The sequence below is a fragment of the Actinokineospora iranica genome, assembly GCF_900101685.1.
In the GTDB taxonomy this organism is placed as follows: Bacteria; Actinomycetota; Actinomycetes; order Mycobacteriales; family Pseudonocardiaceae; genus Actinokineospora; species Actinokineospora iranica.
The window spans coordinates 113,392-170,507 of the sequence record NZ_FMZZ01000001.1 but is presented as its reverse complement, the minus strand read 5'-3'; the positions used below and the strand labels follow the sequence as shown (position 1 = coordinate 170,507).

Genomic DNA, 57,116 nt, shown 5'->3' with positions numbered 1-57,116 from the left:
GCAGGCGCGGGCGGATGTCGCCGTCGTCGTGCTCACCGGCCTGGCCGACGAGCAGCAGGGCATGGCCGCGGTCGCCGCGGGCGCGCAGGATTACCTGGTCAAGGGGCAGGTCGACGGCGACCTGCTGAGCCGGGTCATCCGCTACGCGGTCGAACGCGTGCGCACCGAGGAAATCCAGCGCCAGCTCCGCGAGGAACGCCTGCGCGCCACCGAGAAGGCCCGCCTCGAACGCGGCCTGCTGCCCTCGCCGCTGCTGGACGACCCGCGCATCGACGTCCATTTCTCCTACCAGCCGGGCCGGGAGCGGATGCTGCTCGGCGGCGACTTCTATGACGTGGTGGAGAGCGCGGACGGCACCGTGCACTGCGTCATCGGCGATGTCTGCGGCCACGGGCCCGACGAGGCCGCGCTGGGCGTGTACCTGCGGGTCGCGTGGCGGTCGCTGGTGCTCGCCGAGCGCCCGGTGGACGAGGTGCTGGCGACCATGCAGCGGCTGCTGGTCCACGAGCGGCACCTGGACGGGCTGTTCGCCACCGTGTGCATGCTCTCGGTGTCGCCGGACCGCGCCACCGCCGAACTGCGGCTGGCCGGTCACCCGCCGCCGGTCCTGGTCGCCGACGGCTCCGTGCGCCTGCTCAGCGGCGCCGTCGGGGTGCCGCTGGGTGTGCTGACCAGCGCGAAGTGGCCGGTCACGACCGTCGACCTCGGGGAGGACTGGTCCGTGCTGCTCTACACCGACGGCCTGATCGAGGGCCGCACCGGTGACACGTCCGAGCGCCTGGGCGTCGACCGGCTCACCGAACTGGTCGGCGTCCTGGCCAAACGCGACGCGCACTGGCAGGCCGAGGTGTGCGACGACCTGATCCGCGAGGTCTGCGACCTCAACCAGGGCGACCTGGTCGACGACGTCGCCGCGCTGCTGCTGAACAGGCTTCCGGGAGGCACAGGTGGTTGAGGAAGTCGTTCCCCGCTGGTCGCGGGACGGCAAGGGCGGCGCGCAGTGGCCGCTGCGCCGCTGGCTGTCGGTGACGATCGGCGTCCTGGTCCTGGTGTTCGCGGGCGCGGTCCTGGCGGTCTCGCTGGCCATCTCGGCGCAGAGCGACGAGCGGTCCACCCTGGTGGACCGGATCGACCCGGCTGTGCAGGAGGCCCTGCGCCTGGACACCGCCCTGGTCGACCAAGAGGCCGCGCTGCGCGGGTTCGCGCTCACCGCCCGAGAGGACTTCATCGCCCCCTACGGCGAAGGCGTCGACCGGCAGGACGCCGCCATGTTCCGGTTGCGGGAGCTGGTCGGCGGGCACCGCGGGATCGCCGCGGAACTCGACCGGGTCCAGCGCGAGGCCGACCTGTGGCGCTCGGAGTACGTGGAGCCCAGCATCGAGCGCATTCGCACGTCCGGGGTGCTCAGCGCCGAGCGGAACGCCGAGGGCAAGCTGCGCTTCGACCAGGTCCGCGGCTCGACCACCAGCCTGCGGGACACGCTGTCCACCGCCCGGGACGACGGCAGGGCGTCGCTGACGGCGGCGGCCAACCGGGTGGTCGCCGTCTGCGTCATCGTCGCCGCCGTGCTCTTGGCCGTGTTCGTGCTGCTCGCCGTCACGCTGCGCGCGGCCGTCGCCCGCCCGCTGGTCCAGCTCGCCACCCGGGTCCGCCGGGTGGCCGACGGCGACTTCCAGCACGCGCTGCGGGTCAGCGGCCCGCGGGAGGTGACCGAGCTTTCCGGCGACGTCGACTCGATGCGCCGCCGTATCCTGGACGAGGTGGCGGTGCAGCGGGAGATCAACGCGGAGTTGGACTCGCGCACGGAGGACCTCAAGCGGTCGAACGCGGAGCTGGAGCAGTTCGCTTATGTGGCCTCGCACGACCTGCAGGAGCCGCTGCGCAAGGTCGCGAGCTTCTGCCAGCTGCTCGAACGCCGCTACAAGGGCCAGCTTGACGAGCGGGCCGACCAGTACATCGGCTTCGCCGTGGACGGCGCCAAGCGGATGCAGGTCCTGATCAACGACCTGCTGGCGTTCAGCCGGGTCGGCAGGCACTCGCGGGAACAGGTTCCGGTCGACTGCGCCGACCTGGTCGCCCAGGCCAGGGCCAACCTCGCCGAGAGCATCGAGGAAAGCGGAGCCGAGATCGAGGTCGGCGACCTGCCGACGGTGCTGGGGGAGACGCCGCTGCTGACCGCGGTGTTCCAGAACCTCATCGGCAACGCGGTCAAGTTCCGCGGCGCCGAGCCGCCGAGGGTGCGCATCACCGCGGAGCGCGAGGCCGAGCAGTGGCTGTTCTCGGTGGCGGACAACGGCATCGGCATCGAGGCCGAGTTCGCCGAGCGGGTGTTCGTGATCTTCCAGCGGCTGCACAGCAAGGAGGCCTACCCGGGCACCGGCATCGGCCTGGCGATGTGCCGCAAGATCATCGAGTACCACGGCGGCCGGATCTGGCTCGACCCGGAGGTTCAGCACGGCACCCGCTTCCTGTTCACCCTCCCGGCGATTCCAGAGCCCGTCGACAACACCGAATCCGACCCGACCGAACCCGAGAAAGCCGAGGTCACGTGACCGAGCCGAACGACGTCAAAGTCATCGATGTGCTGCTCGTGGAGGACGACGACGGCGATGTCCTGATGACCCGAGAGGCGTTCGAGCACTACAAGATCCGCAACCAGCTGCACGTCGTCAGCGACGGCGAGCAGGCCGTGCAGTTCCTGCGCCGTGAGGGCCAGTACGCCGACGCCCCGCGCCCGGACCTGATCCTGCTCGACCTCAACCTGCCCCGCTTCGACGGCAGGCAGGTGCTCGCCGAGATCAAGGCCGACCCCGCGCTGCGGCTGATCCCCGTGGTGGTGCTGACGACCTCAGAGGCGGAGGAGGACATCCTGCGCAGCTACGAGTTGCACGCCAACGCCTACGTCACCAAGCCGGTCGACTTCGACCGCTTCATCGAGATCATCAGGAAGATAGACGAGTTCTTCGTGACCGTGGTCAAGCTGCCCAGGTAGGACGCTTCACGGGGCGTTGTTGGCAGCGGTGACCGTGAGCGTCTTGGACACCGTTTTGGCCCCCTTGGGCCAGAGCGTGTAGGTGTGCGTGGTCTTGCCCGCAGTCGGGTCGCAGGGGAACGCCAGTTCGAGCTGTCCGGCCGCCGGGTAGTCGCCGCCGTAGCCGCCGTAGACGTCCGGGTTGTCCACCGAGATCGCCGCGCCGGACGCGCCCGACACCTTCCACGAGATGACCACGTCCTGCCCCGGGGAGGAAAACGGCGCGTCCGGAGTGCCCCGCACCGGGCAGGTCGGCTGCCGCACCACGGTGAAGCTGTCGATCCGCGCGCCCGAGGGCGTGGTCGTCGTGGTCGTCGTGCCGGGCTTGCGGCTGGTCGTGGTGATCCGGCCGCCCGCGTCCGAGCCGCCCCGGGTGTCCACCGGCCGCACGGTCTCGGTCTGCGTCTCGGTGATCGTCGTCGCGGTGGCCGGGTCGGACACGACCGGCGCGGCGGCGGGCGCTTCGGTCGCCGGTTGCCCTTCGGCGCGCTGCACGGTCGTGCAGCCGACCGCGCCCGCCGCCAGCACCAAGCCCAGTGCCAGTCCGCGGAGTCTTCGCTTGTGGTCCATGCCGGTCCCCGCCGTTCTTCTCGCTTCCCCGTGTGTGAGAAGACGTGTCGGAGCGGGCGAGGTTCCGCGCGGGGGCTACCAGGGGGCGGGGGCGTAGTCCTTGAGGAAGCAGCCCCGGATGTCCTCGCCCGCCTCGCCGCGCACAATCGGGTCGTACACCCGCGCGGCGCCGTCCACCAGGTCGAGCGGGGCGTGGAACCCCTCGTCGGCCAGCCGCATCTTGGTCGGGTGCGGCCGCTCGTCGGTGATCCACCCGGTGTCCACGGCGGTCATGAGGATGCCGTCGGTCAGCATCTCTTCCGCGCTGGTGCGGGTGAGCATGTTCAGCGCGGCCTTGGCCATGTTCGTGTGCGGGTGCCCCGGCCCCTTGTAGGCGCGGCTGAACTGCCCCTCCATCGCCGACACGTTGACCACGTACTTGCGCCGCGCGGGCGCGGCGGCCATCGCCGGGCGCAGCCTGCTGATCAGGATGAACGGCGCGGTCTGGTTGCAGAGTTGCACCTCCAGCAACTCCATCGGGTCGACCTCGTGCACCCGCTGGGTCCAACTGTTGACCGGGTGCAGGTCAGGCACCAGCCCACCCGCGTCGATAGCGGTGTTATCGGCGATCCGATCAGGCGCGGCCGACCCCGCCGTGAGCGCCAGCGCGGTCAACGGATGCACATCGTGCGAGGTCGTCGCCTCCACCGCCCCGACAAGAGCGGCCGGATGCGCGTCACTCGTGCGCCCCAAGGACAGCACCTCCGGCAACGGCCCAGGCGGCAGCGGCGCCGACTCGGCCTCGGCCAGCAGCGCGTAAGACCCGGGGGACCGCCGCACGGTCTGCGCCGCGTTGTTGATCAGAATATCGAGCGGCCCCTGCGCCGCGACGGTGTCGGCCAGGTCCACGACCTGCGCCGGATCACGCAGGTCGACGCCCACGATGGTGAGCCGGTCCAACCACTCCTCGGCATCGGGCATAGCCGCGAACCGACGCACCGCGTCGTTCGGGAACCGGGTCGTGATCGTGGTCCGGGCGCCATCGCGCAACAGCCGAAGCGCGATATACATTCCGATCTTCGCCCGCCCACCGGTCAACAACGCCCGCCGCCCGGCCAGGTCGGTGCGAGCGTCCCGACGCGACCGGTTCAGCTCCGCACACGGGGGGCAAAGCTGGTGGTAGAACGCGTCGACCTGGTGATAGCGCTGCTTGCAGGTGTAACAGGACCGAGCCCGCAACAATGTACCGGCAGACGCCCCGGCAACGCCGGACACCAGCGGAATCCCCTGCGTCTCATCATCAATCCGGTTGGGCGCCCCGGTGGCGGTCGCCTCGGTGACAGCCCGGTCGGCTTCGGTGACCGCCGCCCGCTTGGCCGCCCGCCGCCGCAACCGAACCGACTTGTAAATCCGAGCCGTGGCCCGCCGAACAGCCACAGCGTCAGGGTGCTCGGTAGGCAACTCGTCAACCTCGGCAAGCACCGCCAAGCACTCCCGCAGCCGCGCTGGATCAATGCCCGGCCCATGCTCGACCCGCTCAACCTGGTCGGCCTGGTCTTCCTGAATCGCTGTCACTACCGCCGCTCCCGCTCGCCTACGTCCCGACAACTGTAGAACGTGCCCGAACCAGCAGGCCCGCCCCTGCCAGGCACTCGATGGAAGGTGGGGAGTGGAGCAGCGAACCCGCCCCCGACCCAGGCTGAACCCGACCCTGCCAGGTGCTCGATGGGGTGGAGTGGTTTCTTCGGGGGAGAAGGAAGATCGCCAAGCTGGCTTCGCATGTGTGCGGCCGAAGGCTTCCCACCCGTCTTTCACACGGCGATCTTCCTTCGTAGGGGCCCCGGAGAAACCACTCCACCCCATCGAGCGGACCCCGCAGCCCAGCCAGGCACCAGCCACCCCATCGAGCAACCCCACCAGCGCAAACACAACGAAGGCCGCCTTCAACCGAAGACGGCCCCCGAGAGACACCAGCGACTCAGCTGTCCTGGAGATCAGCCAAGGCCGCCTTCACCTTCGACAGCTCGGCCTCCAGCTCCTCCATCCGCGCCCGGTGCTGCTCCCGGGCCGCGTCAAGGACACCCTCGATGGCCTTGGAGATGTCCTCGTGCAGCTCAGCGGCCGCCCGGGACACCGCGGCGGCCGGAACCGCCACACCCTGCATCATCCGCTTGCCCGCCTGAGTCAGCTCAGCCTGCCACTCACCCTCGGCGGTGCCGGTGACAGTCAGGGTCAGCTCGACAGTCCGAGTCTTCTTCGCGGTGCTCTGGGCCCGCTGCGCCCGCGGCTTCTTGACCGGCGGCGCGGCCTGCTCGACAGGCGCGGCGGCCTGCTCAGGCTGCTCGGCCTGCTCGGCCTCGGTCGAAGCCGCCACGGTCTCCGCCTGCTCGGTCTCGGTCTCGGTGGACACGATCCACTCCCTCTCACGACGCCTGGTGAACCGGCTGAATTAGAACATTCGTTCGCCTGTTCGAGATCCCCGGGGCCGATCACGCTACGAGATGCCCGGCGCCTTTCCGTCAGCGGGCAGGGTGACGCGGATGCGGCATCCGCGGGGCGAGTCGACGACCCCGATCGTCCCGCCGTGCAGCTCCACCACCCACCGGGCGATGGACAGCCCCAGCCCGGTCCCGCCGCCGGTGGCGCGCTCGCCCCGGGTGAACCGGCGGAACACCAGGTCGCGTTCGGCCGCGGCGATGCCCGGCCCGTCGTCGCGGACCTCCAGGGTCAGCTCGCCGCCGGACAGCGCGGCGACGACGCGCACCTCGCCGTCGGCCGGGCCGTGCCGCACGGCGTTGTCCAACAGGTTGACCAGCACCTGGTGCAGCCGCTCCCGGTCGGCGAGCACGGTCGCCGACCCGGGGGAGACGGAGGTGGAGAGCCGGACCGACCGGCGCGCCGCCGCCGCGTTGACCTCCGCCTCGGCCACCACCTCCGCCAGCAGCGGCGCCACCTCGACGGACTCCAGGTCCAGCGGGTGCGCGCCAGCGTCGATCCTGGACAGGTCCAGCAGCTCGGTCACCAGCCTGCCCAGCCGCTCGGTCTGGGCGAGCGCGGTGCGCATGGTCGCCGGGTCCGCCTCGCTCACCCCGTCGACCACGTTCTCCAGCACCGCCTGCAACGCCGCGATCGGCGTGCGCAGCTCGTGGGAGACGTTCGCGATCAGCTCGCGCCGGTGCCGGTCGGCCGCCTCCAGGTCGGCGCTCATCTGGTTGAACGCCCGCCCCAGCTCGCCCACCTCGTCGCGGGCGGTCACCCGGACCCGGCGGGAGTAGTCGCCGCGGGCCATGGACCGCACGGCGGCGGTCATCTCCCGCAGCGGGCGGGTCATGCCGTGCGCGAGGACCTGCGAGGTGATCAGCGCGCCGATGATGCCGGTGAGCGACGTGGTGGGCGGCAGCCAGCCGATCATCGCCCAGAAGTAGCCCAGCCCCGCCGCGCCGGAGGCGACCAGCAGGATGCCGAGCTTGACCTTGATCGACCGCACCGGGTCCAGCGGCCTGGGCAGCCGCTCCAGCAGCCGGGCGGCACTGGTCGCGGCAGTGGTCATCGGGGCGCCTCCAGGGCGTAGCCGACCCCGTGCACGGTCCGGATCAGGTCCGCGCCGAGCTTGCGGCGCAGCGACTTGACGTGGCTGTCCACCGTGCGGGTGCCCGCGGCGTCGCCCCAGCCCCAGATCTCGGCGAGCAGCCGCTCGCGGGGCTGCACGGCGCGCGGGCGGGCGGCCAGGTGCGCGAGCAGGTCGAACTCGATCGGGGTCAGGTGCGCCTCGACGCCGCCGCGCCGCACCCGTCGCTCGACCGGGTCCACCTCAAGGTCACCGACGACGATCGCGGCGGCCCCCGCGTCGGCCTGCGCGGCCCGCTCCACCCTGCGCAGCAGCGCGTGCACCCGGGCCACCAGCTCACGCGGGGAGAACGGCTTGGTCATGTAGTCGTCCGCGCCGACCCCGAGGCCGACGAGCAGGTCGGTCTCGTCGTCGCGGGCGGTCAGCATCAGCACCGGCACCGGGCGCGCCGCCTGGACCCGGCGGCACACCTCCAGCCCGTCGAACCCGGGCAGCATGATGTCGAGCACCACCAGGTCGGGCCGGGTGCGCTCGGCGGCGGCCACGCCGCCGGGGCCGTCGCAGGCGAGGTCCACCTCGAAGCCCTCGGCCCGCAGCCGAGCCGCGACCGACTCCGCGATCGTCCGCTCGTCCTCGACGACCAGGACACGCCGCTTGTTCGCCATGGTCGTGACTCTATGCAGGCACGATGGGCAAGTGACGCGCGCTGTGTGAACGTTTCGTGGAGACGCCCGATCGGCAAACCGGATGAAGCGCCGGGCGGGCATTGCCTAGGCTGGAGGCAAATGAGCAGCACCGACACCAGCGCCTCCCTGGCCGACCTGCGCGCCCGTCTGCCCGAACTGATGCTGCGCGACCAGCGGCGGCTCGGCCGCAGGCTTGACGGCGCGCGCAAGACCCGCGACGAGGCCAGACGGCGCGCCACCCTGGAGAAGATCGCCGCCGAGATCGACACGGCCGTTGCCCGGGTCGAGGCGCGGCGCGCGTCGGTGCCCGCGCTGAAGTACCCGGAGGAGTTGCCGGTCAGCCAGCGGCGGGCCGACATCCTCGCCGCGATCCGGGACAACCAGGTCGTGATCGTGGCCGGGGAGACCGGCTCGGGCAAGACGACCCAGCTGCCCAAGATCTGCCTGGAACTCGGCCGGGGCGTCGCCGGGCTCATCGGCCACACCCAGCCGCGCCGGATCGCCGCGCGCACCGTGGCCGAGCGGGTCGCGGAGGAAGTCGGGACGCCGCTGGGGGACACGGTCGGCTGGAAGGTCCGCTTCACCGACCAGGTGGGCGACCGCACGCTGGTCAAGCTGATGACCGACGGCATCCTGCTCGCCGAGATCCAGAACGACCGGCTGCTCTCGCAGTACGACACGATCATCATCGACGAGGCGCACGAGCGCAGCCTCAACATCGACTTCCTGCTGGGCTACCTGTCCCGGCTGCTGCCCAGGCGCCCCGACCTCAAAGTCGTCATCACCTCGGCGACGATCGACCCGGAGCGGTTCTCCCGGCACTTCGGGGACGCCCCGATCGTCGAGGTCTCCGGCCGTACGTACCCGGTCGAGGTGCGCTATCGGCCGCTGGTCGACCCAGAGGACCCGGACGCCGACCCGGACCGCGACCAGACCCAGGGCATCCTCGACGCGGTGGACGAGCTGTGCGCGGAGGGGCCGGGCGACATCCTGGTCTTCCTCTCCGGCGAGCGCGAGATCCGCGACACCGCCGACGCGCTGGCCGCGAAGAACCTGCGCGACACCGAGATCCTGCCGCTCTACGCGCGGCTGTCCAGCGCCGAGCAGCACCGGGTGTTCCAGCGGCACACCGGGCGGCGCGTCGTGCTCGCCACCAACGTCGCCGAGACGTCGCTGACCGTGCCCGGCATCAAGTACGTGGTCGACCCGGGCACGGCTCGGATCTCCCGCTACAGCAACCGGCTCAAGGTGCAGCGGCTGCCGATCGAGCCGGTGTCGCAGGCCTCGGCGAACCAGCGCAAGGGCCGCTGCGGCCGGACCTCGGACGGCATCTGCGTCCGGCTCTACAGCGAGGGCGACTTCGACGCGCGCCCGGAGTTCACCGACCCGGAGATCCTGCGCACCAACCTGGCCTCGGTCATCCTGCAGATGAGCGCGGCCGACCTCGGCGAGATGGCCGACTTCCCGTTCATCGACCCGCCGGACCGCCGCCACATCGCCGACGGCGTGCAGCTGCTGCAGGAGCTCGGCGCGCTCGACCCGGCGGAGAAGGACCCGGCGAAGCGGCTCACCCCGCTGGGCAGACAGCTCGCCCAGCTGCCCGTCGACCCCCGCCTGGCGCGGATGGTCATCGAGGCGGACAAGGCGGGCTGCGTCAGCGAGGTGATGATCATCGCGGCCGCCCTGTCCATTCAGGACCCGCGCGAGCGCCCGCAGGACAAACAGCAGGCGGCGGCGGAGAAACACGCCCGGTTCGCCGACCCGGACTCGGACTTCGTGTCCTACCTCAACCTCTGGGAGTATCTGCGCGAGCAGCAGAAAGAGCTGTCCGGCAACAGGTTCCGCAGGCAGTGCAAGGCGGAGTTCCTGAACTACCTGCGCATTCGCGAGTGGCAGGACATCCACAGCCAGCTCCGCCAGGTGGCCCGCCAGCTCGGCATCACGCCCAACGACGTGCGCGCCGCGCCGCAGAACATCCACATCGCCCTGCTTTCCGGGCTGCTCTCCCACATCGGGTTCCGCGACCCGGCGGGCAAGGACTACTTCGGCGCGCGCAACGCGAAGTTCGCGGTGTTTCCCGGCTCGGCGCTGTTCAAGAAGCCGCCGCGCTGGGTCATGGCGGCCGAGCTGGTCGAGACCTCGCGGCTGTGGGGCCGCATCGCCGCCCGGATCGAGCCGGAGTGGGTCGAGCCGCTGGCCGCGCACCTGGTGAAGCGCACCTACAGCGAGCCGCACTGGGAGGCGAAGCAGGGCTCGGTGGTGGCCACCGAGAAGGTGACCCTCTACGGGCTGCCGATCGTGGTGGGCCGCAAAGTCCAGTATGGACGGATCGACCCGGAGATGTCCCGGGACCTGTTCATCCGCAATGCTTTGGTCGAGGGGGACTGGCAGACCCGGCACCACTTCTTCCACGACAACCGCAAGCTGCTCGCCGAGGTCGAGGAACTCGAACACCGGGCCCGCAGGCGCGACATCCTGGTCGACGACGAGACCCTGTTCCAGTTCTACGACGAGCGCATCCCCGCGGACGTGGTCTCCGGCAGGCACTTCGACACCTGGTGGAAGAAGACCCGGCGCGAGCAGCCCGACCTGCTCAACTACTCGAAGTCCATGCTGGTCAACGACTCCGTGGGGGAGATCGATGAGCGGGCCTTCCCGGACACGCTCCAGCAGCGCGGCCTCGAACTCCCGCTGACCTACCGGTTCGAGCCCGGCCGCGCCGACGACGGCGTCACAGCCAAGGTGCCGATCTCGGTGCTCAACCAGCTCGACGGCGACGCGTTCTCCTTGCAGGTGCCGGGATTGCGCGAGGAGGTCGTGACGGCGCTGATCCGGTCGCTGCCCAAGCCGCTGCGGCGCAACTTCGTCCCGGTCCCCGACTTCGCCAAGGCCGTCGTGCGCAGGCTGGGGGAGGCGGAAGAGTCGCTGCCCGACGCGGTGGGCCGTGAGCTGCGCGCGCTGACCGGAGTCGTGATCCCGCGCGACGCCTGGCAGCTCGACACCGTCCCCGACCACCTCAAGACCACCTTCCAGGTGGTCGACGGGGACAAGACCCTGGCCCAGGGCAAGGACTTGGGGGCGCTCAAGCAGCAGCTCAAGACCGAGCTGCGGGCGTCGCTGGCCGAGGCGACGGTCAACCTGGAACGGCGCGGGCTCACCGACTGGACGATCGGCACGCTGCCCAAGGTCGCCCGCACCGAGCAGAACGGCCTGGTCGTCACCGCCTACCCGGCGCTGGTGGACGAGGGCGCGACCGTGGCGGTGCGGATGTTCGACACCGAGCCCGACCAGCGCGCTGCGATGTGGCTGGGCACCCGCAGGCTGGTCCTGCTCACCGTCGCGTCCCCGGTGAAACAGGTCGTGCGCACGCTGTCCAACCAGGCCAAGCTCGCCCTCTCGCACAACCCGCACGGCGGCGTCCCGGCGCTGCTCGCCGACTGCGTCGACGCCGCCGCCGACCACCTGATCGCCCGCGCGGGCGGCCCGGCCTGGGACGAGGCCGGGTTCGCCCGCGTCCGCGAGGCCGTGCGCGCGGGCCTGGTCGCCACGACCCTGGACGTGCTCGACCGGGTGCGCAAGGTCGTGATCGCCTGGAACGACGTGCAGAACCGGCTCGCCCGCACCTCCGGCCCGATCTTCGCCGAAGCCATGTCCGACATCGGCGAACAGCTCGCCGCCCTGGTCTTCCCCGGTTTCGCCACCGCGACCGGCGTGCCCCGGCTGCTCGACGTGGAGCGCTACCTGCGCGGCATCGAACGCAGGCTCGACAAGCTGCCCGAACGCCCCGACCGCGACTCGGCCTGGATGCACACCGTCCAGGACCTCGAAGACGCCTACCACGAGCTGCTCGACCAGCTGCGGCCCAGCGCCCGCGAGACCGACCGGGTGCGGGCGGTGCGGTGGATGATCGAGGAACTGCGGGTCAGCTACTTCGCGCAGACCCTCGGCACGCCCGGCGCGGTCTCCGACAAGCGGATCATGAAGGCGATCGAGCAGCTCCGGCCGTGAGCGCGCCCGCTGGGGTGTCCCGGCGGCTCAGCGGCGGACGTGCAGGCGGACCACGGTGCCCGTCCCGGCCGCCGAGCGGATGCGGACCAGGTCGCAGAGCTGGTTCGCCAGCCACACCCCGCGCCCGCCCTGCACCGACGGCCGCGGCGCCACCCGGCCGACCATGGGCTCCTGGATGTGCCCGCTGTCGCTGACCTCGCACACGAACGCGTCGCCGTCGGTCCACAGCCGCAGGGTGCCGCGCTCGCCGCCGTGGCAGATGCTGTTGGTGACGATCTCGTTGGTGGCCAGGGTCAGGTCCAGCGCCCGGTCGCGGGGCAGGCCGAACGCGCTCGCCCGCACGCCGACCAGGTCGCGCAGGTCGGGCAGGTCGTCCAGGCAGAAGTGCACGACGTCGGACACCGACTCCGGGGCGGGCAGGTCGCCGCCGAACTCCGCGTGCGCGTGCTCGGGGTCGAACCGGACACTGATACGGCGGGTGCCCGCGTCCACCATGACCGGGTGGCTGTGCTCGGCGGAGCGCAGCACCGGCTTGGCCACGGCCGAGCCGTCGAACGCGCAGCGCAACCGGAACCCGGCGGTGTCCTCGAACGCCAGGTTCAGCAGCGACTCGTGCAGCAGCGCCTCGGCCATCTCCTCGGCGGGCCGCCCCAGCCAGGCCGGTTCGCTCAGCCCGCGCGTCGGCCGCCCGTCCGCCTCGTCGACCAGCCCGCGCAGCAGCGGGATGAGCCGCGCCGGATTGCGCCCGACGTCGGTCACGTCCAGGAACCGCACCTGCTCGGCGGCGTCGCCGAGCGCGGCGCGCAGCAGCGCGATGCCCGTTGGCGGCGCCAGCGCGAACACGAGTTCGCCCGCGCTCACCCCCGCGCGCAGGTATGGCACGGCGCCCTCGGCGAAGCCGGGCTCGTCGCGGTACACCAGAGCCTCGTGCGCGAACGGGGACGGAGCCAACTAGCCACCTCATAAGACCAGGACGCGGTAGACACTGCCGAGTTCAACCGCCTGCGACAGGACCCGCCGCACACCGGCGGGATCGTACCGGGCGCGGCGGGCCGGAAACCCCCTGCGGCTCGCCGTCGGCGACCACATTCACCCGCTCGCCGCATCGGCCGTGCCCGCGCGTCTCCCGCGGGCCGAGTGGCCTGGGCCGGGTCGGCCGTGAAAGGTTCCTTTCATGGTCATCTCCGCTCCCGCGCCGAAACGGCGGGTCAGCCTGGACGACTGGCTGATGCTGGCCCTGGCGCTGCTCTCCGTCGGACTGCTGGCCTACCGCGCCTTCTGGCGTCCGGCGGCCGAGGTTGCGGCGCTGATCGCGCGCGTCGACCTGGCGTTGTGCGCGGTGTTCGCCGTCGAGTTCCTGTGGCGCTGGCGGACGGCGGGCTTCACGCGCCGCTTCGTGTGGCTGAACTGGTACGACGTGGTGGGCATGGTCCCGGTGGCGCACCTGGCGTTCCGCGCGTTCCGCCTGCTGCGCGTGGTGCGGATCGGGATGCAGCTGACCCGCTTCCACCGGCCGGTCGACCGGTCGATGGGGGAGGAACTCGCGAACCGGGCCATGGGCCGCTTCGGCGGGGTGATCATCGACGTGATCAAGAAGCCGCTGACGGTCGCGGTGCTCGACGAGGTGGTGTCCGTGCTGCGCACCGGGCACTACGCGCGCAACATAGCCAGCGCGCTGGAGGAGAACCGCGTCGAGATCCGCGCGATGGTGCTGGAGAAGCTCAAGGACGACCCGCAGATCGGCAGGCTGCGGCGGCTGCCGTTCCACGACGAGATCGTCGGCGCGGTCTCCGACGCCGCCCTGCGGGTGGTCCTGGAGATGCTGGCCGACCCGCGCACCGACGAGCTGATCTCCGACCTGCTGCGGGAGAACATCAACCAGATCCGGGACGCCGTGCGCGCCGACGTCCACCGCAACCTGCCGGAACTGCCGCCGCCGGACCGCTGACCGCGCCCGCCGTCACTCGCCCGGCCGTGCCGGAGGGTCCGATCCGCTGCCAGGATGCGAAGGGTGACCTTCCATGACTCCAGGTTCGCGCTCGACCCCGACGTCCTGCACATGACTCCCGGCGCGTTCGGCGTGGCCCCGACGGCGGTGCTGGCCGCGCGGGCGGAATACCGGCGGCGGGCCGAGGCCAACCCGACGCGCTTCCACCGGGTCGAGTCGCCTGAGCTGGTCGAACGCGCGCGGCTCGCCGCCGCGGCGTTCCTCGGCGGCGGCTCGGTCGGGGACGGGGTGGCGCTGGTCCGCAACGCCACCGAGGGCGTCGCGACCGTCCTCGCCGCGACGCCGCTGGCCCAAGGGGACGAGATCCTGCTGTCCGAGCACGGCTATGGGGCCGTCCGGATCGCCTGCCAGGCCAAGGCCGACGCGGCAGGCGCGACGGTCCGCTCGGTCGACTTCCCGGTCGGCGCGGAGCCGGACGCGATCGTGCGGGCCTTCGCCGACGGGCTGCGGCCGACCACGCGCCTGGTGGTCGTGGACGGCATCAGCTCCGACACCGCGCTTTCGCTGCCGGTCACCGGGATCGCCGACGTGTGCCGGGCGCACGGCGCGCCGGTGCTGGTGGACGGCGCGCACGTGCCCGGCCAGGTCCCGGTGCGACCCGACCAGCTGGGCGTGGACTTCTGGGTGGGCAACTTCCACAAGTGGGCCTACGCCTGCCGGTCCACCGCGGGCCTGTGGGCCGCCCCGGCCTGGCGGGACCGGCTGCGCCCGCTGGTGCCGTCGTGGACCTACCCCGAGGGCTTCCCGCACTGGTTCGGCGAGGCGGGCACCAATGACCAGACCGCCTGGATGGCCCTGCCCGACGCCATCGCCTTCTGGCACGAGGCGGGCGGCTGGGCCGCGGTGGACCGCAGCGCCGCCCTGCTCGACAAGGGCGTGCGTGTCGTCGCCGAGGCGATCGGAGCCGACGGGCAGGCCAGCGCGCACCACGCGCCGCTGATGCGCCTGGTGGCCCTGCCCGCCGGGCTCGTCGCCGACGCCGCGGACGCCCGGCGCTACTACCTCGAACTCAGCGCCCGCGGCGCGGAGACCTCGATCGTGTGGCGGGACGGCCGGGCCTACATCCGGCTGGGCGCGGCCATCTACCAGCGCGAGGACGACTACCAGGCGCTGGCGGCCCTGCTCGCCGACGGCCGCTGACCAGTCGCCCGGTCGACGGCCCCTGCCGGAGGTCATTCCCGCCGGGATTACTGCACGTCGCTGTCCGGCGGGGGCAGGCGGAACGGCGCCGAGGCGGGCTCGACGCCGTCGACCCCGGCCACCGCCCGCAGATCGCCGATGGCGTCCGGAGCCGCCGTGCCGGTCACCGCGCCGATCGCGGCGAGCACGCGCTCGACGCGCATGCCCGCCGCTTCCAGGGCGGCGACCACCTCGGGCAGCCGCGCCAGGCCGTCGTCGTCGACGGTCACCGTGACCGGCTCGGTCACGGGGCCGCCACCAGGCCCGCGCCCACGTCGGTCGACGGCAGCGGCAGCCGCCGCGCCGCCTGGGCCAGCCGGGCCCACAGCTCCCAGGAGCGGGCCCCGGTGGCCTGGGCGATCAGCGCGGCCACACCGGCCACGTGCGGGGTCGCCATGCTGGTTCCGCTGATCCGGTTGTAGCCCTGCGGCTGCGGCCACGACGAGTACACGTCCACGCCGGGGCCCACGATGTCCACCGCCCCGATCTGGTCGACCGTGCCGCAGGAGAACCACGCCAGCGCCGTGTTCACGTCGGTCGCGCCGACGGCCAGCACCGACGGGCAGTTCGCCGGGTGCCCGACCGGGTTGATCTGCCCGTTCTGCCGCCGCGACTCGTTGCCCGCCGCCGCGATGATCAGCGTGCCCTGGGCCAGCGCGCGGCTCGCGACCCGCTCGTAGGTCCGCGAGTACGGCGTGCCCGGCCGCACGGCCGCGCCCAGCGACATCGACACGATCGGGCAGCCGTGGGACACCGCCCACGCGATGCCCGCCAGGATGCCGCCGTCCGTGCCGGACCCCTCGTCGCTGAGCACCTTGCCCGCGAAGATCTCCGCCTCCGGCGCCGCGCCGTAGCCCGGACCCGCCGCGGGGTCGCGCGGCCCGCACGCGGTGCCGATGCAGTGCGTGCCGTGCCCGTGCCCGTCCTGGACCGGCTCGCCCGCCACGAACGACTCGCTGGTCACCGCCCGGCCCGCGAAGTCCGGGTGCGCGAGGTCGAAGCCGGTGTCGAGGACCGCGACCCGGATGCCCGCCCCAGTCGCCTTGCTCACGTGCGCCCCGACCGCCTGCAAGCCCCAGGTGAAGGCGCTCTCGTCGGCCTGGCCCACGGGCGCGGCCTCGGCGGCGGCGCTGATCGCGTACACCCGGCGCTCCATTTCGACCTGCGCGATGGGCCCGACCTCGGCCGCCGCGCGGGTCAGCGCTCCCGCCTGGTCCGGGTCGGCGTCGACCACGGCGACGCCGAGCGTGCTGAACACCAGCCCGTCCGCGCTGTCCTCGGCGGGCGCGCTGATGCCCGCGAGCCTGCCCAGCGCCTCGGTCCCGGCCGCCGCCGCGTCGTCTTCGAGCAGCACCAGGTATCGCCCCGTGGTGTCGTCCTGCGCGGGATTCGTCATGTCCCAGCCCTTCGTCCGTTGCCACCGTTCGCTGCCACCACCTACAAGTGTGATCGGTCGTTCACAGTGGGTGTAACTGATGTCACACAAATGGCCCTGTGTGTGGCTGGTGCGGCCTTATTCCGCGCCGTCCACCCCGTGGCACGCCCGCGACCGGGCGAACCGGACGTTTACTGTCGAGGGCATGGAGACCTGGCAATCCCACCCGGTGCCGCGGGTGGCCGGCGCGCCCCGGCCGTTGCGACTGTTCGACACCGCGGCGGGGGGCGTGCGCCCCACCGCGCCCGGCCCCACCGCGACGATGTACGTCTGCGGGATCACCCCGTACGACGCGACCCATCTCGGGCACGCCGCCACCTACCTCGCGTTCGACCTGGTGCACCGCGTCTGGCTGGACAACGGCCACGACGTGCACTACGTGCAGAACGTCACCGACATCGACGACCCGCTGCTCGAACGCGCCGAACGCGACCACGACGACTGGGTGGTGCTCGGGATGCGCGAGACGGCGCTGTTCCGCGAGGACATGACCGCGCTGCGCGTGCTGCCGCCGAGGGACTTCGTCGGCGCGGTCGAGTCGATCCCGGAGATCGTCGAGGCCGTCGCGAAGCTGGTCGCCGACGGCGCCGCCTACCGGGTGGAGGACACCCAGTACCCGGACGTCTACTTCGACCACACCGCGTCCGGCCGCTTCGGCTACGAGTCGAACTACGACGAGCCGACCATGACCCGCTACTTCGCCGCCCGCGGCGGCGACCCCGACCGGGCTGGCAAGCGCCACCCGCTCGACGCCCTGCTGTGGCGGGCCGCGCGCGACGGCGAGCCGAGCTGGGACAGCGAACTGGGCCCGGGGCGGCCGGGATGGCACATCGAGTGCAGCGTGATCGCGCTCAACCGCCTCGGCATGGGCCTGGACCTGCAGGGCGGCGGGTCGGACCTGATCTTCCCGCACCACGAGTTCAGCGCGGCGCACGCCGAGGCGCTGACCGGGCAGCACCCGTTCGCCCGGCACTACACGCACTCGGCGATGATCGGCCTGGACGGCCTGAAGATGTCCAAGTCGCGCGGCAACCTGGTCTTCGTCTCCCGCCTGCGCGCGGACAAGGTCGACCCGATGGCCATCCGCCTCGGCCTGCTCTCCGGCCACTACCGCACGGACCGCTCCTGGACGACGGACGTCCTGGACGAGGGGATCGCCCGCGCGAACCGCTGGCGCGCGGCGCTCGCCGCCCCGGCGGGCGTGGACGCCGACCCGCTGGTCGCCCGGCTGCGCGACCACCTCTCCGACGACCTGGACACTCCCGCCGCGCTGGCCGCGGTCGACGCGTGGGCCGCGCAGACCCTCGCGGGCTCCGGCCACGACCGGGACGCCCCAGCCATTGTCCGGGCCGCCGTCGACGCCCTGCTGGGCGTCGCGCTCTAGCCGGGGCCGTGGGGGTCGCCGCGACGGCGACCCCCACGCCTGCCCTCAGATGCCCGCGGGGCCCGGCCCGGAGCCGCCCCGGCCGGAGCCGGGCCGCCGCCTGCGCAGGTACCGCTCGAACTCGGCGGCGATCGCGTCGCCGCTGGTCTCGTTGAGGGTGTTCTCCGCGTCGCCGCGCTCTTCGAGGGCGCGGACGTAGTTGCGGACGTCCTCGTCCTCCTCGGCCATCTCGCTGACCGTGTGCTGCCACTCCTCGGCCTGCTCCGGCAGCGCGCCCAGCGGGACCTCCACGTCGAGGATCTCCTCGACCCGGTGCAGCAGCGCCAGGGTGGCCTTGGGCGATGGCGGCTGCGAGACGTAGTGCGGCACGGCGGCCCAGATCGAGATGGCGGGCACCCCCGCGCGCACGCACGCGTCCTGGAGCACGCCAACGATGCCCGTCGGCCCCTCGTAGCGGGAGCGCTCCAAGCCGAAGCGGGTGGCCGAGGTCGCGTCGTAGGCGGTGCCGGTCACCGGGACCGGGCGGGTGTGCGGGGTGTCGGCGAGCAGCGCGCCCAGCGTCACGACCGTGTTCACGCCCAGGTCGTCGATGTGCTGGAGCAGTTCGGCGCAGAACTTGCGCCAGCGCATGTTCGGCTCGATGCCGTGCACGAGGACGACGTCCCGGTTGGACCCCGGCGGGCGGCACACGGAGAGCCGGGTCGTCGGCCACTCCACCCGCCGGGTGACCCCGTCCACCATCCGGACGGTGGGCCTGGTCACCTGGAAGTCGTAGTAGTCGTCGGGGTCGATCTCCAGCAGCGGACTCGCGTCCCAGGTGAGCTGGAGATGCTCGATCGCCGTGCTGGCCGCGTCCCCCGCGTCGTTCCAGCCCTCGAACGCCGCCACCATGACGGGGTCGACGAGTTCTTGCTGCTCGGCCGTGGGCTCGAGGTCGGCAGCCATCTGCGGGTCCGGATCGGTCACCGGGTCAGCCTACGACCCAGGCCCGACGGAAGGAGATCGTAGGCTTGGGACATGCCGGACAGCGCCGCGCCGACCCCCGCCGACCGGGTGGGAAAGGCCGCCGCCCGGCGACGGAGCCCCGATCCCCGACCGTGAGGACCACCCCCGTGACCGGACCGTCCGCTCTGGATGGCCTGCCCGCCGCCGTTCTCTGGGACATGGACGGCACCCTGCTCGACTCCGAACGGCTCTGGGACATCCCGCTGCGAGAGTTCTGCGCGAAGCTGGGCTCCCCGCTGTCCTCGGCGACCCGCGCCGCCATGGTCGGCAGCAACGGCCCGACCACCATGGCGCTGCTGTTCGGCGAGGCGGGCATCGTGCCGACCGACGACGACGTGCGGGAGGCCAAGGCGTGGATCGACGCCCGCATGGCCGAGCTGTTCTACGCCGAACTCGCCTTCCGCCCCGGCGCCCGCGACGCCCTGCGCGCGGTCCGGGCCACCGGCCTGCCCACCGCCCTGGTCACCTCCACCGAACGCGCCCTCACCGAGATCGCGCTGGACACCCTCGGCCGTGACTTCTTCGACGTGACCGTCTGCGGCGACGAGGTCGACCGGCGCAACAAGCCGCTGCCGGACCCCTACCTCATCGCCGCCGCCCGCCTCGGCGTCGACCCGGCCCGCTGCCTGGCGGTCGAGGACTCGCCCACCGGGGTCGCCTCGGCGGTGGCGGCGGGCTGCGTGGTGCTGGCCGTGCCCTGCGAGATCCCGGTCCCCGAGGGCGAACGCCGCGTCCTGCGTGACTCCCTGGTCGGCCTCGACGCCGTGCTGCTGCGCGAACTCATGGCGGCCGTCTCCTGCTGACCCGCGCTCATCGGCCCAGGGCAGGCCCTAAGGTACGGGGGCGTCCGGACACCGGGGTGCGGCGATGTGGGGAGGAAAGTCATGGCAGTGCTCGGATGGCTCGCGGCGGTGGTGCTGCTGCTGATCGCCGTGCTGCACCTGGTGTGGACCGTCTCGCCCTGGCCGCTGCGCAGCCGGGAGGAGTTCGCCCGGCGGGTGGTCGGGGTGCCGGAGGACAAGCTGCCCGGTCCCGGGCTGACCGCGCTGGTCGCGCTGCTGCTGGTCGCAGCCGCCTACCTCGTGGGGGCCAGGGCGGGGATCTTCGGGGCGTTCGGTCCGCCGTGGCTCGTGCCGACCGGCGCGGGAGTCGTGGCGGGGGTGCTGCTGGTGCGCGGCGTCGCCGGGTACCTCGCCTCGTCGCGGCGCGAGACCGACTTCGCCCGGCTCGACCTGCGGATCTACGCCCCGCTGAGCGCGGGCCTCGGGCTGCTCTGCGGGATCGTCGCGGTGGGTGGCGGCGCGGGGTGACCCTCGGTGGCGGCCCGGCGCGCCCGGGGTGGCAGGATCGTCGCTCGTGAAGACGTTCGACGAGCTGTTCGCCGAACTCAGTGACCGGGCTCGGACCCGCCCTGAGGGTTCGGGCACCGTGGCGGCGCTGGATGCTGGTGTGCACGCGCAGGGCAAGAAGGTGCTCGAAGAGGCGGGCGAGGTGTGGATCGCCGCCGAACACGAGTCCGACGACGCGCTGGCCGAAGAGGTGTCGCAGCTGCTCTACCGGGTGCAGGTGCTGATGATCGGCCGCGGCCTCACCCTGGAGGACGTCTACCGCCACCTGTGACGGGGCAGGCTCAGCGCTCCCGCACGAACAGCGCCTGCGCGCCCCTGGCCACCGCTCCATGGGTGTCGTGCAGGACGCTCAGCGCCGTGCCGGTGCCGTTGGGCCCGATCACCGAGTGCGCGTCCAGGCCGATCCACTCGCCCTCCGGCTCGCGGATGACGTGCACGGTCAGCTCGGTGTTGATGAACCACCACTTGCGCGGGTCCAGCAGCCCGGACGCGCCGCTGCCGGAGTCGGCCACGACCAGCAGCCGCTGCAGCGGAGTCGGTTCCTCGCCCGCCACCAGCGGGATCGTCTGCCGGACCCACACCGTCGCAGGCCCCGGCTTGTCCAGCGAGCCGGTGAGCGCGCGCCACTCCATCACGTCCAGGTACCCCGGCCCCCAGTTGTCCGGGCGGGTGATCGGCGTGCCCGCGGCGGGCGGGGCGAGCGGGGCGACGTCGTCGGGGGTGCGCACGGCGGAGGTGTCCGAGGTGACGATCCGCCACGCGCTGGCCCGCGCGACCGCCCGGCCGCCCGCGCGGATCTCGCCGCGCGCCAGCTCGACCGACCGGCCCGGCCGCTCGACCTCGGCGGACACCGATAGCTCCGCGACCGGCACCGGGCCGAGGATCTCCACCGTCACCCTGGCCAGCGCCGACGGCGCGGCAGCGGGCAGCGCGGCCAGCTCGCGGGCCAGCAGCGCGGTCGGCGGGCCCATGTGCTGGCTGTCGGCCGTCCACGGGCCAGCGGTGTGCCGGGTCGAGGCGTAGCGGCCCTCGCCCAGCGGTTCGTAGAACGCCATCAGTCCGCCCTGTCCAACATTGTTTCTTCGCCGGAATCCGGTTCCGGCCAGCCGGGATAGTCCGGTGGCGTGCCGCCGAACGCGGGGCAGACGGCCTGGTGCGAGCACCAGTCGCACAGCCTGCTCTTGTTCGGGCGGAAGTCGCCGGTGCGGCCCGCGCGCAGGATGGCCTGCCAGATCGCGTCCAGGGTGCGCTCGAACCGGGCCAGCTCGGCCTCGTCGGGGGTGTAGGCCAGCGACTGGCGGTCGGCGAGGTACATCAGCCGCAGCTGCCGGGGCACGACCCCGCGCAGCCGCCACAGCGCCAGCGCGTAGAACTTCATCTGGAACAGCGCCTTCGCCTCGCCGATCTCGCGCGGCGCGGTCCCGGTCTTGTAGTCAACGACCCGGATCTCGCCGGTGGGGGCGACGTCGATCCGGTCGATGTAGCCGCGCAGCAGCACCCCCGACGGCAGCTCCGTCTCGATCAGCAGCTCGCACGCCTCCGGCTGGAGCCTGCGCGGGTCCTCCAGGGCGAAGTAGCCCTCGATCAGCCCGGTCGCCGAGGCCAGCCACGGCGCGGGGTCCTCGCCCTCGCCGAAGATCTGGCCCAGCTCGGGCCGCTCGGCCAGCAGGTCCGCCCAGGTCGGCGCGAGCAGGTCGTGGGCGGTGGCGGGCACCCGCCGCTCGGCGGGCAGGCCGTAGAGCCGCTCCAGCACCGCGTGCACGACCGTGCCGCGCACCTGCGCCTTGCTCGGCGTCTCCGGCAGCCGGTCGACGGCGCGGAAGCGGTACAGCAGCGGGCACTGCTTGAAGTCGCTCGCCCGCGACGGCGACAGGGCGGGCCTGCGCCGCCCGACCGGGTCGGCGGCGGGCGGGGCGTCCGATCCAGCGGCGGGGAGCATGACCCGCACCTTAATGTCGACCACCGACATCGCCCCGGCAGGTGTCCAACGTGTCTTCCCCGGCATGTCTTCCTGGCATGTCTTCCGCTGGGCGGATCACCCCGACCCCACACCGGCGCGCCTACGCTGGGCCCGTGGCGGGCACCACGCACTCGGCTACCCCCGCGGCCAGCGGCGGGCTGCTGCTGTTCCGCTACAGCGGCGTGCCCGTGGTGCTCGCGCACTCCTGGTGGCTGGGGTCGCTTGCCGTCGTCGTCTTCTATGCCCCGCTGGTCGGCACGCTGCTGCCGTCGGCGGGCGTGGCCACCTCGATCCTGCTCGCCGCCGCGTTCGCGGTCCTGCTCGGCGCGTCCGTGCTCGCCCACGAGCTTGGGCACTGCGTGGTGGCGCTGCGTCTGGGCCTGCCGGTCCGGCGGCTGCGGCTGTTCCTGCTCGGCGGACTGTCCGAGATCGCCCGCACCCCGCGCAGGCCCGCGCACGAGTGGGTGGTGGCCGCGGCGGGCCCGGCCGTGTCGATCCTGCTGGCCGCCGCCTGCGGCCTGGGTCTGCTGGTCATGCCCGCCGAGGGCGCGGTGTGGCTGCTGGTGCTGGAGTGCGCGTTCGCCAACACCGCCGTCGCCGTGTTCAACCTGCTCCCTGGCCTGCCGCTGGACGGCGGCCGGATGCTGCGCGCGGGCGTGTGGGCGCTCACCGGGCGGCGCGGCGCGGGCACCCGCGCCGCCGTGGTCGGCGGCTGGGTCGTCGCGGGCCTGCTGGTCGGGTGGGCGCTGTGGGGCCTGGCGCAGGGCAGCCAGGACCGCTGGCTGCGGCTGGGCGTGTGCCTGCTGACCGCCTGGTTCGTCGTCGCGGGAGCCAGCGGCGAACTCGCGGCCGAGCAGCGCCGGTCGTGGCCAGCCGAACTCGAACTCGCCGACCTGGTCCGCCCCATCCTGCAACTGCCCGCGGAAAGCCCGGTGGCCGACGCGCTGGCCGCCGCGGCGGGGCGCGGGGTCGTGCTCGTGCGCGCCGACGGGGTGGCCGCGGGCCTGCTCGACGAGACCGCCGCGCGCAGGCTCGCCGAGCGGTCGCCGTTCTCGCCAGCGGAGCAGGCCGCCGAGCCCATCCGGCCCGAGTCCGTGCTGCTGGCCTCCGAGCCGGGCGAGGACATCGCCGAGCGCGTCCTGGAGACCGCGGCCTGGCAGTTCGTCGTGGTGGACGACGAGGGCCGCCCCTGCGGCGTCCTGCGCCGCGAGGACCTGCGCGCGGTCCTGCACAGCCGGGCCGAGTGAGCACCGATGGGGTGATGCGGGCAGGCCGGTGGGCCTCTGCGACCATCGTCTGTCGGTTCAGCTCAGGTGGAAGGCGAGGCGTTCGGTGTCGGCACGCAGGGTCAGCGGTCCGTTCGAGGCAGGGGACCGGGTACAGCTCACCGACCCCAAGGGCAGGCACTACACGCTCATCCTCGAGCCGGGGGAGAAGTACCACACCCACCGCGGCGCGCTCGCCCACGACGACATCATCGGCCAGCCGGAGGGCTCGGTGGTGAGCTCGGTCGCGGGCACCTCGTACCTGGCGCTGCGGCCGCTGCTGTCGGACTACGTGCTGTCCATGCCGCGCGGCGCGCAGGTGATCTACCCGAAGGACGCCGCGCAGATCGTCATGCAGGGCGACATCTTCCCCGGCGCCCGCGTCCTGGAGGCCGGGGCCGGGTCCGGCGCGCTCACCTGCTCGCTGCTGCGCGCCGTCGGCCCCACCGGCTCGGTGACCTCGTACGAGATCCGCGCCGACCACGCCGAGCACGCCGAGCGCAACGTCGTCCAGTTCTACGGCGAGCACCCCGAGAACTGGACCCTGACCGTCGCCGACCTCGCCGAGCACACCGGCGAGGTCGACCGGGTCATCCTGGACATGCTCGCGCCGTGGGAGGTGCTGCCCACCGTGGCCGAGCACCTGATCCCCGGCGGTGTCCTGGTCACCTACGTCGCCACCACGACCCAGCTCTCCCGGGTCGCCGAGGCGCTGCGCGAGCAGACCTGCTGGACCGAGCCCTACGCCTGGGAGACGCTGATCCGCCCGTGGCACTCGGTCGGCCTCGCCGTCCGGCCCGAGCACCGGATGATCGCGCACACCGCGTTCCTGATCACCGCCCGCCGCCTCGCGGACGGCGTGGTCGCCCCGCGCCCGCAGCGCCGCCCGAGCAAGGGCTAGCACCGGCTAGGACACGCACCAGCGCGACTCGCGCCGCTCGACGCGCAGGGGCACGGTGGCGGTCTCGCCGCCGGTGGTGAGACGCAGTTGGACGACGACCTGGTCACCGGTGATCTCGGGGATCCGCTCCAGCTCGGCCAGGCCGTCCTCGGGCACCCGGTCCCCGATCCGGCTCGGGTCGCAGCTCACGGACTTCATCCGGGTGGGGTTGCGCTGGTTGATCGCGTCCACGGCGCCGTCCACGGCCTGGCGCAGGGCGGCCTGGTCCTCGGCCGAGCCGCGTTCCGGCGGAGGTGGGCTCCCGGCGCTGGAGCAGGCCGCGGCGGTCACGGCGAGCAGCAGCGCGGCTACGGCGAGCGGCGCGCGACGAAGGGAATGCGGGAATCGGACTGTCACGCGGTTCTCCCGGGGCTGGACGTAGCGACACCGTAGGGGTAGTGGGCCACCCCGGGAAACGACCGGGCAGGGTGGCCGCGGACACACCCTGGCCGCGCCTGCCCGGCCCGTCGGCGCGGTGTCAGTAGGTGACGCACCAACCCTGCGACTTCTTCTGGAACACAATGGGGAAGTCGATCGGCGAACTGGTCGCGATCGTCACCTCGGTGTCGACCCTGCCGTTGCTGTCGCCGTAGGTCTCGGGCTCGCCGACGACGGCCGCCTTGCCGTTGCTGGGCACGATGCTGGAGTACATGACGCCGGGACCAGAACGGTCACAGGTCAGCGCGGTCGCGGCGGCCTCGTCCTTGGCGTTGATCGCGTCGACGTACTTCTCGCCCGCGCCTTTGAGGTCGGCGCCGCCGCCGCCCTCGCCGCCACCGCCGCGCGAGGTCGTGGTCTCCTCGGTGGTTTCCTTCGAGGTGGTGGTCGTCGGCCTCGCCGAGGTCTTGCGGGTCGTGGTGGTGGTCGTGGTCGGGTCGCCACCGCTGTTGCTGTTGCTGTCGGTGGGCGCCGCGGTGCTCGGCTTGTCGTCGCCCTTGGTCAGGAAGTAGATGCCGACGCCCGCGCCGCCGAGCACCAGGACGGCGATCGCCACGATGGCGACGATCTTGCCGGTGTTCTTCCTCGGTGGCTCACCGTCGGGGCCGCCCGGCTGGCCGTAGCCGCCCGGGTACGCCTGCTGCGCGTACGGGTCCTGGCCGAACGACTGCGTCTGGCCGTAGCCCTGGTACGGCTGCTGCCCGTAGGGGTCCTGCGGCTGCTGCCCGTAGGGGTCCGGTTGCCGAGGTTGCTGGCCGTAGGGGTCCGGCTGCCTGCCGAACGGGTCCTGGCCGTACTGGCCCGGCTCCTGCGGTGGGTAGGTCATCGATCCCTGACTCCTCGGTGGCTCACTGCCGTCGTCTGCTCTCGGTGATCGTGCCGAGCGCGGAGACCGACCGGGCACGCGCAGAGGATACGCGGCAAGCGGGGGGCGCGGACCGAGTGCGCCCGCGGCCCGTGAAGACGGGTTCGGCGCGGGCCGTCGCCCGCGCCGAACCCGTCGCTGTGCCCGCGGCTCAGGCCTTCTCCTCGCCGCAGAACTTCCACTCGCCGCCTTCCTTGATGACCTTGATGGCGATGGTGGTCTCCTTGGTCTCGCCCGCCCTGACCACATCCAGGTCGATCTTGACCGTGGCCGTGCTGCCGCTCACCTGGGGCGAGCCGTTGAGGGTCGCGGTGATCTCGTAGTCGGACAGGCTCTTCTCCAGCTCGCTGGTGTCGGTGCCGTACTTCTTCTGGTACGCCGAGCACGAGTTGGTGACGACCGGGGCGAAGTGCTTGTCCTCGTAGGCCTTCATGTAGGCCTCGGCCACCGCCTCCGGACCCGCGTCGGAGGACCGCGTCGAACTCGGCCTGCGGCTGGTGGTCTCGGGCTCGTCCGACGACGAGGTACTGGGCTGCTTCGTCGTGCTCGGCGGCGCGCTGGCCGCGGGCTTGTCGCCGCTGTCCTTGGTCAGGAAGTAGACGCCGACGCCCGCGCCGCCCAGGACCAGCACGGCGATCGCCACGATGGCGACGATCTTGCCGGTGTTGTTGTTCTTGCGCGGCGGCTCGCCGCCGCCGGGGTACCCGCCGAACCCCTGGTAGGCGGGCTGCTGGGCGAAGCCGTCTGGCTGCGGCGGGCCGTACCCGCCCGGCTGCGGAGGGTTCCCAGGCTGGTTCCCGTAGCCGCCGGGCTGCGGCTGCTGGCCGTAGGGCCCTGGCTGCTGCGGAGGATAGGTCATGGTCGCCCCTGACTCTTGGTGCTGATCGCCGCGCGAAACGGTGGGTGGGCACGCGGGATGGACGGCCGAGCGGACCGTCCCGGTTTAGCTGCAAACGTATCCCGCGGGGAGTGCAACATGGTATTGGCCCGAAAGCCGTCGACTCCGCCGGGCGGCCCGGCGGAGTCGACAGATCAGCGGTCGTCTGGGGTCATCCCCCGCCGAACCCCGAGACGCACCAGTTCTCGCCCTGCTTGCGCAGGCGGATCTTGGGGCTGGTCTGCTTGCCGTTGACCGTCACCGTGAAGGTCGCGGTGGCGGTGTCGCCTTTCTCGACCACGTCGCCGAGCTTGGGGTCGCCGACCTCGTCGTCGCCCTTGAACGCCTTGTCGATGTCGGACTGCGTGACCTTGTCGCTCTCGTCACACACCAGTTTGTTGTGCGCTTCCGCGCTGCGGCTGGTGACGGCGTCGAGGTAGGCCTGGGCCGCGCCGCGGGCCGTGCTGGCGTCCGAGCCGCCGGTGAGGACCAGCACCAGGGTCACCACGATGCCGATCACCAGCAGGCCGCCGCCCGCGAGGATCCACGGCATCGGGCTCTTCTTCTGCGGCTGGCCGTACTGGCCGTACCCGCCCTGACCGTACGGGTCGGGCTGCTGTCCGTACTGGCCCGGCTGCTGACCGTACGGATCCGGCTGCTGCCCGTACTGGCCGGGCTGCTGTGCGTACTGCCCCTGGTAGGGGCCCTGCTGAGGACCGGGCTGCCCGGTGGGCTGCGGGCCGGTCTGCTGCCCCGGCTGCGGCTGCTGCCCCGGGTACTGGCCCGGCTGCTGGGGGTATCCGCCCTGCGGCGGGAATTGCCCAGGTTGCGGAGGCTGCGCGGGCTGCTGCCCGGGCTGTTGCCCGTACGGATCTGGCTGCTGTGGAGGGTAGGTCATCGCTCCCCGGGCTTTCTGACTGCGAACAGTGGTCTCTTGGACGCGCGCGGTTGGACTAATACACCGACGCACCGTAATGGGCGGTCGGTTCCCATTGGCACCGGGTTGGCGCATCATGTGCGTCCGAGCGAGTGTTGCGCGGGGGTGACACGCAAGTTCCGACATCCGGATGCTCTGTCCTTGTCGGTGATCGCCGGTACCGTAGGGGTACGAGTTCGGGAGGAGGTGCCGACATGCAGCACGATCGTCCCGGCAGTCGGCCAGAAAACGCCGACGACGAGCACGGTGACGCGCCCGGCCCGGGGATTGAACGCCCCGATAGGTCGGAAGCCGCGCAGATCCGTTTCCTCGAAGAGGAAGTCGCTCTGCTTCGCCGGAAACTGACGGAATCGCCACGGCATTCGCGACTGCTGGAACAACGACTGGCAGAGGCGTCCGAGCGGGTGAGCCAGCTCACCGAGCGGAACGCCAAACTGGTCGACACGCTTCGTGAGGCCCGCGGCCAACTTCTCGCCTTGCGCGAGGAGGTCGATCGTCTCGCCCAGCCGCCCAGCGGCTACGGCGTGTTCCTCGATGTGCACGAGGACGGCACGGTCGACGTGTTCACCGCGGGTCGCAAGATGCGCGTGTCGGTGTCGCCCGCTGTCGAGGGCGACAAGTTGCGGCGCGGCCAGTCCGTGCGGCTCAACGAGGCCCTCACCGTGGTCGAGGGAGGCGGGTTCGAGCGGACGGGCGAGGTGTCCACCCTGCGCGAACTGCTGACCTCCGACGACGATGAGGTGCCGACCCGCGCGCTGGTGGTCGGACACGCGGACGAGGAGCGGGTGGTCTGGCTTGCCGACCCGCTGGCGTCCTCGCCGCTGAAGTCCGGCGACTCGCTGCTGGTGGACGCCAAGTCGGGCTACGCCTACGAGCGGGTGCCCAAGGCCGAGGTCGAGGACCTGGTGCTGGAGGAGGTGCCCGATGTCGACTACGAGGACATCGGCGGCCTGTTCCGGCAGATCGAGCAGATCCGCGACGCGGTCGAGTTGCCGTTCCTGCACAAGGACCTCTTCGCCGAATACGAGCTGCGCCCGCCCAAGGGTGTGCTGCTCTACGGTCCCCCCGGTTGCGGAAAGACGCTCATCGCGAAGGCTGTCGCGAACTCGCTGGCCAAGAAGGTGGCCGCGGCGCGTGGCGACAGCGCTCCCAAGGACGCGAAGTCGTACTTCCTCAACATCAAGGGCCCGGAGCTGCTCAACAAGTTCGTCGGTGAGACCGAGCGGCACATCCGGCTCATCTTCCAGCGGGCCAGGGAGAAGGCCTCCGAGGGCACTCCGGTGATCGTGTTCTTCGACGAGATGGACTCGATTTTCCGGACCAGGGGCAGCGGCGTCTCCTCCGACGTCGAGACGACCATCGTTCCGCAGCTGCTGAGCGAGATCGATGGCGTCGAGGGCCTGGAGAACGTCATCGTCATCGGCGCGTCCAACCGCGAGGACATGATCGACCCGGCGATCCTGCGACCAGGCAGGCTCGACGTGAAGATCAAGATCGAGCGGCCGGACGCGGAGGCGGCGAAGGACATCTTCTCCAAGTACCTCACCAGCAACCTGCCCATCCACGCCGACGACCTCGCCGAGTTCGGCGGCGACCGCTCCACGTGCATCGACGCGATGATCCAGCACACCGTCGAGCGCATGTACGAGGAGACGGAGGAGAACCGCTTCCTGGAGGTCACCTACGCCAACGGTGACAAGGAGGTCCTGTACTTCCGGGACTTCAACTCCGGCGCGATGATCCAGAACATCGTGGACCGGGCGAAGAAGGCGGCGATCAAGTCGGTGCTGGAGACCAAGCAGCCCGGCCTGCGCGTGCAGCACCTGCTGGACGCGATCGTCGACGAGTTCGCCGAGAACGAGGACCTGCCCAACACGACCAACCCGGACGACTGGGCGCGGATCTCGGGCAAGAAGGGCGAGCGCATCGTCTACATCCGGACCTTGGTGACCGGCAAGAACCAGGAGTCCGGGCGGGCGATAGACACCGCGACGAACACCGGTCAGTACCTCTAGGACACGCTCGAACCGTGGGGCCCCGCACGAGTGCGGGGCCCCACAGCTGTCTCCGGGGCTGGGCATAATCGGTCCGGTGTCGACACTGAACCGGTTCACGCTGGGCCTGGCCGCCCTCGGGCGGCCCGCCTACATCAACCTGGGCCGCGCGGGCGCCCTCCCGGCCGACCGGGGCGTGGCGAGCCTGCGCGCGGCCACCGAGGACGTGCTGGACGCCGCGTACGCCGCCGGAATCCGCCGGGTCGACACCGCGCGGTCCTACGGGCGCGCGGAGGAGTTCCTGGCGGGCTGGCTCGACGCCCGCGGCCACACCGACGTGACCGTGTCGTCCAAGTGGGGCTACGCCTACGTCGGCGGCTGGCGGATGGACGCCGAGACGCACGAGTCCAAAGAGCACTCGCTGCCCCGGTTCCGCGCCCAGCTCGCCGAGAGCCGCGCCCTGCTGGGCGACCGGATCGCCCTGTACCAGGTGCACTCGCTCACCTCGGACAGTCCGCTGTTCACCGACGGCCCGCTGCTCGACGCCCTGGCCGAGCTGGCCGATTCCGGGCAGCGGCTGGGATTCTCGACCTCCGGACCGGCCCAAGCGGACACCGTACGACGCGGCCTGGCGCTGGAACGCGCTGGCGTGCGGGTGTTCCGGGCTGTCCAGTCCACCTGGAACCCACTGGAGCCGTCGGTGGGCCCCGCGCTGGCCGATGCGCACGCGCACGGCGCCCACGTGGCCGTGAAGGAGGCGTTGGCCAACGGCAGGCTCGCCGTCCGCGCGCCGGAGTCGCTGCTCGCCGCGGCCCGCGAACTGGGCGCGACACCCGACGCTCTCGCCCTGTCGGTGGCGCTGGCCCAGCCGTGGGCGGACACGGTCCTGCTCGGCCCGGCGAGCACCGCGCAACTCGCGGCCAACCTCGCCTCGGCTGGTCTCACCCCGCCTGAGCTGCCCGATCTCGCGGAAGACCCGGCCGAGTACTGGGCGACCCGGTCCGCGTTGCGCTGGGAGTGAACCCCGAGGATTCCGGTCGTTGATCCAGACCGGTAGCGTCAGCCAGGACCCCACCGCCGACTTCCTCGAAGGGGACGACCGTTGCGTCGTGTCCACGTGCTGGCCGCCGCCTGCGCCACGGTCCTGCCGGTAAGCCTGCTCGCGGGCTGCTCCGACCGGCCCAACGACCTCTACACCTACTACGACGACGCGCCGCCGTCCGCGACCTCGGCCGCCCCGGCCCAGCCGTCCAGCGCCCCGGCGCCGACCACGGCCGCGTCCTCAGCCGCCGCGGCCAAGGACCGCGCCGCGACGGTCGCGCTCGGCGCGCTCACCGCGGCCGACCTGGCCGCGGAGGAGGTCAGCGCGTCCGGCGCGCCGGACACCGGCGTCCCCGCCACCCTGCCGGACTGCGGCGTCCGGCTCGGCGCGGCGTCCGCACCGGGCCAGGAGACCACCTGGAAGTACCGCAGCGGCTCGATGCTGCGCCAGCGGGTCGCCTACGCCGAGGACCCCACCGCCGTGCTCGCCGCGGCCCGCGACGCCCTCGACTGCGGCGCTTTCCAGGTCGACGGAGAGTCCTTCCTGGTCGACGAGGGCGCCCCGCTGTCCGCGCTGCCCGGGGTCGACGACCGGCTGAGCTGGTGCGCGTCCGGGCCGGGCAAGGTCACCTGCACGGTCCTGCTGGCCAGGGGGAACCTGGTGACCGCGGTGACCGTCGAGTCGGGCACCGCGGCCAGGGCGCGCTCCGCGGTCACCCGGCTGGCCCCCAAGGCCGCCGCCGCGCTCGCCAGAGGCCTCTGAACCACTCCAGGGCGGCCAGCCGCCCGTCGGGCACGAACGGCCACGCCGGGTCGGCCAGGCGGGCGCGCAGGTCGGCCACGGTCATCCACTCGCCGCTGGCGATCTCGGCGGCCTGGGTGACGATCGGGCCGTCCCAGCGTGTCTCGTAGGCGGACATGTGCACCCGGACCGGCGGCAGGTCGATCGGCAAGACGAACAGCGGCGTCAGCGCCACCCCGCTGACGCCCAGTTCCTCGGCGAGTTCGCGTTCGGCGCATTCCCGCGGCGTCTCGCCCGCGGCGACCACCCCACCGGCCCAGCAGTCGTGCATCCCGGGGTAGACGTCCTTGGTGTCGGTCCGCCGGTGCACGTAGACGCGCTCGCCGTCGGCCGAGCGGACCAGGACCGCGCCGCAGGCGTGCCACAGCCCCTCCGCGCGCATCCTGGCCCTGGTGGCGCTGCCCACCACTTCGCCGTTCGCGTCGTACACGGCCACCAATTCCGCGGCGTTCACATCGGCGAACTTATCCGCGCGGCACGGCTCACGCCGAAGTGGTCGGTTCGGACCCGTAGGCTGGGCCCATGCGGCGGATCATGGGAACCGAAGTCGAGTACGGCATCGCGGTGCCGGGCGATGCCACGGCGAACCCGGTGTTGACATCGACGCAGGTCGTGCTGGCCTACGCCGCGGCGGCGGACATCCCCCGGGCCCGGCGCGCCCGCTGGGACTACGAGGTGGAGTCCCCGCTGCGCGACGCGCGCGGGTTCGACCTCGGCGTCCCCGGCATGGCCCCGTCCGACCCGGATGTCGAGGACCTCGGCGCGGCCAACGTCATCCTCACCAACGGCGCCCGGCTCTACGTCGACCACGCCCACCCCGAGTACTCCGCCCCCGAGGTGACCAACGCCCGCGACGCGGTGATCTGGGACAAGGCGGGGGAGCGGGTGATGGAGGAGGCGGCCATGCGCGCGGCCACTGTCCCAGGCCAGCCCCGTTTGCAGCTCTACAAGAACAACGTCGACGGCAAGGGCGCCAGCTACGGCACCCACGAGAACTACCTGATGGCCCGCGGCACTCCGTTCACCTCGGTCATCGCGGGCCTCACCCCGTTCTTCGCCTCCCGCCAGGTGGTCTGCGGCTCCGGCCGGGTCGGCCTGGGGTCGTCCGGGGAGGAAGCGGGCTTCCAGCTCTCCCAGCGCGCCGACTACATCGAGGTCGAGGTCGGCCTGGAGACCACGCTCAAGCGCGGCATCATCAACACCCGCGACGAGCCGCACGCCGACGCCGACAAGTACCGCCGCCTGCATGTCATCATCGGCGACGCGAACCTGGCCGAGACGTCCACCTACCTCAAGGTCGGCACCACCGCGCTGGTCCTGGACCTGATCGAGGCTGGCGTCCGCTTCGACCACCTCAAGCTGGCCGACCCGGTCCGCGCCGTGCACGTGATCAGCCACGACCCGACGCTCAAGGCCACCGTCGAGCTCGCCAACGGCCGCAAGTTCACCGGTTTGGACCTACAGCACGCCTACCACGAGATGGTCGCCGAGCACCTCGACCGCACCGAGGTCGACCGGGTGGCCCTCGACGTGCTGCGCACGTGGGGCGAGATCCTCGACGCGCTCTCCCGCGACCCGCAGGAGTGCGCCGACCGGCTCGACTGGCCCGCCAAGCTGCGGCTGCTGGAGGGCTTCCGCGCCCGCGACGGCCTGGCCTGGTCCTCGCCCCGGCTGCACCTGGTCGACCTGCAGTACTCCGACGTGCGGCTAGACAAGGGCCTCTACAACCGGCTGGTGGCCCGCGGCTCGATGAAACGCCTGGTCAGCGAGGACGAGGTCCGCGCGGCGATCACCACCCCGCCGCAGGACACCCGCGCCTACTTCCGCGGCCGCTGCCTGGAGCGCTACCCGAACTCCATCGCGGCCGCGTCCTGGGACTCGGTCATCTTCGACCTCGGCCGGGAGTCGCTGGTGCGCATCCCGACCTTGGAGCCGCTGCGCGGCACCAAGGCCCACGTCGGAGCCCTGCTCGACGCGGCGGCCACGGCCGAGGAACTGGTGGACGCGCTGACCGGCGCGGCTAAGCGCCGGTAGCGGAATTCCCGGCCGCGGGCCGCCTGGTGATCTTGCGCCCGGCGTGGACGGCGACGAAAGTCGGTCCGGCTGGGTAATGTTCGCAGTAGGCCAGCCACGACCGGGAGGCGATATGTCCCAGGAGCACAAGCAGCGCCAGGGCGGCGGAGACGGCGACGAGGGCGTCGAGGACACCACCGCGGCCGGACAGGAGCGCCGGGAGAAGCTCGGCGACGACACCGACGCGATCCTCGACGAGATCGACGACGTGTTGGAGGAGAACGCGGAGGACTTCGTCCGCGCCTACGTGCAAAAGGGCGGCGAGTAAGACCCCACCGCCCCGGTCCCATCCCGCGACAGGAACGAAAGAAGGCATGGAACACACCTCGTCCCGGGGGCAGCTGGGAGCCTCGCTCTCAGCTGCCTACCTGTCGGCAGGAACGTCGTCGTTCACCGACTTCCTGCGTTCCCAGGCCCCTGAACTGCTGCCCGGGTCGCGCGCGGCGCGCGATCCGCGGGCCGTGGGCAGGGCCGAGATCCCGCACGGCACCACGATCGTCGCGCTCACCTTCCCCGGCGGCGTCTTGATCGCGGGTGACCGCAGGGCGACGGCGGGCAACCTGATCGCGCAGCGGGACATGGAGAAGGTCTACGTCACCGACGGCTACTCGGCGGTGGGCATCGCGGGCACCGCGGGTTTGGCGGTGGAGATGGTGCGGCTCTACACCGTGGAGTTGCAGCACTACGAGAAGATCGAGGGCGTTCCGCTCTCCCTCGACGGCAAGTCGAACAAGCTCGCGACCATGGTCCGCGGCAACCTCGACGTGGCGATGGCGGGCTTGGCCGTGCTGCCGCTGTTCGTCGGCTACGACATCGACAGCGCCGACCCCGCCCGCGCGGGCCGGATCGTCTCCTACGACGTCACCGGCGGCCGGTACGAGGAGCACGCGGGCTTCCACGCGATCGGCTCCGGGTCGATGTTCGCCAAGTCGGCCCTCAAGAAGCTCTACGACCCCGACGCCGACCGGGCGGGCGCCGTCCGCACCGCGGTCGAGGCCCTGTTCGACGCCGCGGACGACGACTCGGCCACCGGCGGCCCGGACCTGGCCCGCCGGATCTACCCGAGCATCGTGACCATCACCGCCGACGATGGCGCTGTCCGGGTGGCCGAGGATGAGGCCGCCGCGGTCGCCGAGGCCGTGGTGACCGCCCGCGCGAGCCGCCCGCGCGGCTGAGGACTTCCCTGACCGCGAAAATGTCCTGACCGTGGAGAGTAAGGAGCCTGCCCCGTGACGATGCCGTTGTACGCCTCGCCCGAGCAGTTGATGCGCGATCGCTCGGAGTACGCCCGCAAGGGCATCGCCCGGGGCCGCAGCGTCGTCGCGCTCAAGTACGCCGACGGAGTGCTGTTCGTCGCCGAGAACCCGTCGGCGACGCTGCACAAGGTCTCGGAGATCTACGACCGCATCGGCTTCGCCGCCGCGGGCCGCTACAGCGAGTACGAGAGCCTGCGCCGGGGCGGTATCCGCCACGTGGACCTGTGGGGCTACTCCTACGACCGACGCGACGTCTCCGCCCGCCAGTTGGCCAACGTCTACGCGCAGACCCTGGGCACGATCTTCACCGAGCAGGTCAAGCCGATGGAGGTGGAGATCTGCGTCGCCGAGGTGGGCGCCACCGCCGCGCAGGACCAGCTTTACCGGCTCACCTACGACGGCTCGATCGTCGACGAGCCGCAGTTCCTGGTGATGGGCGGCCAGACCGACCCGATCGTGGCCTCGCTCAAGGAGACCTTCGAGGAAGGCCACGCCCTCGCCGAAGCGGTCCGCCTCGCGGTGAAGGCGCTCGCCGCCGGGTCGGGCAGCGCCCCGGCGGGCAACGGCGACACCGCCGCGGCCGCGCTGGCCAAGCTGGAGGTCGCGGTCCTCGACCGCACCCGGCCGCCGCGGGCGTTCCGCCGTATCGAGGGCGCCGCCCTGACCGCGCTGCTGCCCGCCGAACCCGAGGCGAAGCCGGTCGAGGACGTCGAACTGCCCCCGGCATCGGACGAGACCCCGCCGGAGTAGCCCGCAGCACAGCCGCGTGCCTGGGCCGCTGACACCACGTCCGATGTGGGTCAGCGGCCCAGGCGCGTTCGGACTCCATCGCGGGTCCTCCGGGGCTCCGCTGTGGACAGTCCATTGCGGACCTGGGAGGGGGCGGCCGATCGCCCGGCCCGGTTGGGCCGTTCGGCCGTGATCGTCCGATCGAGAAATGTGTCGCGCGTCACAGTTCTCCGCTCGTTGGTCGCGGGCGCGGGGTCGAGCGAAGCGTTCCCGCAGGTCGTGACGATGTTTCCGACGGTGGGGCCAGGGCGGGCCCTCGGGCCGCCAGACATAGTCCCGCCCGGCAGTGGTTCACCCGGTCAGGTGGCTCGACTGGTCGTTTCCCGTGTCCCGTGAGGGCATGGTGATGGCCGGAGTGGATCTGCCCGGGAATGCCAGAGTCGTCAACCCGCACAATGTGAGGAACCCGATGCTCAGTGCGACGCCGAGGCGTCGAGTGTTCACACTCGTCGTCTCGACCGTGCTGGTGGGCGCCGTGCTGACCGTCCCCGGTCTCGCGGGCGCCGCACAGCCTGACCAGAAGTCCGACGACCCCCCGATCCGCCTGGTGGCGGGCGAGTTCCAGCCCGGCGACATGCCGGACGCGCCGACCGGACTCGAGGCCAGGCCGCTCGCGGCGCGCGAGCGGGGCAGCCACATCATCCAGTTCGCTGGCCCGGTGCGGGAGGAGTGGAAGGTCGGGATCGTCGCGCTGGGCGGCCGAATCGTCGAGTACATCCCCGACTACGCGTTCAAGGTCCGGATGAACCCGGGGCAGGCGCAGCGGGCGAAGCTGCTGCCCGGCGTGCGGTGGGTCGGCCGCTTCCAGCCCGCCTGGAAGGTCAGCCTGGACGCCAAGGCCGAGGTGGACGAGGGCAAGCCCGCCGTCTACAAGGTCCGCGCCGAGCGCGGCGCCGACCTCGCCGCGATCAGGCGCGCCGCCGAGTCGACGGGCGCGGTGGTCAGCAGCGCCGAGGACGGCGGCCTGCTGCTCGCCGCGGAGTCCGGGCAGATCACCAGGATCGCGAGCATCGAGGACGTCGCGTCCGTCGACAGGTTCCGCATCCCGGAGAAGCACAACGAGACGGCCGCGGGCACGATCATGAAGGCCACCGAGGCCAACAACCGCGGCTACGACGGCTCGACGCAGACCGTCGCCGTCGCCGACACCGGTCTCGGCGGCGGAACAGCGGAGACCGCGCACCCGGACATCCCCGCAGCCCGTATCCAGGCCGTTCGGGCGCTGGTCGCCCCGGACGCGCCGGGCTGCTACGACGTGCGGGGCAACGGCGCGGAAGACGTCGACAGCGGCCACGGCACGCACGTCGCGGTCTCCGCCGTCGGCGACGGCGCTGCCGACGGCCGCGGCAAATCCGCCGCCTACGCCTCACGGCTGGTGTTCCAGGCCGTCGAGGACTACGTGGACATGCAGAACACCTGCGCCAACCAGTACCCCGACGGGTACTACCTGCTCGGCATCCCCGACGACCTTGGGCGGCTTTTCCAGCAGGCCTACGACGACGGCGCCCGGATCCACTCGAACTCCTGGGGCTCGGCGTCGGCCGGGCAGTACACCGACACCGCCCAGTCCGCCGACCGCTTCGTCAACACCCACCGGGACATGCTGGTCAGCTTCTCGGCAGCCAACGAGGGCACCGACGCCAACAGCGACGGCGTCATCGACAATGACTCGATCGGCGCCCCTGCCACCGCGAAGAACGTGCTCACTGTCGGCGCGTCGGAAAACGGCAAGGCGCAGTACCCGTGCGACGCGGCGCTGACCTACCCGCCACAGACCTCCAAGGAGCAGGCGACCTTCGCCAACCGGTCCTGCCAGCAGGTCAACGGCCAGAACATCATCCCGACCTGGGGTGACTGGTGGCCGCACGACTACCCGATGGACCCGATCAGGTCCGATCCGCAGACCGGCAACCCCCAGCAGGTCGCCGCGTTCTCCAGTCGCGGCCCGACCGACGACAACCGGATCAAGCCGGACGTGGTCGCGCCCGGGTCCTGGATCCTGTCCGGCTACTCGGACATGTACCAGCAGCAGTACGACCCGGCCGCGAACCCGGAGACGAACGCGCCGCAGCACGACGGCTACGGCTTCCCGCTGACCGACGACTACAAGTACTTCAGCGGGACGTCCATGTCGAACCCGCTGGCCGCGGGCGGAGCCTCGGTCGTGCGCGACTACTACCAGAAGAAGCACGGCGTGGCCGCGTCCGCGGCGCTGGTCAAGGGCACCCTGGTCAACAGCGCGACCGACCTGCTGGACGAGAACGGCGACGGCGCGGACGACAACGACCTGCCGATCCCCAACCCACATGAGGGCTGGGGCCTGGTGAACCTGGACAGGGCCACCGACGGCACGGCGAGGTTCGTCGACGAGACCGAGCCCGGCCTGGCGACCGGCGGGGTCGCCGAGACCAAGTACACGCTGCGCGCGGGTGAGCCGCTCAAGGTGACCATGGCGTACTCGGACAAGGAGGCGGCCGTGAGCGCGGCGGTCACCCTGGTCAACGACCTGGACCTGGAGGTCGTCTCGCCCAACGGCACCGTCTACCGGGGCAACGTGTTCGTCGGCGGCTGGTCGGCCACCGGCGGCGCCCCGGACCGGCGCAACAACCTGGAGAACGTCTACCTTCCGGACCCGGCGGCGGGGGAGTGGACGGTGCGCGTGCGCGGCTTCAACGTCCCGTTCGGCCCGCAGAAGTTCGCCGTCGTCACCGACGGTGCGTTCGCCGCGGGCGGCGGGACCAACGCCGATCCGGTGGTGGTCAACCCGGGCAACCAGACGACCACGGTGGGTGCCGCGGTCAACCTGCAGGTCCAGGCCACCGACGCCGACGGCGACCAGCTCGCCTACACCGCGGCCGGGCTTCCGGCGGGCCTGACCATCGGCTCAGGCAACGGCCTGATCTCGGGCACGCCCACGGCGGCGGGCACGAACCCGGTCACGGTCACCGTGACCGACGCCAGAGGCGGCAGCGGCGCGGCGACGTTCACCTGGACCGTCGCCGCGCAGGGCACCGCCCGCGAGCTGCTGGCCAACCCCGGCTTCGAGGGCGGCGCGACCGGCTGGTCGGGCACGACCTCGGTGATCAGCGACTCCACCAGCCGCCCGGCCCGCACCGGGACCTGGTGGGCGCACCTGGGCGGCAACGGCCGGGCGATGTCGGAGAACCTGTACCAGGAAGTGACCATCCCGGCGACCGCGACGAGCGCGAGCGCCCGGTTCTGGGTCCGCGTCGACACCGCGGAGAGCAGCACCACGACCCAGTACGACAAGCTGCAACTGCAGGTGCTCGACAGCTCCGGCGCCGTGCTCGCCACGCTCGGCGCCGTCTCGAACCTGAACGCGGGCACGGTGTACGTCCAGAAGACCTACAACCTGTCCGCGTACAAGGGCCAGCGCATCCGGCTGCGGTGGCTGGCCACGGAGGACTCGTCGCTACAGACGACGTTCGCGGTCGACGACGCGGCGCTGACCGTGTCGTGACCTGACGACGCCGTGGCGCGGGCGGGCGATCCCGGCCCGCGCCACGGCCGCCGCGTAATGTCGACGCGGAATGCCAGGCCTGGATGGCTGCGCGGAATTGTGAGGAGCCTGCCCCGGTGGACCGTGCCGTCGTGATCGCCGAACTCGACCTGCTGACCAAGCTGGGGCCGAGGCTGACCGGGTCGCCAGAGCACGAGCGGCTTGTCGATCACGTCGCCGGGCAGTTCGCGGACCTTGGCGTCGAGGTCCACGAGGACGTTCTCGGCTTCACCCGGTGGGATCTGCCCACAGCTCCGGAGGATCTCCGGCTGACCGTGGCCGGGCGGCCGGTGGAGATCTCGTCGGCATTCCCCTACTCGGGCACGACCGGCGCGGCGGGTGTCCAGGGTCAGCTGCGCCGCCTGCGGGGTCCGCTGCCGCGCTGGTCCTCCGCACGCGAGGGCATCGCCGTGGTCGAGGTCCGCAACCGGGAGCTTTCCTTCGGCGCGGTAGTGGGCAGCTGGGACCCCGACAACCCATGGGGCCGGTTGGCGAACCCGCTGATCCCGGCCACCCTCGCGGGCCTCGGGCTCAAGCGGGCGCGCTCGGCCGGGGTCCGCGGCGTCGTGTTCGCGTGGCGCGGTATCAGCGCCGCCAACGCCCGCGGCCAGTACGTCCCGTTCACCCTGCCCTACCTGGACATGCCCGCCGTGTTCGTCGCGGGCGACGCCGCCGACGCGGTGCTGGCGGCGGCGGACCGCGGCGAGCGGGCGGAGCTGGTGCTCAACGCGGCCGTCACGCCGAACGCGACCATGCGGACGGTGTGGGCGGCCGTGGAAGGCACCCGGCGGCCCGAGGAGACCGTGCTCGTCGTCACCCACAGCGACGGAACCAACGTCGCCGAGGAAAACGGGCACATCGGCCTGGTCGACCTCGCCCGCGACGTCGTCGCGCGGCCGCCGGAGCGCACCGTCGTGTTCGTGCTCGCCGCCGGTCACCTGCGCATCCCGGCGGTCACCAGCGGCCACGGCCAGGCGATGAGCCGCTGGCTGGACGACCACCCCGAGTGGTGGGCAGGCGGGCCCGGGCAGCGGCGGGCCGTCGCCGGTCTCGGCGTCGAGCACCTCGGCGCGGTCGAGTACCGCGACGACCCCGACACCGGCGCCTACGGTCCCACCGGGAACGCCGACCCGGAGGTGCTCTACGCCTCGACCCCGGAGCTTCGGATGCTCGTCGACCTCGAATGGCGGGGCGCGCTGCCCGGGCCGACCCGGGTGTCCGCGCCGAATCCGGTCATCCAGTTCGGCGAAGGGCAGCCGCTGTACCTGAAGCGGATTCCCAACATCGCCCTGGTGACCGCGCCGCAGTACCTGCTCAGCCTCGAACCGGGCGACTACGTGGACGTGGACCTGCTCCAGCGGCAGGTCGACAGCTTCCGGCGGCTGCTGCGCCGCATCGACACCCTGCCCGCGAGCAGCATGGGCGCCATCCCCGCGCACACCCCGGCCCGCAAGATCGCCGCCGTCGGCAAAATCCTCGCGGGCATCGTGGATCCGCGCGGCCGGTGACCGTCCGCGAGGCGTTTTCCGGCGCTGTGTTCAGACGACGGCGGCGCCCGCGTTTTCACACGCCGCTGATCCGAACTGTGGGTATGTTCCCACCCGGTGGCCGGATATTTGCATAACGCCTCGTCAGCGGGCATAACTCTGGTGTGAGCGAGCTGGAATTGCGCCATCTCCGGGTGATCCGGGCGGTCGCCGACGCGGGCAGCCTGTCCAAGGCCGCCGTCCGGCTCGGCGTGTCGCAGCCCGCGCTCACCGCCCAGCTCCAGCGGCTCGAACGGCGCGTCGGCGGACTGCTGTTCGCCCGCACCGGCACCGGGGTGGTGCCGACCGACCTCGGCAGCTACGTGCTGACCACCGCGCGCGTGCTGCTCGCCGAGGTCGATGACCTGATGGCCGGGATCAAGCAGCGCACCAGGACGGCCGTTGGCGCGGGCCAGCTCCGGGTCGGCGGACCGCCCGGCCTGATCGTGCCGCTGTTCGCCACCGCGATCGCCTTGCGGCTCGGCGGCGCCGAAGCGGCCATCGACATCGACATGCAGCCAGCCGAGCTGGTCCGCAAGGTGCTCGACCACAAGGTCGACTTCGTGATCCTGGAAGAGAACCCGGGCTTTCGCACCCCGCTGCCCGCCGCCCTGCACAGCCGCGTGACGCTGTCCGCGCCGCTGTTCGTCGCGCTCGCCGAGACCCACCCGCTCGCGGGCCGCGGCGAGATCGACCTCGCCGACCTGGCCGGGGAGAGCTGGGTGGTGCCACCGGTCGCGGAGGGCACAGAGCAACTCGCGTTCGTCCGCGCCTGCGCGGCGAGCGGATTCGTCCCCAGGATCAAACACCAGATGACCGACTCGACCACCACCCGGGCGCTGGTGCAGGCGGGCGCGGTCACCCTCGCGAAGCCGGTGGCCCGCGAGGGCAACGGCCTGGTCATCCGCGCCATCGCGGGCACCCCGCTGCGCCAGGAGATCGTGCTGGTGTGGCACGCGGAGCACACGCCCGCCGACGCGGCCGAGCACGCGCCAGCGTCGCTGCTGTCCGCCTACGCGCGGCTGACCGACACGAACCCGCTGTTCGCGGCCTGGTGGTCCGAGCACGCCCCGGCCGCGGCCACCGGCTGAGGCCCGCTCAGGCGATGCCGCCGTTGGCGCGCAGGACCTGGCCGTTGACCCACCTGGCCGGACCGGCGAGGAACGCCACGACCTCGGCGATGTCCTCCGGCGCGCCCAGGCGTTCCAGCGGCGGCTGCGCGGTCATCCTGGCGATGGTCTCGGGGTCCTTGCCGTCGAGGAACATGGCGGTCGCGGTCGGCCCGGGGGCGATCGCGTTGACGGTGATGTCCTTGCCGCGCAGTTCCCTGGCCAGGATCATCGTGATCGCCTCGACCGCGCCCTTGCTCGCCGCGTAGGCGCCGTAGCCGGGCAGCGACAGGCCGAGCACCGAGGTCGAGAAGTTGATGATCGCCCCGCCCGCCCTGACCCGCAGCGCGGCCTGCTGGTCCACGACGAACGTGCCGCGGATGTTGGTGCGGTGCAACTGGTCCAGCACGTCGAGGTCCAACTCCGCGATAGGGGACAGCACGAGCCTGCCCGCGGCGTGGACGACCACGTCGACGCCGCCGAACGTCTCTTCCGCCGCGTCGAACAGGGCGGCGACCTGGTTCTCGTCGGCGACGTCCGCGCGGTGGGCGACCGCCTGCCCGCCCGCTGCCTTCGCTTCCCGCACGGCGTCCTCGGCCTCCGCCGCGTTGCTGGCGTACGCGATCGCGAGGGCGTAACCGTCGGCGGCCAGCCTGCGCGCGGCCGCGCGGCCGATGCCGCGCGAGCCACCGGTGATGATCGCGACGCGGGTCATGAGGTGCTCCTCAGGGGGTCGGAGAGTCAGTGGTGTCGGAGAGTCGGGTGAGCCAGTTCAGCAACAGCGCTGTCTCGGCAGGGGAGAGCGCCGCGCTCGGCGCCTGGCGCAGCAGCGCGGCCAGACTCGCGGCGGCAGAGACGATGTCGGTCGGACCGGGCTGCGCCCGCTCCAACCGCGTCCACACACCGCCCGCCGGTCATGAGCGGTAGATCGAGAGCGCCCTGGGCCGGGAGCGGAACTCGAACCGCTGTCCCAGCGGCCCCACCTCGCCGTCGGTGGCCACCCTGCGGTAGCCGTCGAGGAGGCGGACATCCAGGCTCGGCATGTCGTGCTGGCGGTAGACGTGGCTGGTCGCCAGCGTGCGGGTGAGCGTGCCCAGCACGAACCGGGCCCGCGAGTACGGCAGGTCGGCCCGCACGTAGCGGACGTCGAGCAGACCGGTGTCCAGAGCGGGCCGCTGGGTCGGGGCGAACCCCTTGGGCGCGTAGGTGCCGTTGCCGACGAACAGCATCCACACCAGGTGCGCCCTACCGTTGAGCTCCAGCCGGATCGGCTGCGCCCGCCGCAGGGTCCTGATCAGCGCCAACGCGCCCGCGGGCCACTTCGGCCAGTTCCGCGCCTCCAGCCGCTCCCGCAGCCGCACCATCTCCGGGTACCCGCCCAGGCTGGCGGTGTTGACGAACCAGCGGTGCGTGGTGCCCGTGCTGCCGGTGATGCGCACCCCGGCCAGGTCCATCTGCACGCCGGTGCCCGCTCGCACCGCTTCGACCGACTCGTGCACGGTCTCCACACCCACGTCCCGGGCGAAGTGGTTGAGCGTGCCAGCCGGGATCAGCAGCAGCGGGAGCTGGAACTCCGCCGCCACGGCTGCCACGGCGGCGACCGTGCCGTCGCCGCCCGCCACACCGACGGCCTTGAACTCGCCGGGCGCCGCGGTGAGCCGCTCGGAGAGCTGATCGATCAGGTCGACCCCCGGCCGCGGGTGCTCGATCGTCGCGTCCGGCCACAGCGCGGCGATCTCCCCGGTCGGGTCGACCCCGGCGACGCCCGAGTTCGGGTTCACCAGCACCAGCAGCCCGGCGCCATCGCCGAGTGGCGGGAGGTCGGCCGCGTGCGCGGTCCGGCCCGGCCCCTCGGCGGCCAGCGGCCACCAGTGCCGGGTCGCGTACGCCGCGCCGACGCCGATCGCCGCCCCCGCGGCCACGTCGGTGGGCCAGTGGACCCCGGTGTGGACCCGCGAGTACGCCACCGCGGCCGCCAGCGGCGCGACGGCGATGGCCAGCATCGGGTACTCCATCGCGACCGCTGTGGTGAACGCCACTGCCGAGGCCGAGTGCCCGGACGGGAACGACGAGCTGGTGGGCCGCTTGGTCAGCCTGCGGTGCTCCGGCACGAGGTCGGCGGCGGGGCGCCTGCGCGGGAAGAAATTCTTCCCGACCAGGTTGGCCGACGTGCTGGCGAACGCGATGGCCCCGACCCCGCGCAGCGCCGCCCGCCGTGTCGGCCCCTTCCGGCAGGCCAGCAGGGCCGCGACGGCGAACCAGAGCCTGCCTTTGTTGGCCGACCTGGTCAGGGATTTGAGCCCCTGGTCGACCGGTGTGCGGGGCAGCGCCGCGCTCAGTCGCACCAGGTCCTGGTCGAACCGGTTGACCCTGCGCACGGAGCGGCGAACTCGTCGGAACATGATCGGAGATTCAACCGGACGCCGGTTTCGGCCGCCGCACGGACGTCCAAGATGAACAGTGGGTGACGGCGCGCTCGATAACACATCGTGGACCTCCCCGAACGGCGCACGGTCCTTGTCGTACTTTGCGCCTAGGCTTAGAGGATGCAGCGGCGGATCTTCGGCATCGAGACCGAGTTCGGCGTGACCTGTACGTTCCACGGGCAGCGCAGGCTGTCGCCGGACGAGGTCGCGCGGTACCTGTTCCGGCGGGTGGTTTCGTGGGGGCGTTCCTCGAACGTTTTCCTGCGGAATGGCTCACGCCTTTACCTGGACGTCGGGTCGCACCCGGAGTACGCCACGGCGGAGTGCGACGACCTGGTCCAACTGGTCACCCACGACAAGGCGGGCGAGCGGATTCTGGAGGACCTGCTCGTCGACGCGGAGCGAAGACTGGCCGACGAGGGCATCGGCGGCGACATCTTCCTGTTCAAGAACAACACCGACTCGGCGGGCAACTCCTACGGGTGCCACGAGAACTTCCTGGTCACCCGGGCAGGCGAGTTCTCCAGGATCGCCGACGTGCTGCTGCCATTCCTGGTCACCCGCCAGCTCATCTGCGGCGCGGGCAAGGTCCTGCAGACCCCGCGCGGGGCGGTCTACTGCCTCTCGCAGCGCGCCGAGCACATCTGGGAAGGCGTCTCCAGCGCCACCACCCGGTCCCGGCCGATCATCAACACCCGCGACGAGCCGCACGCCGACGCCGAGCGCTACCGGCGCCTGCACGTCATCGTCGGCGACTCGAACATGTCGGAGTCGACCACCCTGCTCAAGGTCGGCACCGCCAACCTGGTGCTGGAGATGATCGAGGACGGCGTCCAGTTCCGGGACTTCAGCCTGGACAACCCGATCCGTGCCATCCGCGAGATCAGCCATGACCTCACCGGCCGCAAGCTGGTGCGGCTCGCGGGCGGGCGGGAGGCCTCCGCCCTGGACATCCAGCGCGAGTACTACGCCAAGGCCGTCGAGCACGTCGCCCGCCGCTCGCCCGACCCGCTGGCCCAGCGCGTGGTGGACATGTGGGGCCGGGTCCTCGACGCCATCGAGGAGCAGGACCTGACCAAGATCGATCGCGAGATCGACTGGGCGATCAAGCACCGGCTGGTGGAGCGCTACCGGGCCAAGCACGACCTGGAGCTGTCCAGCCCGCGGATCGCCCAGCTCGACCTCGCCTACCACGACATCAGGCGCGGTCGCGGCATCTTCGACCTGCTCCAGCGCAAGGACCTGGTGGCCAGGGTGACCGACGACGGCGAGATCGAGGCGGCCAAGGACACCCCGCCGCAGACCACCCGGGCCAAGCTGCGCGGCGACTTCATCGCCGCGGCACAGGCAGCGGGCCGTGACTTCACCGTCGACTGGGTGCACCTCAAGCTCAACGACCAAGCCCAGCGCACCGTGCTGTGCAAGGACCCGTTCCGCGCGGTGGACGAGCGGGTGGAACGCCTGATCGCCTCGCTGTAACCAGCTCGCCGAAGGGCGGGCACTGCCGGGACGGACCCGGCGGTGCCCGCCCTTCGCGCGTCTCAGGGGCCATTTACCTCGCCCTGCTCCCCTGGCTTTTAAATCAACTATGCGCTATCAAGATAACAGGTGGTTGGTCTCAGGTGGTGTGCTGGCGAGGTATAACCGACAAAGGGAAAAACGACAGAAGACGCCTGGAAGAGCTGGGGGCTCGGCGTGTCGGCGCGCCGCTCAGGGTGCTGTTCCCGCTGACCGTGCTCCCAGGGAACGGCATGAGTCGCAGGGGAGCGCGACATGGACTACGTCCGTCATTTCCGTCGTGAGGTCTTGGCGTTCGAGACGCTCGCTCGTGGGGCGGCCGAGGACGCGCCGTGGGTGCCGTCCTGTCCCGACTGGACCGTGTCGGACCTGGTGGCGCACCTGGGCTGGGTGCACCGGTACGTGACCCACCTCGTCCGGGAGCGGATCATCGAGCCGGTCGATCCCGCCGGAGCCGACTTCCTCGACCTCCCGGCAGACCGGGCGGGGTGGCCGACGCCGGAGCGGGGCCCGAGCCGCGGGCCGATACCCGCCGGGCTGATCGAGTGGTTCGCCGAAGGCGCCGCGGCGCTGACGGACCTGTTCCGGGACCGCGACCCGGCCGAGCGCGTCTGGACCTGGGCGGGGGAGCGCGAGGTCGGGTTCTGGGCGCGGATGCAGACCATCGAGGCCGCCGTGCACCACTGGGACGCGGCTAACGCGCTCGGGGTGGCCAAGCCGGTCGACACCGAACTCGCCGAGGACGCGATCGACCACGCCTTCGCGGTGATGGTCGCCGCCCGGCGGACCCGGGGGAAGGCCGAGCCGGGGACGGGGGAGCGGATGCGGTTCCGCCAGACCGACGGCCCCGGCCAGTGGACCCTGTGCTTCGACGGCGACGACGCCCGGCTCATCGGCGCGGCCGAGCCCTGGGACGTCGAACTGGCCGCCACCGCGTCTGACCTGATGCTCTTCCTCTGGCACCGACTCCCAGTGACCGGCCTCGGCGGGGTGACCGGCGACGCGAGCGTGCTCGCCCGGTACCCAGCCCTCGCCCCACCCATCTGATCCGCCCGCCCTGACCCCCGGCGTCCTGGCACGCGGCAGGAAACCACTCCCCTGGCTTGGAAATCAACTATGTCCTATCAAGATTATGGATGGTTGCCCACAGAAAAAGAGGTCGGTTCAGGATGCGGACCACTGACAAAAAAGACGCAAGGACAAGGGACCCACGCGCGCGGAGGGTGGTCGGTGCGCGCGATCGGGTGGTGGACGACGCCTCCGGGGGACTCGCACGGGTGTTCGGGCACGGCGGCTGACCACGGCGGGAGCAGGGGCGTTAGGGTGCGCTGGTGTCCGTCGCGCGCGCCGAACGACTTGTGAACCTGGTGCTGTGCCTGCTGTCCACTCGCCAGTACCTCAGTGCCGACCGGATCCGGGGGATCGTGCCCGGGTACGGCGACGCGCCGACCGACGACGCCTTCTTCCGGACCTTCGAGCGGGACAAGACCGAGTTGCGTGAGCTGGGCATCCCGTTGGAGGTCGGCCGCAACTCGATGTTCGACACGGTCGACGGCTACCGGATCGCGCGGCGGGACTACGAGCTTGGCGCGATCGACTTGGAGCCGGACGAGGCGGCGGCGGTGGCGCTGGCGGTGCGGCTGTGGGACTCGCCGGAGCTGACCGGGGCGGCGCATGGGGCGCTGCTCAAGTTGCGGGCCGCCGGTGTCGACGTCGACCAGGCCGCGCCGACGGTCGTGGAGTCCAAGGTGCGCACGTCGGAGCCCGCGTTCGGGCCGTTGCTCGCCGCGGTGCAGGCGGGTCAGGCGGTGTCGTTCGGGTACCGGCGGCCCTCGCCCGCCGAGTTGCGGGAGCGGGTGCTGGAGCCGTGGGGGGTCGTGTCGTGGCGGGGCCGGTGGTATGTGGTCGGCCATGACCGGGACCGGGACGCGCCGAGGTGCTTCCGGTTGTCACGGATAGTCGGCGAGGTGCGCAAGGTCGGCAAGCCGGGAGTGGTGCGCAGACCGGAGAACGTCGACCTGATGCGGTTCGTGGCCAGCACCGACCGGGAGCAGCCGCGCTCGGCCACCGCGACCCTGTGGGTGGCGGCCGGGCGGGGCGCGGGCCTGCGCAGGCGGGCGAAGGTCGTGGGGGAGCGGGTGGTCGACGGGGTGCCGGGCGACCTGCTGGAGTTGGAGCTGAACTATCCGGACACCGCGGCGGGCTGGATCGCCGGGTACGGGGCGGATGTGCTGGTGCTGGAGCCGGACGTGCTGGCCAAGTCGGTGCGCGAGCGGCTGGTCGCGGTGGCGGAGGGGGCGTCGTGACCGGGTCGCAGGAGCGGTTGCCGAGACTTCTGGCGCTGGTGCCGTATCTGATCGCGCGGCCGGGCATCCCGATCGACGAGGCCGCCGCCGACTTCGGGGTGACGCCCAAGCAGCTGCGCAAGGACCTTGAGCTGCTGTGGATGTGCGGGCTGCCGGGCTACGGGCCGGGTGACCTGATCGACATCTCGTTCGAGGAGGACACCGTCACGGTGACCTTCGACGCGGGGATGCGCAGGCCGCTGCGGCTGACCGGGGCGGAGGCGACGGCGCTGCTGGTGGCGTTGCGGGCGCTGGTGGACACCCCGGGGGTCGCGGACGCGGACGCGATCCGGCGGGCGGTGGCCAAGATCGAGGCGGCCGCGGGCCAGGCGCAGCCTGCCGGGGTCGCGGTGGGGCTCGGGGTGCGGGAGGCGGCGGAGACGGCGCGGGTCCGTGAGGTGGTGCAGTCGGCGCTGCGGGCGGGTCGGGCGCTGCGGATCACCTATTACACGGCGTCGAAGGACGAGATCACCGAGCGGACCGTCGACCCGATGCGGGTGCTGATCGTGGAGGGCCGCGGGTACCTGGAGGCGTGGTGCCGTCGGGCGGAGGCGGTGCGGCTGTTCCGGCTGGACCGCATCGATGACGTGGACGTGCTCGATGAGGCCGCGGCGCCGCCGCCGTACGCGGAGCCGACGGACACCTCGACGGGGTTGTTCCGGGCGGCGCCGGACCAGCGGGTGGCGCGGTTGGTGCTGGAGCCGGACGCGCGGTGGGTGTCGGAGTACTACCCGGTGGAGGACGTCGAGGAACTCGACGGCGGCCGGTTGCGGGTGGTGATGCGGTACGCGGACACGTCGTGGATCGTCCGGTTGCTGTTGGGTCTCGGTGGTGAGGTGCGGGTGGAGGAGCCCGCCGACCTGGTGATGTTGCTGCGGGAGCGGGCGGCCGCGGCGGTGCGGCGGATCGCGCTGGTCTCTGGTTGACCTGACCCGCGCGGCTGGTGGGGGCGGGGTCGTTCGGGCGTCGATAGGCTGGGCGCATGGAGTATCTGGCTGCGGGCGCGCTGTTGTTGGTCGGCTTGGTTGTGCTGGCCGGGTTCCTGGTGGGGCTGCTGCGGCGGGTGGGTCGGGTGCGGGGTGCGGTGGTGTCGACGTCGCGCGGGGTCGGTGACCGGGTGGGGTTGCTGCGGGCGCGGTTGGCGGCGCTGCGGGTGGCGGTCGAGGCGCGGAAGGCGAAATCCGATTCATGACCGGGGCGGTGAAAATGACGCAGGCTCGCCTACCAGGGCGCTTCCGGGCAATCGGAATCCGCGACCGGTGGGTGGTGCGGCGCGAGTGTTCCGGTAAAGCCCTGTTCTTTGTTTGTCTGCCGGACACCTCTTTGTGTCTTTTGGGGTCTACCTGTACGGCAGCGCGCTGACCGCGTGAACTCGGGCGACGCGCGCGGCGGGAGTGGAACAGGCGAGTACGCTAGTATCGCCAGGACGAGACAGGAGAGCGGACATGACTCCAGGACCGTGGGAGATTCTCATCATCGCGGTGGTGATCGTGCTGCTGTTCGGCGCGCGCAAGCTGCCGACGATGGCGCGTTCGCTGGGCCAGTCGATGCGCATCCTCAAGGCCGAGACCAAGGGTATGCGCACTGACGAGCAGGACGACGCGGGGAAGCCCGAGGCCGACAAGGCTCCGTCCGCGACCGCGCAGCCCGTCGCGGCGCAGCTGCCGCCCGCGAAGCCGGAGCAGTCGCCGGAGGAGCTGCGGCGTGAGATCGATGAACTGCAGCGGAAGCTGAACCAGCAGGACCAGGCGCACAAGAACGCCAGTTGAGAGGATCGGTTCCCACGGTGGCGCGCGATCCGCACCGCCGGGCTGAAAGCCGCCGCGAGAAGAGGAAACTCCGTAGTCGCAGGCATAATCCCGACGGCACCATGACCTTGAAGGACCACCTTTACGAGCTGCGGAATCGGCTCGGAATGGCGGTTCTGTTCATTCTCCTCGGCGGTGTGTTCGGGTTCATCTGGTTCTTCACCAGGTTGGGCCCGGTGCCTGCGCTGGGCGACATTTTGTTGCAGCCGTACTGTGCTTTGCCGACCGATGTGCGGTTCGCGCCGAACGGGACTTGCCAGCTGTTCCAGACGCAGCCGTTCGAGGCGTTCATGGTGCAGTTCAAGGTGGGTATCGCGGTGGGCATGGTGGTGACGGCGCCGCTGTGGCTGTACCAGGTGTGGGCGTTCATCACGCCGGGCCTGTACGCGAAGGAGCGCAAGTTCGCGTCGATCTTCGTGCTGTGCGCGTCGGTGCTGTTCGCAGCGGGCGCGGTGCTGGCGTTCTTCGTGATCCCGCAGGGCCTTGAGGTGTTGGTGTCCTTCGGTGGCGGGGTGTTCATCACGGCGTTGAACGCCGGTGACTACATCTCGTTCGTGCTGGTGATGCTGCTGATCTTCGGGGTGAGCTTCGAGCTGCCGCTGCTGGTGATCATGCTGAACCAGATCGGGATGCTGCCGTATGCGAACTTGAAGAAGTGGCGGCGCGGGATTGTGTTCGCGCTGTTCATTTTCGCCGCGTTCGCGACGCCGGGCACGGATCCGATTTCGATGGTCGTGTTGGCGGTCGCGATGACGATTCTGTTCGAGTTCGCGGTGCAGGTGTCGCGGATTCACGACCGGCGGAAGGCGAAGCGGGAGGCTTTGGAGGACCCGGCGGCGGGTTTGTCCGATGACGAGGCGACGCCGATGAACTACCTCGCGGAGCCGGTCGACCCGGCGCCTGCCAAGGGCTATGACGACGTAACCTGATCCGGCTCGGCGCCTTGGCCGGGTCGTGGTTGAGGCGGGTGCGGGTTTGGGGTTGCGGGCGGCGTTGGTGTTCCACCCTGGGTCGGGGCATGGGGCCGCCGGGCGGGACGCGGGTGTGGTGGCGGCGCGGCTGCGGGATGTGGTCGGTGAGCTGACCGTGGTCGAGGCGACGTCGGTGGCCGAGTCGCGGGCGTTGGCCGCGCGGGCGGCTGACCGGGGCCTGGATCTGCTGGTTGTGTTGGGCGGTGACGGGTCGGTGCACCAGGGGGTGCGGTTCTGCGCCGAGCACCGGGTGGCGTTGGCGGTGGTGGCCTCGGGGACGGGCAACGATTTCGCGCGGGCGCTGGGGTTGCCGCTGTCGCCGCTCGCCGGGGTGGCCGGGGTGGTGGCCGCGATCGAGTCGGGGGCGCGTCGGCGGGTGGACCTGGGGCGGGTCGGCGGCGGTGAGTGGTTCGCGAGTGTGTTGTGCGCGGGGTTCGACGCCGCGGTGAGCGAGCGGGGGAACCGGATGCGGTGGCCGCACGGGCGGCGGCGCTATGACCTGGCGATCGCGGTGGAGTTGGCGGCGCTGCGGGCGCGGCCGCTGGTGGTGGACACCGGCGGCGCCGACGGCGGTGTGGTGGAGTTGGCCGCGACGATGGTCGCGGTGGGGAACACGGCGTTCTACGGGGGCGGGATTCCGGTCTGCCCTGGCGCTGATCCGGCGGACGGGTTGCTGGACGTGACGGTGGTGGGCCGGGTGTCGCGGTGGGATCTGCTGCGGATTCTGCCGAGCCTGCGCGGTGGTGGGCATGTGGCGCACCCGGCGGTGCGGACCATGCGGGCGCGGCGGGTGGCCTTGGGCGCGGACAACGGGTGGGTGGCCTACGCCGACGGTGAGCGGATGGGGCCGTTGCCGGTGGTGGTGGAGTGCGTGCCGGGCGCGGTGGAGATCGTCGGCTGAGCCAGGGCGGCGGCGGGGGTGTTTCCACGCGACGGGTGTCGGTGCTTTGTGGAAGTCTTGCGGTGTGTCCGCGAGCTCATCTTCCAGTTCGTCCTCTTCTTCGCCCGTCAGTCCCGCGCAGGCGTATGCCGCCGCTCGGCGGCGGGTGGTCAACCCGAAGCTGGCGGAATTCGCCGCCGAGTTGACGTTCGATCTCGACCCGTTCCAGCGTCAGGCGTGTGTCGCCCTTGAGGACGGCCATGGGGTGCTGGTGTGCGCGCCGACGGGGGCCGGTAAGACGGTGGTCGGCGAGTTCGCGGTGCATCTGGCGTTGTCGGAGGGGCGCAAGTGCTTCTACACGACGCCGATCAAGGCGCTGTCGAACCAGAAGTTCGCTGATCTGACCGCCCGGTATGGGCCGAAGGCGGTCGGTCTGCTGACCGGTGACACGTCGGTGAACGGCAGCGCACCGATCGTGGTGATGACCACCGAGGTGCTGCGGAACATGCTGTATGCCGAGTCGTCGGCGTTGGACGGGCTCGGGTATGTGGTGATGGACGAGGTGCACTACCTGGCCGACCGGTTCCGCGGGGCGGTGTGGGAGGAGGTCATCCTGCACCTGCCGGAGTGGGTGCGGCTGGTGAGCCTGTCGGCGACGGTGAGCAACGCCGAGGAGTTCGGCGAGTGGCTGGTCGAGGTGCGTGGGGACACCTCGGTGGTGGTCGACGAGCACCGGCCGGTGCCGCTGTGGCAGCACATGCTGGTGGGCGGCCGGATGCTGGACCTGTTCGCCGGGGAGGACCCGGCTGGGGAGTTGCGGATCAACCCGCATCTGGTGCGGCGCACCGAGGAGGTCGGGCGGGTCCACGCGCCGTGGCACAACCCGAGGGCGAAGGGCGGCCGGGCGGCGGGGGCGCGGGGGCCGCGGTTCAAGCCGCCGTCGCGGGTGGAGGTGGTGCAGCGGCTGGACGGGGCCGGGTTGCTGCCCGCGATCGTGTTCGTGTTCAGCCGGGCCGGGTGTGAGGCCGCGGTGGCGCAGTGTGTGCGGTCGGGGTTGCGGCTCAACTCCGAGGACGAGGTCGAGCAGGTGCGGCGGATCGTGGACTCGAAGACGCGGGACCTGCCGGACGCGGACCTGACGGTGCTGGGGTTCTGGGAGTGGAAGGAGGCGTTGGAGCGCGGGTTCGCCGGGCACCACGCGGGGTTGCTGCCCGCGTTCAAGGAGACCGTGGAGGAGTTGTTCGTCCGCGGGTTGGTGAAGGCGGTGTTCGCGACCGAGACGCTGGCGCTGGGGATCAACATGCCCGCGCGGACGGTGGTGCTGGAGCGGCTGGTCAAGTACAACGGCGAGGCGCACGTCGAGTTGACCCCGGGGGAGTACACGCAGCTCACGGGGCGGGCGGGGCGGCGGGGGATCGACATCGAGGGCCACGCGGTGGTGGTGTGGCAGCCTGGGGTCGACCCGAAGCAGGTGGCTGGGCTGGCGTCGACGCGCACGTATCCGCTGCGGTCGTCGTTCCGGCCGGGCTACAACATGGCGGTGAACCTGGTCGACCGGTTGGGCGCGGGGCAGGCGCGGGACATCTTGGAGCAGTCGTTCGCGCAGTTCCAGGCCGACCGGTCGGTGGTGGGGTTGTCGCGGCGGGTGGACCGCAACCGGGAGGCGTTGGACGGGTACGCGGAGTCGATGACGTGCCATCTGGGTGATTTCACCGAGTACGCGGCGCTGCGCAAGCAGATCTCGGATCGGGAGAAGGCGCTGTCGCGGCAGAACAGCGCGGCGCGGCGGGCCGAGGCGGCGCATTCGCTTGAGCAGTTGCGCAAGGGCGATGTGATCGCGGTGCCCGCTGGTCGGCGGTCGGGGCTGGCGATCGTGATCGACCCGGGGTTGGACCCGATGGGGGAGCCGCGGCCGTTGGTGGTGACCGAGGACCGGTGGGCGGGTCGGTTGTCGGTGGCGGATTTCCCGGCGCCGGTGGCGGCGTTGGGCCGGGTGCGGCTGCCGAGGCAGGTCGACATCCGGTCGCCGAAGTCGCGGCGGGATCTGGCGTCGACGCTGCGGGCGTCGGGGATCGAGGCCCCGGCGCGGGCGCGGCGGCGGTCGGGGTCGACGGAGGACTCGGAGCTGGCGACGCTGCGGCGGGCGCTGCGGGGGCACCCGTGCCATGGGTGCCAGGACCGGGAGAACCACGCGCGGTGGGCGGAGCGGTATCAGCGGTTGCTGGCCGAGACCGAGCAGGTGGAGCGCAAGGTGGCGGCGACGACGCATTCGCTGGCGCGGGCGTTCGACCGGATCCGGGCGTTGCTGGCGGACCGGGGTTATCTGGCGGCGGGCACTGGGGAGAAGCAGGGTGAGCAGGTGGTGACCGAGCACGGGAAGCGTCTGGCCCGGCTCTACAGCGAGTCGGACCTGCTGGCGGCGGAGTGCCTGCGGCATGGGGTGTGGGACGGGTTGACCGGGGCCGAGTTGGCGGCGGTGGTGTCGTCGCTGGTGTATGAGGCGCGGCGGGATGGCGCGGTGGAGGCGCGGGTGCCCGGTGGGGCGGTCACCGAGGCGTTGACCGCGACGGCGCGGCTGTGGGCGGAGTTGGAGGCCGACGAGCGGCACCACCGGTTGGACCGGACTCGGCAGCCGGACGCGGGGTTCGCGTGGACGGTGTACCGGTGGGTGCGGGGCGAGTCGCTGGAGAAGGTGATCACGGCGGCGGATTCGGCCGGGCAGGAGCTGTCCGCGGGTGACTTCGTGCGGTGGTGCAGGCAGGTGATCGACCTGCTGGACCAGATCCGGGACGTGGTGGGCCCGGGTGAGCCGGTGGGCAAGGCCGCGGGTGACGCGGTCCGCGGGATTCGGCGTGGGGTGGTGGCCCTGGCGACGGCGTGATCCTCGGGGCGCTGTCGGTCGCTGCCCGGGTGCCCCGGCCGGGTTCGTGGGCAGGCTGCCGCCCTGATCGGGTGGCAGCTGACCGGGCGAGGTGGCGGGCGGTGGTCTTGGTTGGGTGTGGTGGGCTGCTCGGCGCTGTGCCTGCCACCGGCGGGCCGGGATGCGGCGGTCTGAGCGTGGGTGCGGTGGGGCCTTGGCTGTGTGTCTCCTCGCTGTGCCGGTAGCGGGCCGTGGGCGCGGGGCTCCGGGTGCGCGGATTCCGGAAGTGGCGGTTCCGGGTGGCTGATCGGGTGGCTGATCGGGTGGTGTGTCCGACATGTTCGCCCGGTGGGACGGGTTGGGTGGGGCGGAAGCGTCCCGCTGTGGTTTGATCGCGCGCAGTGGTGTTCAGGTGTGCCGCGCGACCTCGATTTGGCGGAGGCGAGAGATGAGCAGCCCCTACGGGCCGTCCGGTGGGCAAGATCCGCACCAGCAGTGGGGTGGTCAGCAGCAGCCGCCCTACGGCGGCGGCCAGCCGCCGGGCACCCCGTCCGGTGGGTTCCCCGCTCAGGGCGGCGGGTACGGCCAGCCACCGCAGCAGCCGCAGTACGGGCAGCAGCCCGACCCCGCGCAGCAGCAGTACGGCGGGTACGGGCCGCAGCCGGGCCAGCAGCAAGGGCCGCAGCCGATGCAGCAGTACCCCGGCGGGTATGGGCAGCCCCCGCAGCCGGGGCAGCCGTACGGCCAGTACCAGCAGCAGCCCGGGGCCTACCCGGGCACGCCGCCGCAGGAGAAGAAGGGCGGCGGCACCTGGCTTTGGGTGACGGTGGTGGTCGTCGTGCTGATCGCCGCGGCGATCGCGGTGCTCGGGTTCTTCACCCCGGGCTGGTTCAACACCAAGGTGTTCGACAAGGCCGCGGTCGAGAACGGCGTCCGGACGATCCTGACCGACAAGTACGGCGAGAAGGAACTCGACTCGGTGACCTGCCCGGCGGACCAGGAGGTCAAAAAGGACCACCAGTTCTCCTGCGAGGTCGTCATCGGCGGCGAGACGAAGAACGTGAACATCACCGTCCGCAACGACAACGGCGAGTACGAGGTCGCCCCGGCGACGGACAAGTAGCGTCCCCCACGGGCGCGTGGCCGCTGGCAATGCGGTCGCGCGCCCGTGGTGTGTCCGGGCAGGATCATCGGGGTGAGCGTTGATATCCGGGTGTTGTCCGAAGCCGAGTCGCGTCCCGCGCTCAACCTGTTCCGGCAGTCGCTGAACCGGCCATCGCCGCCGGACGCCGAGTGGGAGTACCTGCGGCGCTCGTACGAGCCGGGCCGCACGCACGGCGCGTTCGCCGGGGACCGGCTGGTGGGGACGGCGTTGGTGTGGCCGTCGACGCTGGTGGTGCCCGGTGGGCGGGTGCTGCCGCTGGCCGCGGTGACCCGGGTGGGTGTGCGCGCGGATTTCCGGCGGCGCGGGGTGCTCACGGAGTTGATGCGGGCCCAGTTGGCCGACGTGGCCGCGCGCGGTGAGGTGTTCGCGGGGCTGCACGCGAGTGAGCCGGTGATCTACGGGCGGTTCGGGTACGGGGTGGCGTCGCTGGCGGCCACGGTGACGGTGCGGTCCCGTGCCGCCGTGGTGCGCCCGGAGGCGCCGGTCGGCGGCGAGGTGCGGCTGGTCGATGGCGACGAGGCGCTGACGCTGCTGCCGCGGCTCTACGAGCGGACCCGGGCCCGGGTGGGGATGCTGGCGCGGTCGCGGCCGTGGTGGCCGGTGTTCTACGACCGGCCCTTCGGCATCGGCGAGCACCTGCTGGTCGCGGTGCACAGCGGCGCGGGCGGCGACGACGGCTTCCTGGCCTACCGGCCCTCCCGCGGCGACGAGCCGGACGCGGCCGCGACGCTGGGGGTGGAGGACTTCCACGCGGCGAACCCGGAGGCGGTGAACGCGCTGTGGCGGTTCATCGTGGGCGTGGACTTGGTGGACCGGGTGAAGGTGTGGGCGCGCCCGGTGGACGAGCCGGTGGAGGCGCTGTTCGTCGACCCGCGCGCCGTGCTCGGGCAGGACGTGCGGCCGGACCTGTGGCTGCGGCTGGTGGACGTGCCCACGGCGTTGGCGGCGCGGTCGTACGGGCCGGGTTCGGTGGTGGTGGAGGTCGTGGACTCGTTTCTGCCGGTGAACTCCGGGCGGTACCGGGTGGGGGCCGACGGTGTGCAGCGGACGGGCGCGGCGGCGGAGTTGTCGGTGGACGTGGACGTGCTGGCGATGCTGTACTTGGGGGCGTGGCGGCCTTCGGCGCTGGCGGGCATCGGCCTGGTGCGGGCGCTCGACCCGGCGGCGGTGGCCCGCGCGGACACGGTGTTCGCCGTGGGCGGCGCGGCGTGGTGCGGCACGTTCTTCTAGGGCCACGTCCCGTGGCAGGCCCAGCCCCCGGCGCCGAGGTCGCGGTGGACACCGGGTGGTCACCCTCCGCGGCCGAGCTGCTGGCCACGAATCGCTGGAGACCACCCGGGTCTGCGCCCTGCCCTCAGAGGACTACCTGGAAGCAGCCTGATACGTGAGGCAGTTGGCGTCGTGGGAGCCGTCACCGGGGGCGACGCGGATGCCGCCGGGCGCGGTGCACTCCAGTTCACTGTTGTGGACGCAGTTGCTCCGCGAGCACGCGCCGACCTGGGCGACGACCCTGGGCAGGCCACCCTTGCGGGCCAGGGGGATGAAGGTG

53 protein-coding genes (2 of these 53 only partly in view) are annotated in these 57,116 nt (G+C 71.9%); 34 read left to right on the top strand and 19 right to left on the bottom strand.

Annotation, left to right across the window (positions count from 1 at the left end; translation table 11 throughout):
- The 3 genes in view from BLS56_RS00810 to BLS56_RS00800 are tightly spaced (each overlapping or abutting the next) and all read left to right on the top strand, a layout consistent with a single transcriptional unit that may run on beyond the window.
- Positions 1-955, top strand: partial view of a PP2C family protein-serine/threonine phosphatase gene (locus tag BLS56_RS00810; protein ID WP_175482596.1) — the 3' portion only. It extends 230 nt beyond the left edge of the window; 955 of the gene's 1,185 nt are visible here — the last part of the coding sequence; the start codon falls outside the window, past its left edge; its stop codon occupies positions 953-955.
- The gene (locus BLS56_RS00805) at positions 948-2,552 is read left to right on the top strand and encodes a sensor histidine kinase (protein ID WP_091447055.1); all 1,605 of its coding nucleotides are present in this window, start codon (positions 948-950) and stop codon (positions 2,550-2,552) included. Before BLS56_RS00810 ends, BLS56_RS00805 begins: the two co-directional genes overlap by 8 nt.
- The gene (locus BLS56_RS00800; protein ID WP_091447054.1) at positions 2,549-2,992 is read left to right on the top strand and encodes a response regulator; all 444 of its coding nucleotides are present in this window, start codon (positions 2,549-2,551) and stop codon (positions 2,990-2,992) included. The genes BLS56_RS00805 and BLS56_RS00800 overlap by 4 nt, the downstream gene beginning before the upstream one ends.
- A gap of 6 nt (positions 2,993-2,998) precedes the next feature.
- Here the strand turns inward: BLS56_RS00800 and BLS56_RS00795 are convergent, their stop codons facing one another.
- From BLS56_RS00795 to BLS56_RS00775, 5 genes are all read right to left on the bottom strand, one after another.
- Positions 2,999-3,601: a hypothetical protein gene (locus BLS56_RS00795; protein ID WP_091447051.1), complete on the bottom strand. Its 603-nt coding sequence runs from the start codon at positions 3,599-3,601 to the stop codon at positions 2,999-3,001.
- 75 nt (positions 3,602-3,676) lie between these two features.
- A complete protein-coding gene (locus BLS56_RS00790; protein ID WP_175482595.1) occupies positions 3,677-5,155 on the bottom strand; it encodes an SDR family NAD(P)-dependent oxidoreductase in 1,479 nt (492 codons plus the stop codon).
- A gap of 403 nt (positions 5,156-5,558) precedes the next feature.
- Positions 5,559-5,990 carry a DUF6319 family protein gene (locus tag BLS56_RS00785; protein WP_228771258.1) on the bottom strand — a complete coding sequence of 144 codons (432 nt, stop codon included), beginning with the start codon at positions 5,988-5,990 and terminating at the stop codon, positions 5,559-5,561.
- An 84-nt stretch (positions 5,991-6,074) separates the two neighbouring features.
- Complete coding sequence (locus BLS56_RS00780) at positions 6,075-7,130, bottom strand: sensor histidine kinase (RefSeq protein WP_091447048.1); 1,056 nt, start codon at positions 7,128-7,130, stop codon at positions 6,075-6,077.
- Positions 7,127-7,813: a response regulator transcription factor gene (locus BLS56_RS00775; protein ID WP_091447046.1), complete on the bottom strand. Its 687-nt coding sequence runs from the start codon at positions 7,811-7,813 to the stop codon at positions 7,127-7,129. The genes BLS56_RS00780 and BLS56_RS00775 overlap by 4 nt, the downstream gene beginning before the upstream one ends.
- A gap of 120 nt (positions 7,814-7,933) precedes the next feature.
- Between BLS56_RS00775 and hrpA the strand changes: the two genes are divergently transcribed.
- Positions 7,934-11,842 carry an ATP-dependent RNA helicase HrpA gene (hrpA, locus tag BLS56_RS00770; protein ID WP_091447044.1) on the top strand — a complete coding sequence of 1,303 codons (3,909 nt, stop codon included), beginning with the start codon at positions 7,934-7,936 and terminating at the stop codon, positions 11,840-11,842.
- A 27-nt stretch (positions 11,843-11,869) separates the two neighbouring features.
- On the opposite strand, the gene BLS56_RS00765 is transcribed toward hrpA, so the two are convergent.
- A complete protein-coding gene (locus BLS56_RS00765) occupies positions 11,870-12,793 on the bottom strand; it encodes a sensor histidine kinase (protein ID WP_091447041.1) in 924 nt (307 codons plus the stop codon).
- Between the two features lie 223 nt (positions 12,794-13,016).
- On the opposite strand from BLS56_RS00765, the gene BLS56_RS00760 reads away from it, so the two are divergent.
- Both BLS56_RS00760 and BLS56_RS00755 read left to right on the top strand, forming a co-directional pair.
- Complete coding sequence (locus BLS56_RS00760) at positions 13,017-13,790, top strand: ion transporter (RefSeq protein WP_091447039.1); 774 nt, start codon at positions 13,017-13,019, stop codon at positions 13,788-13,790.
- 63 nt (positions 13,791-13,853) lie between these two features.
- A complete protein-coding gene (locus BLS56_RS00755) occupies positions 13,854-14,990 on the top strand; it encodes an aminotransferase class V-fold PLP-dependent enzyme (RefSeq protein ID WP_175482594.1) in 1,137 nt (378 codons plus the stop codon).
- A gap of 47 nt (positions 14,991-15,037) precedes the next feature.
- On the opposite strand, the gene BLS56_RS00750 is transcribed toward BLS56_RS00755, so the two are convergent.
- Together BLS56_RS00750 and BLS56_RS00745 are read right to left on the bottom strand one after the other, a co-directional pair.
- Positions 15,038-15,277 (bottom strand): hypothetical protein, encoded by a 240-nt coding sequence (locus BLS56_RS00750; protein ID WP_091447033.1) that lies wholly within the window; start codon positions 15,275-15,277, stop codon positions 15,038-15,040.
- Entirely contained in the window at positions 15,274-16,425 is a 1,152-nt protein-coding gene (locus BLS56_RS00745) for a S8 family serine peptidase (protein WP_091447030.1), read from the bottom strand. Before BLS56_RS00745 ends, BLS56_RS00750 begins: the two co-directional genes overlap by 4 nt.
- A 184-nt stretch (positions 16,426-16,609) precedes the next feature.
- Between BLS56_RS00745 and mshC the strand changes: the two genes are divergently transcribed.
- Positions 16,610-17,848, top strand: a complete 1,239-nt coding sequence (gene mshC / locus BLS56_RS00740; protein WP_091448661.1) for a cysteine--1-D-myo-inosityl 2-amino-2-deoxy-alpha-D-glucopyranoside ligase — start codon at positions 16,610-16,612, stop codon at positions 17,846-17,848.
- 45 nt (positions 17,849-17,893) lie between these two features.
- Here mshC and BLS56_RS00735 read toward each other — a convergent pair whose 3' ends face one another.
- Entirely contained in the window at positions 17,894-18,814 is a 921-nt protein-coding gene (locus BLS56_RS00735; protein ID WP_091447027.1) for a PAC2 family protein, read from the bottom strand.
- A 146-nt stretch (positions 18,815-18,960) separates the two neighbouring features.
- Between BLS56_RS00735 and BLS56_RS00730 the strand changes: the two genes are divergently transcribed.
- From BLS56_RS00730 to BLS56_RS00720, 3 genes are all read left to right on the top strand, one after another.
- Entirely contained in the window at positions 18,961-19,656 is a 696-nt protein-coding gene (locus BLS56_RS00730) for an HAD family hydrolase (RefSeq protein WP_267463878.1), read from the top strand.
- An 81-nt stretch (positions 19,657-19,737) separates the two neighbouring features.
- The gene (locus BLS56_RS00725; RefSeq protein ID WP_091447024.1) at positions 19,738-20,163 is read left to right on the top strand and encodes a DUF3995 domain-containing protein; all 426 of its coding nucleotides are present in this window, start codon (positions 19,738-19,740) and stop codon (positions 20,161-20,163) included.
- A gap of 46 nt (positions 20,164-20,209) precedes the next feature.
- Positions 20,210-20,473, top strand: a complete 264-nt coding sequence (locus tag BLS56_RS00720; RefSeq protein ID WP_091447022.1) for a phosphoribosyl-ATP diphosphatase — start codon at positions 20,210-20,212, stop codon at positions 20,471-20,473.
- Between the two features lie 10 nt (positions 20,474-20,483).
- On the opposite strand, the gene BLS56_RS00715 is transcribed toward BLS56_RS00720, so the two are convergent.
- Together BLS56_RS00715 and BLS56_RS00710 are read right to left on the bottom strand one after the other, a co-directional pair.
- Positions 20,484-21,257: a thioesterase family protein gene (locus BLS56_RS00715; RefSeq protein ID WP_091447019.1), complete on the bottom strand. Its 774-nt coding sequence runs from the start codon at positions 21,255-21,257 to the stop codon at positions 20,484-20,486.
- Positions 21,257-22,141 carry a RecB family exonuclease gene (locus BLS56_RS00710; RefSeq protein WP_091448658.1) on the bottom strand — a complete coding sequence of 295 codons (885 nt, stop codon included), beginning with the start codon at positions 22,139-22,141 and terminating at the stop codon, positions 21,257-21,259. Before BLS56_RS00710 ends, BLS56_RS00715 begins: the two co-directional genes overlap by 1 nt.
- 179 nt (positions 22,142-22,320) lie before the next feature.
- Here BLS56_RS00710 and BLS56_RS00705 point away from each other — a divergent pair, with 179 nt between their 5' ends.
- Positions 22,321-23,409, top strand: a complete 1,089-nt coding sequence (locus tag BLS56_RS00705; protein ID WP_456049120.1) for a site-2 protease family protein — start codon at positions 22,321-22,323, stop codon at positions 23,407-23,409.
- 85 nt (positions 23,410-23,494) lie between these two features.
- Positions 23,495-24,328 (top strand): tRNA (adenine-N1)-methyltransferase, encoded by an 834-nt coding sequence (locus BLS56_RS00700; RefSeq protein ID WP_091447014.1) that lies wholly within the window; start codon positions 23,495-23,497, stop codon positions 24,326-24,328.
- Positions 24,329-24,334: 6 nt separating this feature from the next.
- On the opposite strand, the gene BLS56_RS00695 is transcribed toward BLS56_RS00700, so the two are convergent.
- The 4 genes from BLS56_RS00695 to BLS56_RS31130 form a co-directional block, all read right to left on the bottom strand.
- Positions 24,335-24,724, bottom strand: a complete 390-nt coding sequence (locus BLS56_RS00695) for a hypothetical protein (RefSeq protein ID WP_091447012.1) — start codon at positions 24,722-24,724, stop codon at positions 24,335-24,337.
- Between the two features lie 121 nt (positions 24,725-24,845).
- Positions 24,846-25,631: a hypothetical protein gene (locus BLS56_RS00690; protein ID WP_091447010.1), complete on the bottom strand. Its 786-nt coding sequence runs from the start codon at positions 25,629-25,631 to the stop codon at positions 24,846-24,848.
- Between the two features lie 190 nt (positions 25,632-25,821).
- Positions 25,822-26,529, bottom strand: coding sequence for a hypothetical protein (locus BLS56_RS00685; protein WP_091447007.1), 708 nt, complete (start codon positions 26,527-26,529; stop codon positions 25,822-25,824).
- A 190-nt stretch (positions 26,530-26,719) separates the two neighbouring features.
- On the bottom strand, positions 26,720-27,445 hold the full coding sequence (locus BLS56_RS31130) for an Rv0361 family membrane protein (protein ID WP_175482593.1): 726 nt from the start codon (positions 27,443-27,445) through the stop codon (positions 26,720-26,722).
- Positions 27,446-27,678: 233 nt separating this feature from the next.
- Between BLS56_RS31130 and arc the strand changes: the two genes are divergently transcribed.
- The 3 genes from arc (at position 27,679) to BLS56_RS30305 (ending at position 31,282) form a co-directional block, all read left to right on the top strand.
- Entirely contained in the window at positions 27,679-29,499 is a 1,821-nt protein-coding gene (arc, locus tag BLS56_RS00675) for a proteasome ATPase (RefSeq protein ID WP_091447004.1), read from the top strand.
- A gap of 76 nt (positions 29,500-29,575) precedes the next feature.
- A complete protein-coding gene (locus BLS56_RS00670) occupies positions 29,576-30,499 on the top strand; it encodes an aldo/keto reductase (RefSeq protein ID WP_228771257.1) in 924 nt (307 codons plus the stop codon).
- A gap of 81 nt (positions 30,500-30,580) precedes the next feature.
- The gene (locus BLS56_RS30305; RefSeq protein WP_139190447.1) at positions 30,581-31,282 is read left to right on the top strand and encodes a hypothetical protein; all 702 of its coding nucleotides are present in this window, start codon (positions 30,581-30,583) and stop codon (positions 31,280-31,282) included.
- Here the strand turns inward: BLS56_RS30305 and BLS56_RS00655 are convergent.
- On the bottom strand, positions 31,233-31,703 hold the full coding sequence (locus BLS56_RS00655) for an NUDIX hydrolase (protein WP_091448655.1): 471 nt from the start codon (positions 31,701-31,703) through the stop codon (positions 31,233-31,235). The two genes, BLS56_RS30305 and BLS56_RS00655, sit on opposite strands and share 50 nt — an antisense overlap.
- Before the next feature lie 140 nt (positions 31,704-31,843).
- Between BLS56_RS00655 and dop the strand changes: the two genes are divergently transcribed.
- The 7 genes from dop (at position 31,844) to BLS56_RS00620 (ending at position 41,576) form a co-directional block, all read left to right on the top strand.
- A complete protein-coding gene (gene dop / locus BLS56_RS00650) occupies positions 31,844-33,355 on the top strand; it encodes a depupylase/deamidase Dop (RefSeq protein WP_091446996.1) in 1,512 nt (503 codons plus the stop codon).
- Between the two features lie 112 nt (positions 33,356-33,467).
- Positions 33,468-33,662, top strand: coding sequence for a ubiquitin-like protein Pup (locus tag BLS56_RS00645; RefSeq protein WP_091446993.1), 195 nt, complete (start codon positions 33,468-33,470; stop codon positions 33,660-33,662).
- 46 nt (positions 33,663-33,708) lie between these two features.
- Positions 33,709-34,569: a proteasome subunit beta gene (gene prcB, locus BLS56_RS00640; protein ID WP_091446990.1), complete on the top strand. Its 861-nt coding sequence runs from the start codon at positions 33,709-33,711 to the stop codon at positions 34,567-34,569.
- A 54-nt stretch (positions 34,570-34,623) separates the two neighbouring features.
- Complete coding sequence (prcA, locus tag BLS56_RS00635; protein ID WP_091446987.1) at positions 34,624-35,400, top strand: proteasome subunit alpha; 777 nt, start codon at positions 34,624-34,626, stop codon at positions 35,398-35,400.
- A gap of 475 nt (positions 35,401-35,875) precedes the next feature.
- Complete coding sequence (locus BLS56_RS00630) at positions 35,876-38,920, top strand: S8 family serine peptidase (RefSeq protein WP_139190446.1); 3,045 nt, start codon at positions 35,876-35,878, stop codon at positions 38,918-38,920.
- A gap of 116 nt (positions 38,921-39,036) precedes the next feature.
- A complete protein-coding gene (locus tag BLS56_RS00625) occupies positions 39,037-40,467 on the top strand; it encodes a hypothetical protein (protein WP_091446982.1) in 1,431 nt (476 codons plus the stop codon).
- Between the two features lie 143 nt (positions 40,468-40,610).
- The gene (locus BLS56_RS00620; RefSeq protein ID WP_091446981.1) at positions 40,611-41,576 is read left to right on the top strand and encodes a LysR family transcriptional regulator; all 966 of its coding nucleotides are present in this window, start codon (positions 40,611-40,613) and stop codon (positions 41,574-41,576) included.
- Between the two features lie 7 nt (positions 41,577-41,583).
- Here the strand turns inward: BLS56_RS00620 and BLS56_RS00615 are convergent, their stop codons facing one another.
- Positions 41,584-42,309 (bottom strand): SDR family oxidoreductase, encoded by a 726-nt coding sequence (locus BLS56_RS00615; RefSeq protein WP_091446978.1) that lies wholly within the window; start codon positions 42,307-42,309, stop codon positions 41,584-41,586.
- 47 nt (positions 42,310-42,356) lie between these two features.
- Here BLS56_RS00615 and BLS56_RS31125 point away from each other — a divergent pair, with 47 nt between their 5' ends.
- Positions 42,357-42,521 carry a hypothetical protein gene (locus tag BLS56_RS31125; protein WP_175482592.1) on the top strand — a complete coding sequence of 55 codons (165 nt, stop codon included), beginning with the start codon at positions 42,357-42,359 and terminating at the stop codon, positions 42,519-42,521.
- Here the strand turns inward: BLS56_RS31125 and BLS56_RS00610 are convergent.
- The gene (locus BLS56_RS00610) at positions 42,509-43,996 is read right to left on the bottom strand and encodes a bifunctional phosphatase PAP2/diacylglycerol kinase family protein (protein WP_091446977.1); all 1,488 of its coding nucleotides are present in this window, start codon (positions 43,994-43,996) and stop codon (positions 42,509-42,511) included. The genes BLS56_RS31125 and BLS56_RS00610 overlap by 13 nt on opposite strands.
- Positions 43,997-44,140: 144 nt before the next feature.
- Between BLS56_RS00610 and pafA the strand changes: the two genes are divergently transcribed.
- From pafA to BLS56_RS00555, 11 genes are all read left to right on the top strand, one after another.
- On the top strand, positions 44,141-45,499 hold the full coding sequence (gene pafA / locus BLS56_RS00605) for a Pup--protein ligase (protein ID WP_091446974.1): 1,359 nt from the start codon (positions 44,141-44,143) through the stop codon (positions 45,497-45,499).
- Positions 45,500-45,793: 294 nt separating this feature from the next.
- On the top strand, positions 45,794-46,585 hold the full coding sequence (locus BLS56_RS00600; RefSeq protein WP_091446971.1) for a maleylpyruvate isomerase family mycothiol-dependent enzyme: 792 nt from the start codon (positions 45,794-45,796) through the stop codon (positions 46,583-46,585).
- Positions 46,586-46,869: 284 nt separating this feature from the next.
- Entirely contained in the window at positions 46,870-47,844 is a 975-nt protein-coding gene (locus tag BLS56_RS00595; RefSeq protein ID WP_091446970.1) for a helix-turn-helix transcriptional regulator, read from the top strand.
- Positions 47,841-48,809 carry a helix-turn-helix transcriptional regulator gene (locus BLS56_RS00590; protein WP_091446967.1) on the top strand — a complete coding sequence of 323 codons (969 nt, stop codon included), beginning with the start codon at positions 47,841-47,843 and terminating at the stop codon, positions 48,807-48,809. Before BLS56_RS00595 ends, BLS56_RS00590 begins: the two co-directional genes overlap by 4 nt.
- 56 nt (positions 48,810-48,865) lie before the next feature.
- Entirely contained in the window at positions 48,866-49,075 is a 210-nt protein-coding gene (locus BLS56_RS00585) for a hypothetical protein (protein WP_091446963.1), read from the top strand.
- A gap of 253 nt (positions 49,076-49,328) precedes the next feature.
- Positions 49,329-49,652: a Sec-independent protein translocase subunit TatA gene (tatA, locus tag BLS56_RS00580; protein WP_091446962.1), complete on the top strand. Its 324-nt coding sequence runs from the start codon at positions 49,329-49,331 to the stop codon at positions 49,650-49,652.
- Positions 49,653-49,669: 17 nt separating this feature from the next.
- Complete coding sequence (tatC, locus tag BLS56_RS00575) at positions 49,670-50,620, top strand: twin-arginine translocase subunit TatC (protein WP_407640467.1); 951 nt, start codon at positions 49,670-49,672, stop codon at positions 50,618-50,620.
- A gap of 46 nt (positions 50,621-50,666) precedes the next feature.
- Positions 50,667-51,563: a diacylglycerol/lipid kinase family protein gene (locus BLS56_RS00570; RefSeq protein WP_091446957.1), complete on the top strand. Its 897-nt coding sequence runs from the start codon at positions 50,667-50,669 to the stop codon at positions 51,561-51,563.
- 64 nt (positions 51,564-51,627) lie between these two features.
- On the top strand, positions 51,628-54,423 hold the full coding sequence (locus BLS56_RS00565) for a DEAD/DEAH box helicase (RefSeq protein ID WP_091446954.1): 2,796 nt from the start codon (positions 51,628-51,630) through the stop codon (positions 54,421-54,423).
- Between the two features lie 427 nt (positions 54,424-54,850).
- Entirely contained in the window at positions 54,851-55,525 is a 675-nt protein-coding gene (locus BLS56_RS00560) for a DUF4333 domain-containing protein (protein ID WP_091446951.1), read from the top strand.
- 72 nt (positions 55,526-55,597) lie between these two features.
- Positions 55,598-56,797 carry a GNAT family N-acetyltransferase gene (locus BLS56_RS00555; RefSeq protein ID WP_091446948.1) on the top strand — a complete coding sequence of 400 codons (1,200 nt, stop codon included), beginning with the start codon at positions 55,598-55,600 and terminating at the stop codon, positions 56,795-56,797.
- A 132-nt stretch (positions 56,798-56,929) separates the two neighbouring features.
- Here the strand turns inward: BLS56_RS00555 and BLS56_RS00550 are convergent, their stop codons facing one another.
- On the bottom strand, positions 56,930-57,116 hold the 3' portion of the coding sequence (locus BLS56_RS00550; RefSeq protein ID WP_091446946.1) for a DUF1540 domain-containing protein. It continues 125 nt past the right edge of the window; the window shows 187 of its 312 coding nt (coding positions 126-312); its start codon lies beyond the right edge, outside the window; it ends in the stop codon at positions 56,930-56,932.

Bases quoted from the DNA above. Each gene is read 5' to 3' on its own strand.
- BLS56_RS00760 (WP_091447039.1), top strand. From the start codon at position 13,017: ATGGTCATCTCCGCTCCCGCGCCGAAACGGCGGGTCAGCCTGGACGAC.
- BLS56_RS00610 (WP_091446977.1), bottom strand. From the start codon at position 43,996: ATGTTCCGACGAGTTCGCCGCTCCGTGCGCAGGGTCAACCGGTTCGAC.
- BLS56_RS00795 (WP_091447051.1), bottom strand. From the start codon at position 3,601: ATGGACCACAAGCGAAGACTCCGCGGACTGGCACTGGGCTTGGTGCTG.
- BLS56_RS31130 (WP_175482593.1), bottom strand. From the start codon at position 27,445: ATGACCTACCCTCCACAGCAGCCAGATCCGTACGGGCAACAGCCCGGG.
- BLS56_RS00725 (WP_091447024.1), top strand. From the start codon at position 19,738: ATGGCAGTGCTCGGATGGCTCGCGGCGGTGGTGCTGCTGCTGATCGCC.
- BLS56_RS00645 (WP_091446993.1), top strand. From the start codon at position 33,468: ATGTCCCAGGAGCACAAGCAGCGCCAGGGCGGCGGAGACGGCGACGAG.
- BLS56_RS00655 (WP_091448655.1), bottom strand. From the start codon at position 31,703: ATGCGCGCGGAGGGGCTGTGGCACGCCTGCGGCGCGGTCCTGGTCCGC.
- BLS56_RS00600 (WP_091446971.1), top strand. From the start codon at position 45,794: ATGGACTACGTCCGTCATTTCCGTCGTGAGGTCTTGGCGTTCGAGACG.
- arc (WP_091447004.1), top strand. From the start codon at position 27,679: ATGCAGCACGATCGTCCCGGCAGTCGGCCAGAAAACGCCGACGACGAG.
- BLS56_RS00685 (WP_091447007.1), bottom strand. From the start codon at position 26,529: ATGACCTATCCTCCGCAGCAGCCAGGGCCCTACGGCCAGCAGCCGCAG.
- BLS56_RS00585 (WP_091446963.1), top strand. From the start codon at position 48,866: ATGGAGTATCTGGCTGCGGGCGCGCTGTTGTTGGTCGGCTTGGTTGTG.
- hrpA (WP_091447044.1), top strand. From the start codon at position 7,934: ATGAGCAGCACCGACACCAGCGCCTCCCTGGCCGACCTGCGCGCCCGT.
- BLS56_RS00775 (WP_091447046.1), bottom strand. From the start codon at position 7,813: ATGGCGAACAAGCGGCGTGTCCTGGTCGTCGAGGACGAGCGGACGATC.
- BLS56_RS00710 (WP_091448658.1), bottom strand. From the start codon at position 22,141: ATGCTCCCCGCCGCTGGATCGGACGCCCCGCCCGCCGCCGACCCGGTC.
- BLS56_RS00745 (WP_091447030.1), bottom strand. From the start codon at position 16,425: ATGACGAATCCCGCGCAGGACGACACCACGGGGCGATACCTGGTGCTG.
- BLS56_RS00615 (WP_091446978.1), bottom strand. From the start codon at position 42,309: ATGACCCGCGTCGCGATCATCACCGGTGGCTCGCGCGGCATCGGCCGC.
- mshC (WP_091448661.1), top strand. From the start codon at position 16,610: ATGGAGACCTGGCAATCCCACCCGGTGCCGCGGGTGGCCGGCGCGCCC.
- BLS56_RS00780 (WP_091447048.1), bottom strand. From the start codon at position 7,130: ATGACCACTGCCGCGACCAGTGCCGCCCGGCTGCTGGAGCGGCTGCCC.
- BLS56_RS00560 (WP_091446951.1), top strand. From the start codon at position 54,851: ATGAGCAGCCCCTACGGGCCGTCCGGTGGGCAAGATCCGCACCAGCAG.
- BLS56_RS00715 (WP_091447019.1), bottom strand. From the start codon at position 21,257: ATGGCGTTCTACGAACCGCTGGGCGAGGGCCGCTACGCCTCGACCCGG.
- pafA (WP_091446974.1), top strand. From the start codon at position 44,141: ATGCAGCGGCGGATCTTCGGCATCGAGACCGAGTTCGGCGTGACCTGT.
- dop (WP_091446996.1), top strand. From the start codon at position 31,844: ATGCGGCGGATCATGGGAACCGAAGTCGAGTACGGCATCGCGGTGCCG.
- BLS56_RS00690 (WP_091447010.1), bottom strand. From the start codon at position 25,631: ATGACCTACCCACCGCAGGAGCCGGGCCAGTACGGCCAGGACCCGTTC.
- tatA (WP_091446962.1), top strand. From the start codon at position 49,329: ATGACTCCAGGACCGTGGGAGATTCTCATCATCGCGGTGGTGATCGTG.
- prcB (WP_091446990.1), top strand. From the start codon at position 33,709: ATGGAACACACCTCGTCCCGGGGGCAGCTGGGAGCCTCGCTCTCAGCT.